The 57,671-nt window shown below is 60.9% G+C and carries 45 protein-coding genes, 1 tRNA gene and 3 pseudogenes (2 of these 49 running past the window's edge); 28 read left to right on the top strand and 21 right to left on the bottom strand.

Features of this window, described 5'->3' with window-relative positions; genetic code table 11:
- The 9 genes and pseudogenes from QZL63_RS04725 to QZL63_RS04765 all read left to right on the top strand — a co-directional run.
- Positions 1 to 223: pseudogene (locus tag QZL63_RS04725) on the top strand (MBL fold metallo-hydrolase) (it extends 474 nt beyond the left edge of the window).
- 10 nt (positions 224 to 233) lie between these two features.
- Positions 234 to 965: an FkbM family methyltransferase gene (locus QZL63_RS04730; RefSeq protein ID WP_022308177.1), complete on the top strand. Its 732-nt coding sequence runs from the start codon at positions 234 to 236 to the stop codon at positions 963 to 965.
- Positions 955 to 1,635 carry a tRNA (guanosine(37)-N1)-methyltransferase TrmD gene (trmD, locus tag QZL63_RS04735; RefSeq protein WP_022308178.1) on the top strand — a complete coding sequence of 227 codons (681 nt, stop codon included), beginning with the start codon at positions 955 to 957 and terminating at the stop codon, positions 1,633 to 1,635. The genes QZL63_RS04730 and trmD overlap by 11 nt, the downstream gene beginning before the upstream one ends.
- An 82-nt stretch (positions 1,636 to 1,717) precedes the next feature.
- A complete protein-coding gene (lpxB, locus tag QZL63_RS04740; RefSeq protein WP_022308179.1) occupies positions 1,718 to 2,854 on the top strand; it encodes a lipid-A-disaccharide synthase in 1,137 nt (378 codons plus the stop codon).
- A complete protein-coding gene (locus QZL63_RS04745) occupies positions 2,851 to 3,483 on the top strand; it encodes a fumarylacetoacetate hydrolase family protein (protein ID WP_022308180.1) in 633 nt (210 codons plus the stop codon). The genes lpxB and QZL63_RS04745 overlap by 4 nt, the downstream gene beginning before the upstream one ends.
- Positions 3,484 to 3,503: 20 nt before the next feature.
- Positions 3,504 to 4,100, top strand: coding sequence for a Maf family nucleotide pyrophosphatase (locus QZL63_RS04750; RefSeq protein ID WP_022308181.1), 597 nt, complete (start codon positions 3,504 to 3,506; stop codon positions 4,098 to 4,100).
- Positions 4,097 to 6,085 (top strand): S46 family peptidase, encoded by a 1,989-nt coding sequence (locus QZL63_RS04755; protein ID WP_022308182.1) that lies wholly within the window; start codon positions 4,097 to 4,099, stop codon positions 6,083 to 6,085. The genes QZL63_RS04750 and QZL63_RS04755 overlap by 4 nt, the downstream gene beginning before the upstream one ends.
- Positions 6,086 to 6,141: 56 nt before the next feature.
- Positions 6,142 to 7,947, top strand: a complete 1,806-nt coding sequence (locus tag QZL63_RS04760) for a S41 family peptidase (RefSeq protein WP_022308183.1) — start codon at positions 6,142 to 6,144, stop codon at positions 7,945 to 7,947.
- Positions 7,948 to 8,106: 159 nt separating this feature from the next.
- Positions 8,107 to 8,195, top strand: a tRNA-Leu gene (locus QZL63_RS04765).
- Positions 8,196 to 8,388: 193 nt separating this feature from the next.
- Here the strand turns inward: QZL63_RS04765 and QZL63_RS04770 are convergent.
- The 9 genes from QZL63_RS04770 to QZL63_RS04810 all read right to left on the bottom strand — a co-directional run bounded on the left by QZL63_RS04770 (position 8,389) and on the right by QZL63_RS04810 (position 24,721).
- Positions 8,389 to 8,934 (bottom strand): beta-class carbonic anhydrase, encoded by a 546-nt coding sequence (locus QZL63_RS04770; RefSeq protein WP_022308184.1) that lies wholly within the window; start codon positions 8,932 to 8,934, stop codon positions 8,389 to 8,391.
- 129 nt (positions 8,935 to 9,063) lie between these two features.
- Positions 9,064 to 10,827 (bottom strand): glycoside hydrolase family 2 TIM barrel-domain containing protein, encoded by a 1,764-nt coding sequence (locus tag QZL63_RS04775; protein ID WP_290586039.1) that lies wholly within the window; start codon positions 10,825 to 10,827, stop codon positions 9,064 to 9,066.
- Complete coding sequence (locus tag QZL63_RS04780; RefSeq protein ID WP_022308186.1) at positions 10,715 to 11,602, bottom strand: sugar-binding domain-containing protein; 888 nt, start codon at positions 11,600 to 11,602, stop codon at positions 10,715 to 10,717. The genes QZL63_RS04775 and QZL63_RS04780 overlap by 113 nt, the downstream gene beginning before the upstream one ends.
- Before the next feature lie 7 nt (positions 11,603 to 11,609).
- The gene (locus QZL63_RS04785) at positions 11,610 to 13,787 is read right to left on the bottom strand and encodes a GH92 family glycosyl hydrolase (RefSeq protein WP_022308187.1); all 2,178 of its coding nucleotides are present in this window, start codon (positions 13,785 to 13,787) and stop codon (positions 11,610 to 11,612) included.
- 12 nt (positions 13,788 to 13,799) lie between these two features.
- Positions 13,800 to 15,647, bottom strand: a complete 1,848-nt coding sequence (locus QZL63_RS04790; protein WP_022308188.1) for a glycoside hydrolase family 35 protein — start codon at positions 15,645 to 15,647, stop codon at positions 13,800 to 13,802.
- Between the two features lie 9 nt (positions 15,648 to 15,656).
- On the bottom strand, positions 15,657 to 17,789 hold the full coding sequence (locus tag QZL63_RS04795; RefSeq protein ID WP_022308189.1) for a hypothetical protein: 2,133 nt from the start codon (positions 17,787 to 17,789) through the stop codon (positions 15,657 to 15,659).
- A 69-nt stretch (positions 17,790 to 17,858) separates the two neighbouring features.
- Positions 17,859 to 19,628: a hypothetical protein gene (locus QZL63_RS04800; RefSeq protein WP_022308190.1), complete on the bottom strand. Its 1,770-nt coding sequence runs from the start codon at positions 19,626 to 19,628 to the stop codon at positions 17,859 to 17,861.
- A 23-nt stretch (positions 19,629 to 19,651) separates the two neighbouring features.
- Positions 19,652 to 21,601, bottom strand: a complete 1,950-nt coding sequence (locus QZL63_RS04805) for a RagB/SusD family nutrient uptake outer membrane protein (protein WP_022308191.1) — start codon at positions 21,599 to 21,601, stop codon at positions 19,652 to 19,654.
- 12 nt (positions 21,602 to 21,613) lie between these two features.
- On the bottom strand, positions 21,614 to 24,721 hold the full coding sequence (locus tag QZL63_RS04810) for a SusC/RagA family TonB-linked outer membrane protein (RefSeq protein WP_022308192.1): 3,108 nt from the start codon (positions 24,719 to 24,721) through the stop codon (positions 21,614 to 21,616).
- A 291-nt stretch (positions 24,722 to 25,012) separates the two neighbouring features.
- Between QZL63_RS04810 and QZL63_RS04815 the strand changes: the two genes are divergently transcribed.
- Positions 25,013 to 29,008 (top strand): hybrid sensor histidine kinase/response regulator transcription factor, encoded by a 3,996-nt coding sequence (locus QZL63_RS04815; protein WP_022308193.1) that lies wholly within the window; start codon positions 25,013 to 25,015, stop codon positions 29,006 to 29,008.
- A 79-nt stretch (positions 29,009 to 29,087) separates the two neighbouring features.
- Here the strand turns inward: QZL63_RS04815 and QZL63_RS04820 are convergent, their stop codons facing one another.
- Positions 29,088 to 30,491 (bottom strand): Gfo/Idh/MocA family protein, encoded by a 1,404-nt coding sequence (locus tag QZL63_RS04820; protein ID WP_022308194.1) that lies wholly within the window; start codon positions 30,489 to 30,491, stop codon positions 29,088 to 29,090.
- Positions 30,492 to 30,595: 104 nt separating this feature from the next.
- On the opposite strand from QZL63_RS04820, the gene lnt reads away from it, so the two are divergent.
- Together lnt and QZL63_RS04830 are read left to right on the top strand one after the other, a co-directional pair.
- Positions 30,596 to 32,179: an apolipoprotein N-acyltransferase gene (gene lnt / locus QZL63_RS04825; protein WP_022308195.1), complete on the top strand. Its 1,584-nt coding sequence runs from the start codon at positions 30,596 to 30,598 to the stop codon at positions 32,177 to 32,179.
- An 11-nt stretch (positions 32,180 to 32,190) separates the two neighbouring features.
- The gene (locus QZL63_RS04830) at positions 32,191 to 33,480 is read left to right on the top strand and encodes a bifunctional folylpolyglutamate synthase/dihydrofolate synthase (protein ID WP_022308196.1); all 1,290 of its coding nucleotides are present in this window, start codon (positions 32,191 to 32,193) and stop codon (positions 33,478 to 33,480) included.
- 233 nt (positions 33,481 to 33,713) lie between these two features.
- Here the strand turns inward: QZL63_RS04830 and QZL63_RS04835 are convergent, their stop codons facing one another.
- A complete protein-coding gene (locus tag QZL63_RS04835; protein WP_363925749.1) occupies positions 33,714 to 34,049 on the bottom strand; it encodes a DUF3467 domain-containing protein in 336 nt (111 codons plus the stop codon).
- 184 nt (positions 34,050 to 34,233) lie between these two features.
- Between QZL63_RS04835 and QZL63_RS04840 the strand changes: the two genes are divergently transcribed.
- The 10 genes from QZL63_RS04840 (at position 34,234) to yidD (ending at position 42,529) form a co-directional block, all read left to right on the top strand.
- Entirely contained in the window at positions 34,234 to 34,911 is a 678-nt protein-coding gene (locus QZL63_RS04840) for a LysE family translocator (protein WP_022308198.1), read from the top strand.
- On the top strand, positions 34,898 to 35,599 hold the full coding sequence (gene cmk / locus QZL63_RS04845; RefSeq protein WP_022308199.1) for a (d)CMP kinase: 702 nt from the start codon (positions 34,898 to 34,900) through the stop codon (positions 35,597 to 35,599). The genes QZL63_RS04840 and cmk overlap by 14 nt, the downstream gene beginning before the upstream one ends.
- A 102-nt stretch (positions 35,600 to 35,701) precedes the next feature.
- Positions 35,702 to 36,580 (top strand): 4-hydroxy-3-methylbut-2-enyl diphosphate reductase, encoded by an 879-nt coding sequence (locus tag QZL63_RS04850; protein ID WP_022308200.1) that lies wholly within the window; start codon positions 35,702 to 35,704, stop codon positions 36,578 to 36,580.
- A 41-nt stretch (positions 36,581 to 36,621) separates the two neighbouring features.
- The gene (locus tag QZL63_RS04855; RefSeq protein ID WP_022308201.1) at positions 36,622 to 37,095 is read left to right on the top strand and encodes a hypothetical protein; all 474 of its coding nucleotides are present in this window, start codon (positions 36,622 to 36,624) and stop codon (positions 37,093 to 37,095) included.
- The gene (locus tag QZL63_RS04860; RefSeq protein ID WP_022308202.1) at positions 37,085 to 38,746 is read left to right on the top strand and encodes a S41 family peptidase; all 1,662 of its coding nucleotides are present in this window, start codon (positions 37,085 to 37,087) and stop codon (positions 38,744 to 38,746) included. The genes QZL63_RS04855 and QZL63_RS04860 overlap by 11 nt, the downstream gene beginning before the upstream one ends.
- A 36-nt stretch (positions 38,747 to 38,782) precedes the next feature.
- Positions 38,783 to 39,961: a sensor histidine kinase gene (locus tag QZL63_RS04865; RefSeq protein WP_022308203.1), complete on the top strand. Its 1,179-nt coding sequence runs from the start codon at positions 38,783 to 38,785 to the stop codon at positions 39,959 to 39,961.
- Positions 39,961 to 41,028 (top strand): DUF4271 domain-containing protein, encoded by a 1,068-nt coding sequence (locus QZL63_RS04870; RefSeq protein WP_022308204.1) that lies wholly within the window; start codon positions 39,961 to 39,963, stop codon positions 41,026 to 41,028. The genes QZL63_RS04865 and QZL63_RS04870 overlap by 1 nt, the downstream gene beginning before the upstream one ends.
- A gap of 35 nt (positions 41,029 to 41,063) precedes the next feature.
- Entirely contained in the window at positions 41,064 to 41,930 is an 867-nt protein-coding gene (locus tag QZL63_RS04875; RefSeq protein WP_290586043.1) for a uroporphyrinogen-III synthase, read from the top strand.
- Positions 41,931 to 42,003: 73 nt separating this feature from the next.
- Positions 42,004 to 42,312, top strand: a complete 309-nt coding sequence (locus QZL63_RS04880) for a ribonuclease P protein component (protein ID WP_417182674.1) — start codon at positions 42,004 to 42,006, stop codon at positions 42,310 to 42,312.
- Positions 42,269 to 42,529 carry a membrane protein insertion efficiency factor YidD gene (gene yidD, locus QZL63_RS04885; protein WP_290586047.1) on the top strand — a complete coding sequence of 87 codons (261 nt, stop codon included), beginning with the start codon at positions 42,269 to 42,271 and terminating at the stop codon, positions 42,527 to 42,529. Before QZL63_RS04880 ends, yidD begins: the two co-directional genes overlap by 44 nt.
- Positions 42,530 to 42,632: 103 nt before the next feature.
- Here the strand turns inward: yidD and QZL63_RS04890 are convergent.
- The 6 genes and pseudogenes from QZL63_RS04890 to QZL63_RS04915 form a co-directional block, all read right to left on the bottom strand.
- Positions 42,633 to 43,564: pseudogene (locus QZL63_RS04890) on the bottom strand (cation diffusion facilitator family transporter).
- A gap of 29 nt (positions 43,565 to 43,593) precedes the next feature.
- Positions 43,594 to 44,517, bottom strand: a complete 924-nt coding sequence (locus QZL63_RS04895) for a helix-turn-helix transcriptional regulator (protein WP_022308210.1) — start codon at positions 44,515 to 44,517, stop codon at positions 43,594 to 43,596.
- A 78-nt stretch (positions 44,518 to 44,595) separates the two neighbouring features.
- Positions 44,596 to 46,452: an LTA synthase family protein gene (locus QZL63_RS04900; RefSeq protein WP_022308211.1), complete on the bottom strand. Its 1,857-nt coding sequence runs from the start codon at positions 46,450 to 46,452 to the stop codon at positions 44,596 to 44,598.
- A 49-nt stretch (positions 46,453 to 46,501) separates the two neighbouring features.
- Complete coding sequence (gene upp, locus QZL63_RS04905) at positions 46,502 to 47,158, bottom strand: uracil phosphoribosyltransferase (RefSeq protein WP_022308212.1); 657 nt, start codon at positions 47,156 to 47,158, stop codon at positions 46,502 to 46,504.
- Positions 47,159 to 47,180: 22 nt separating this feature from the next.
- Positions 47,181 to 48,416 carry a GTPase HflX gene (gene hflX, locus QZL63_RS04910; protein ID WP_022308213.1) on the bottom strand — a complete coding sequence of 412 codons (1,236 nt, stop codon included), beginning with the start codon at positions 48,414 to 48,416 and terminating at the stop codon, positions 47,181 to 47,183.
- 195 nt (positions 48,417 to 48,611) lie between these two features.
- On the bottom strand, positions 48,612 to 49,295 hold the full coding sequence (locus QZL63_RS04915; RefSeq protein ID WP_022308214.1) for an energy transducer TonB: 684 nt from the start codon (positions 49,293 to 49,295) through the stop codon (positions 48,612 to 48,614).
- Positions 49,296 to 49,501: 206 nt separating this feature from the next.
- Between QZL63_RS04915 and rlmN the strand changes: the two genes are divergently transcribed.
- Positions 49,502 to 50,539, top strand: a complete 1,038-nt coding sequence (gene rlmN / locus QZL63_RS04920; RefSeq protein WP_022308215.1) for a 23S rRNA (adenine(2503)-C(2))-methyltransferase RlmN — start codon at positions 49,502 to 49,504, stop codon at positions 50,537 to 50,539.
- A 53-nt stretch (positions 50,540 to 50,592) separates the two neighbouring features.
- Positions 50,593 to 51,015, top strand: a complete 423-nt coding sequence (locus QZL63_RS04925; protein ID WP_022308216.1) for a thioredoxin family protein — start codon at positions 50,593 to 50,595, stop codon at positions 51,013 to 51,015.
- Here QZL63_RS04925 and QZL63_RS04930 read toward each other — a convergent pair.
- The 4 genes from QZL63_RS04930 to QZL63_RS04945 form a co-directional block, all read right to left on the bottom strand.
- Positions 50,966 to 51,550, bottom strand: coding sequence for an HXXEE domain-containing protein (locus QZL63_RS04930; RefSeq protein ID WP_022308217.1), 585 nt, complete (start codon positions 51,548 to 51,550; stop codon positions 50,966 to 50,968). The two genes, QZL63_RS04925 and QZL63_RS04930, sit on opposite strands and share 50 nt — an antisense overlap.
- A gap of 4 nt (positions 51,551 to 51,554) precedes the next feature.
- Positions 51,555 to 52,178, bottom strand: a complete 624-nt coding sequence (gene rsmG / locus QZL63_RS04935; protein ID WP_022308218.1) for a 16S rRNA (guanine(527)-N(7))-methyltransferase RsmG — start codon at positions 52,176 to 52,178, stop codon at positions 51,555 to 51,557.
- 76 nt (positions 52,179 to 52,254) lie between these two features.
- Positions 52,255 to 52,818 (bottom strand): RNA polymerase sigma factor, encoded by a 564-nt coding sequence (locus QZL63_RS04940; protein ID WP_022308219.1) that lies wholly within the window; start codon positions 52,816 to 52,818, stop codon positions 52,255 to 52,257.
- A complete protein-coding gene (locus QZL63_RS04945; RefSeq protein ID WP_022308220.1) occupies positions 52,809 to 53,963 on the bottom strand; it encodes a glycosyltransferase in 1,155 nt (384 codons plus the stop codon). The genes QZL63_RS04940 and QZL63_RS04945 overlap by 10 nt, the downstream gene beginning before the upstream one ends.
- Positions 53,964 to 54,022: 59 nt before the next feature.
- On the opposite strand from QZL63_RS04945, the gene tgt reads away from it, so the two are divergent.
- The 4 genes and pseudogenes from tgt to QZL63_RS04965 all read left to right on the top strand — a co-directional run.
- Positions 54,023 to 55,153 (top strand): tRNA guanosine(34) transglycosylase Tgt, encoded by a 1,131-nt coding sequence (gene tgt, locus QZL63_RS04950; protein WP_290586051.1) that lies wholly within the window; start codon positions 54,023 to 54,025, stop codon positions 55,151 to 55,153.
- A gap of 82 nt (positions 55,154 to 55,235) precedes the next feature.
- A pseudogene (locus QZL63_RS04955) lies at positions 55,236 to 56,338 on the top strand (LptF/LptG family permease).
- A 13-nt stretch (positions 56,339 to 56,351) separates the two neighbouring features.
- Positions 56,352 to 57,353 (top strand): PASTA domain-containing protein, encoded by a 1,002-nt coding sequence (locus tag QZL63_RS04960; RefSeq protein WP_022308224.1) that lies wholly within the window; start codon positions 56,352 to 56,354, stop codon positions 57,351 to 57,353.
- On the top strand, positions 57,353 to 57,671 hold the 5' portion of the coding sequence (locus tag QZL63_RS04965) for an RluA family pseudouridine synthase (protein WP_022308225.1). It continues 770 nt past the right edge of the window; only the first 319 of its 1,089 coding nucleotides appear in the window; the start codon lies at positions 57,353 to 57,355; its stop codon lies off the right edge, out of view. The genes QZL63_RS04960 and QZL63_RS04965 overlap by 1 nt, the downstream gene beginning before the upstream one ends.

Genomic DNA, 57,671 nt, shown 5'->3' on the forward strand with positions numbered 1-57,671 from the left:
CTTTGCGGGCGACGCGCTCTTCCGCGAGTCGATCGGCCGCACGGACCTGCCCGGAGGCGACTACTCGTGGATCATGCGCTCGATCCTCGACGTGCTCGTCCCGCTGGGCGACGAGGTACACGTCTACCCGGGCCACGGCCCCGAATCGACCATCGGCCACGAGGTGCTCTACAACCCCTTCATCGTCGAGGTGCTCAACGAGGAGGTAAACTACAAAGGCTGACCCGACCCCCGTGAAGACACTCATACACCGAATCCTCTACCGCACGCTGCCGTTCGAGGGCTACCTGCGCGCCGTAAGCCGGATGTTCTTCGTCTGGCAGCGGCTCGGCATCGGCCGCTACGCCCCCGCCACGGAGTATGTCTACCACCTCGGCCGGCTTGTCCGGCGGGGCGACACCTGCATCGACATCGGCGCCAACCTCGGCTACTACGCCCGGACGATCTCCCGCCTCACGGGTCCCGAAGGGCGGGTCTACGCCGTGGAGCCCGTAGAGCCGATCCGCTGCGTGCTGGAGCGCAACCTGCGCCGCTGCCGCAACGTCGAGATCCTCCCCTACGCGCTCGGCACCGAATCCAGGAAGGTAACCATGGGCAACGACTCGGCACGCGAGACGGGCTACTTCGGCACGGGGCAGAACTTCGTGAACGACAGCGGCCGACAGACCGACACGGCCTTCACTGCCGAAATGCGCCGCGGCAGCGAACTTTTCGCCCGGCTCGAAAGGCTCGACTTCATCAAGTGCGACATCGAGGGGTACGAGGTGGTGGTTATGCATGAGATGCAGCCCCTGCTCGAACGTTTCCGCCCCACGGTGCTCATCGAGACGGGCGGTGCGAACCGCCCCGAGATCATCCGGCTGTTCACCGGTCTGGGATACGCAGGATACACGCTCGAACACGGACGCGAAGTGCCGCTCACCGAAGATTCAACGAAAGACATCATATTCCGCCATGCGCATTGACATCATATCCTCGGTTCCCGAACTGATGACCTCGCCCCTGAACGAGTCGATCCTCAAGCGGGCGCAGGAGAAGGGATTCGTGCAGATCGTCGTACACAACCTCCACGACTACGCACACGACCGCCGCAAGACCACCGACGACTACCCGTTCGGCGGCGAAGCGGGCATGGTCATGAAGTGCGAGCCGGTCTTCGAACTCGTCGAGAAACTCCAGAGCGAGCGAACCTACGACGAGATCATCTACACCTCGCCCGACGGCATCCGCTACGACCAGCACGAGGCCAACCGGCTCTCGACGCTCGGCAACATCATCATCCTCTGCGGCCACTACAAGGGCATCGACCACCGCATCCGCGAGCACCTCATCACACGCGAGATCTCAATCGGAGACTACGTGCTCACAGGGGGCGAACTGGCCGCCTGCATCATCGCCGACTCGGTCGTGCGGCTCATTCCGGGAGCGATCGGCGACGAGGCCTCAGCCCTGACCGACTCGTTCCAGGACAACCTGCTGGCCCCGCCCGTCTACACGCGGCCCGCGGAGTTCCGCGGCTGGCGGGTCCCCGACGTGCTGCTCTCGGGCAACTTCGCCCAGATCGAGAAGTGGCAGGACGAGCAGGCCTGGGAGCGCACCAAACGCCTGCGGCCCGACCTGCTCGGGGAGGAGTGACCCGACACGGACCTGCCGCAGACGGTCTTCACGCGAGCCGGCGACACCGGAAAAGCAGAAAACCGAACCAAAGAGCGAAGAGATGAAATACTACCTCATAGCCGGGGAGCCTTCGGGCGACCTGCACGGCGCCAACCTGATCGAAGGGCTCAGGAAGGCCGATCCCGAGGCGGAGTTCCGCTTCTGGGGCGGCGACCGCATGGCCGAGGCGGGCGGCAGGCAGAACCTCCGCAAGCACTACCGCGAGACCTCGTTCTTCGGCATCGTGCAGGTGCTGAAGAACCTCCGCACGATCCGCCGCCAGATGCGCGAGTGCCGCGAGGATGTGGCCGCATGGCGACCCGATGCGCTGATCCTGATCGACTACCCGGGATTCAACATGAAGATGGCCCGCTGGGCCAGCGGGCACGGCATCCGCACGTTCTACTACATCGCCCCCAAGGTGTGGGCCTGGCGGGAGTGGCGCGTGAAGTCGATCCGGCGCTACGTGGACCGGCTCTACATCATCTTCCCCTTCGAGCGGGACTACTTCCCCCGCCACGGCATCGACCCCGTCTTCGAGGGCAACCCGCTCGTCGATGCCATCGAGGCGCGGCGTCCGACGCTGCCCGACGGCGATGCATTCCGCCGCCGCAACGGGCTCGACAACCGTCCGATCATCGCCCTGGTGGCAGGCAGCCGCCGCGGCGAGATCCGCGACAACCTCCCGCTCATGGCCCGGCTGGCCGAGCGGTTCCCCGACCGGCAGTTCGTCGTAACGGGCGTACCCTGGCTCGAACGCGCACTATACGATCGCTACATGGCCGGAACGGGCCTGCGCTATGTCTGCGACCAGACCTACGAGACCATCGCCGCGGCCGAGGCGGCCGTCGTCACCTCGGGGACGGCAACGCTCGAGACCGCCCTGCTCGGCACGCCCGAAGTGGTCGTCTACCGCACGCTGTGGTTCCAGGTCAAGCTGCAGCCCTACGTGCTGAAGGTGCCCTGGGTTTCGCTCGTCAATCTCAACCTCGGACGCGAGGCCGTGGCCGAGATCATCCAGTCGGACCTCGACGTCGCACGCGCCGAGCGCGAGTTGCGCGCCATCCTCCCGGGCGGCGCGAAGCGCGGGCGGATGGAGGCCGACTTCGAGGAGCTGCGCACCGTCATCGGCGGTCCGGGAGCCAGCGAACGATTCGCCCGCCGCATGGTCGGGGAACTCAAAAAGAACCGCACATGAAGATCATCTGTATCGGACGCAACTACCGGGCCCATGCCGAGGAACTGCACCACGCGACAGGGCTGGCCGAGGAGGGGGCCGAACCGATCTGGTTCCTCAAGCCCGACACGGCCATGCTGCGCAACAACGACCCATTCTACATCCCGCGTTTCTCGCAGGAGGTACACTACGAGTGTGAACTCATCGTGCGGATCAACCGTGTCGGGAAGGCCATTTCCGAGCGTTTCGCACACCGCTACTACGACGAGGTGGGAGTCGGCATCGACTTCACGGCCCGCGACCTGCAGCGGCAGGCCATCGCCGAGGGGCTTCCGTGGGAGCGGGCCAAAGCCTTCGACTACTCGGCGGCCCTGCCCCCGAAGTTCCTCCGACTCGCCGACCTGGGCGGCGACGTGCAGCGCCTTCGGTTCGCCCTCGACGTGAACGGCGAACGCCGCCAGACGGGCGACACCTCTCAGATGCTTTTCACGGTGGACCGGCTCATCGCCAGCGTGTCGCAGTACATGACCCTGCGCATGGGCGACCTGCTCTTCACGGGCACTCCGGCCGGTGTGGGACCCGTCCGCCCGGGCGACGAGCTTCGCGCCACGCTCGAGGGGCACGAACTGCTCCGCTTCGATATCCGATAACCGACGCACGCCATACAACCATGTTACTCCACGAGAAACTCAAGAACTACCGCCTGTTGCTGGCATCGCAGTCGCCGCGGCGGCGCGAACTGATCGCCGGGTGCGGGCTTCCCTACGAACTCGCCCCGCGCTTCGAGTGCGAGGAGCGTTACCCGGACGGGCTTCCGGCCGAGGAGGTACCGCTCTACCTCGCGCAGCTCAAGAGCCGGGCCTACCCCGAACCCCTCGGCGAACGGGACCTCCTGCTGACGGCCGACACGGTAGTGGTGCTCGACGGCGAGGTGCTCGGCAAACCCCGCGACCGCCAGGAAGCCGCGGAGATGCTCCGCCGTCTCTCGGGCCGCCGACACACGGTCGTCACGGGCGTGGCCTTCCGCACCACCTCGCGGCAGCACGCCTTCGAGGCCCGCACCGACGTCTGGTTCCGCACCCTCGATCAGGAGGAGATCGACTACTACGTCGATACGTTCCGCCCCTTCGACAAGGCCGGATCGTACGGTATCCAGGAGTGGATCGGGTATGCCGCCATCGAACGCATCGAGGGGTCGTTCTACAACGTCATGGGGCTGCCCATACAGAAAGTCTATGTCGAACTGAACCAATTCATAAACCCATGAAACGCACGCTGCTGACCCTGCTTGCCGCCCTCACGATGCTGCCCGCACTGGCAGACGAGGGCATGTGGCTCCCGAGCCTCATCTCCGAGCGCATCGACGACATGCGCTCGAAAGGATTCCGCCTGACGGCCGAAGACATCTACTCGATCAACCAAGCCTCGATGAAGGACGCCGTGGTGCTCTTCGACGGCGGCTGTACAGGCGAACTCGTCTCGCCCGAAGGCCTGCTGCTCACCAACCACCACTGCGGCTACGACGCCATCCAGCGCCACTCGACCGTCGAGCACGACTACCTCACCCACGGCTTCTGGGCCATGTCCCGGGCCGAGGAGCTGCCCAACGAAGGACTCAACGTCCGTTTCCTGGTACGCATGGAGGAGGTGACGGAGCGACTGGCGGCCGGCGAAACCGCCGAGGAGCTGATCCGCAAGGCCGAAGCCGAGGGCGAAGGCTACAAGGCCTCCGTCGAGCAGATGTACTACGGCAACCAGCAGTTCCTGTTCGTCTACGAACAGTTCGATGACGTCCGTCTGGTGGCCGCACCGCCCTCATCGATCGGCAAGTTCGGCGGCGATACCGACAACTGGATCTGGCCCCGCCACACGGGCGACTTCTCCGTATTCCGCATCTATGCATCGAAGGAGAACAAGCCGGCGGCCTACTCGCCCGACAACGTCCCCTACCGCCCGAAGAAGTTCTTCACCATCTCGACCCGGGGCATCGCGGAGGGCGACTTCACGATGATCTACGGATTCCCGGGCAACACGCAGGAGTACATCCTCTCGGATGCCGTGGGCTACATCGCCGAGCGCTCGGACCCGGCCAAGATCGCCATCCGCGACGGCCGACTCGGGATCATCGCCGAGGCCCAGGCCTCGGACCCCGCGCTGCGGATCCACTACGCCGCCAAGCATGCGACGATCGCCAACGCCTGGAAGAAGTGGCAGGGCGAGGTGCTCGGCATCACGCGCCGCGGCACCGTCGCCTCGAAAAAGGCCTACGAGGAGGCGTTCGACCGCTGGGCGCAGGACAAGCCCGAATACCGCCGCGTGGTGAGCGACCTCAAGGCCGAATATGCCCGGATCATGGATCCCTACTTCGCCCGCGAGATCACGCTCGAGACCCTTGCCGCGCTGCCGGGCAAATACACCCCCGAGGAGCGGGCCGAGGAGCTCTTCGCTCGCCGAGAGCCGACCGAACGGGCCCTGTGGCGCTACCTCTTCGGCGAATACGCCCGCCGCTGCCCGGCAGAATACCAGGTCCCGACGTTCCTCGACGGCGTGGCCGAATACGGATCGCCCGAGGCCTACGCCGAGCAGGTTTTCCAACAGGTATGGAGCGGCAGCGACACCACGGCCGTCAATGCCCTGCGCCGCGACACGAAGCGCATGCAGGAGCATATCGTCTGGATGCTGGGGACCAAGTCGCTGCGCAACCTCACGAGCAGCCGCCTCAACGCACTCTACACGACCTACATCCGGGGACTGCGCGAATGGGACGGCGAGCGGGCCTTCTACCCCGACGCCAACCTGACGCTGCGCGTGGCCTACGGCTCGATCGCCGGCTATGAGTATGCCGACGGCGAGTACCACAAGCCGCTGACGACCCTCGACGGCATCATCGCCAAGGACAACCCCGAGATCTACGACTACGACATCCCGCAGGCGCTGCGCGACCTCTACGCATCGAAGGAGTACGGACGCTGGGCAACGGAGATCGACGGACGCCGCACGGTGCCGGTCTGCTTCCTGGCCTCGAACCACACCACGGGCGGCAACTCGGGATCTCCGGTGCTGAATGCCCGCGGCGAACTGGTGGGCATCAACTTCGACCGCACGTGGCGCTCGACGATGAGCGACATCGCCTTCGATCCCTCGATCTGCCGCAACATCGGTGTCGATATCCGCTACGTGCTCTTCGTCATCGACCGCATCGGCGGGGCCGGCTATCTGCTCGACGAGATGAAGTCCAGCAGGAAAAAGTGACAATTTTGGAATTTTTCACTATATTGTCCCGGCAAACCTATTAAACAGGACATGCTATGAGACATTTCGATGCATTTGTGAGATGGACGGCAGCACTGCTGCTGACGGTTCTGTCGATTGCCTGCGGCAAGGACAAGACCACGACGACGGAGGGATCGGCAATCACCGGAGGCTCCTGGAGCCAGACCGAGACCATTGAGGCCGTCGGGGCACAGAAGGATTTTTCGTTCACGGCCCGCGGACAGTGGAGCGCGCAGAGCGACAACCCCGACTGGTGCGAGGTGCTGACCCCCTCGGGAGACAAAGGCGCCGCAACGCTGCGGATCGACGTAGCCGAGAACAGCAGCGAAAGCCCGCGTTCCGCCATCATCCGGATCTCGGTGGGCAGCACCACGGAGAGTTTCAAGATCCTCCAGAAGGGTACGGCCGGAGCTCCCGAGATCAACGTGCTGGTGGACGAGGTGCTGGCGGCATACTATCTGTGGAACGAGGAGTACCGGGCGCTTGACCGCGACCTGTCGCTGCCCTACAACGGGGTCTACGACAACTTCGTATACCATACGTTGATGAGCATGGAGACCAACACGCTCGACAAGAAATACAACGAGCGTTACGGGGAGTACCACATCTACTCCTACCTCTCGCGAACCCCCTCATCGGGACAGAAAAGCGCCGCGACACGCAGTGGTGTAAATCACGGTGTCGAGAAGGACGACCCCGTGCCGAGTTTCGGTATCGGCAACTACGCCCTCGTGTCGTTTGTAGACCAGTCGGGACGGCCGACGGGGCAGATCGGGCTCACACTGTTGAGCATCATCCCCGAATCGCCGCTGGCCAAGGCCGGATTCCGCCGCGGCGACATCATCGCCACGATTGACGGCAAAACCCCGACCGAGCAGACCTACACCACAGAGTTCACGCGCCTGATCGCCCCCTCGGAGGGGCTGAAGGTCACGCTCACCAAAAACGAGGCGAACGCACAGCCGATCGAGGTCACGTCGGTGAGTCTGGATCCCACGCCGATCATCCGCGCCGAGGTACTTGAGGGTACGCACGTCGGATACATCGTCTACGACAGCTTCGACGCCGCCTACGACAACGACCTGCTGGCCGCCATCAAGAGCCTCAAGGAGGCCGGCATCACCGATCTGGTGCTCGACCTGCGCAACAACGGCGGAGGACATGTCATCACTTCGAACATGCTCTCAACCTGCATCGGAGGCAGCGCATGCCAGGACCGCGTCTACCAGTACTACCGCTACAACGACGAGCGGATGGCCGACTGGAAACAGACCTCCGAAACGTTCGGCATGAGCTATGACCAGACGGCGAAGCTCTTCTTCGAGAAGTTCTACTACTCGAACTACTACGGCGTCTCGCTGGCGAACTATGCCCTGAACCTCAGCCGGCTCTATGTCCTCGTCAGCGACGGTACGGCATCGGCGAGCGAGGCGGTCATCAACAGTCTGAAGGGCATCGGACTTCCCGTGACGCTCATCGGCTCGAAGACCAACGGCAAGAACGTCGGCATGAATGTCTTCACGTGGAACAACATCGAAGGATACGACTACGAATTCGCCCCGATTTCGTTCCAGGGCTACAACGCCCAGAAGCAGTCGGTGGATCCGAAGGGCATCACTCCCGACTACGCGGTCAGCGAGACGGCTTCGGGAGGATGGTACGTGGATTTCGGTCCCGACGAGCCGCTCGTACACAAGGCCCTCGAACTGATTGGCGCAGCCGACGCATCGGCAACAACCCGCAGCGTGAAATCCGTCGGCGCGGGTCAGCGCGGAAGCATCCGGCAGGCCATTGAACGGCCGAACGGCATGATCCGCACGATCGACCCGAAAGAGATGTAACGCATTGCATTACACGCATACTACGGAAACGGCCCCGAATATCGGGGCCGTTTTTTTACTGCAAACCGAAACTTTATGGGCCCGAAAATTTGGTGAATAGAAATTTATGTTCTATATTTGCACTCCGAAAGTCAATCAGTATGGCTTTCAAGCGTACAGGCCCAGGTGGTGAAATTGGTAGACACGCTACTTTGAGGGGGTAGTGAACAATTGCGTTCGTGCAAGTTCGAGTCTTGTCCTGGGCACCAGAAACCGCGCTAAACGAAAGTTTGACGCGGTTTTTCGTTTTGCATGATTGCGATTTGTCCCGATTCGGACAAAGAAGTTCTCCGGCTAACGGACCCGGGGTCGTTTTCGGCGGATTTTCCCCGGCAATCGACATACAAAAAAACGGACAGGCTGACAGCCTGTCCGCAGTGATTCTGGCTTTTCCGATCCAGTTTACTCCGAAATCGGAGTCAGCGCACCCGTCGTTGAGTCCATGATATACCCCTTCACCACAACATCGGAGGGGACCAGCGAATGGTTGCGGACCAGATCGACCGTCTCAAGGATGGCCGACTCCGTATCATCGAAGCCGTGCAGCCAGCGGTCGAGATCGATGCCACAGTGTTTCATCAGCGAGATATGCTGGTCCGGAATCCCGCGCGAACGCATCAGATGCTGCATCTCGGCACTGTCCATGCCCTGCACGCCGCATCCCGTATGGCCGATGATCATCACCTCCTGCACACCCAACTCGTAGATGGCCACAAGCAGGCTGCGGACCGTACTGTCGAAGGGATTAGTAATCGTACCGCCGGCATTCTTGATGATCTTCACATCCCCGTTTCGGAATCCCAGGGCCGCAGGCAGCAACTCCACCAGCCGGGTATCCATGCACGTGACGATAGCGATCCGCTTGTTGGGATATTTGTCGGTAATGAAACGTTCGTACCGTTTCTCCGCCACGAATCGGCGGTTGTATTCCAGGATTTCGTCAATCATCGTTCGCAGAATTTAGTCGGATCAGATTTTAACTCGGGGAACTCCCCGCGCAAAGATACCACTTTATTCGGGAAACCGCCAAAATCGGGGAGGCGGCTCCACGGGAAACGGACAAACCCACCGGACGAATCAAGGCTCGGAGCAGGAACGGACCGACAGGGTGGAAGGGGGCATGCCGTCGGCTTCGGCCGTCAGTCGAACCGTTCCCTTCCGGCCATCGTTCTGCAGGACAACGAGCGCCTTGCCGTGAAATGCCCGCCGCTGCGAGGCCTTGAACGGCTCCATACTGGTCTGGCTCCCGTTATCCACTCCGGCAATGAAGCCGCAGCCCTCCACACGGAAACGGAGCTGCGTATCGGCATCAGGCACGAGCGTGCCCTCCCGGTCCACTATCTCTACCGTCACGAACGAGAGGTCTTTTCCGTCGGCCGCAATCCGTTCCCGGTCGGCGGACAGGCGGATCTGCGCCGGAGCGCCCGCCGTCCGGATCTCCCGGGTCAGCACCACCTTTCCGTCCTTGCGGGATACTGCCCGCAGCATACCGGGTTCAAACGGCACCCGCCACCAGACATGGAACTGCCCCGGTTCCTTGCTCCTGACCCCGAGGCTACGCCCGTTCAGGAACAACTCTACCTCGTCCGCACGGTTGTAGTAGGCCCAGACATCGACCGGCTCGCCCGGTGTCCAGTTCCAATGCGGAAAGAGGTGGAGCACCGTCCGGTCGCTCCATTCGCTCTGATACATGTAGTAGGCATCCTTGGGAAATCCGGCCAGATCCACGATACCAAAATAGGAGCTGCGCGACGGCCACCAGAAGGGCGTGGGCTCGCCCAGATAGTCGAAACCGGTCCAGACGAAAACGCCGGCACAACAGGGCAGATCCTTCACCACACGCCAGTTCTCCTCGTGAGTCGAGCCCCACAACGCACAATTGTTGTCATACGACGAACAGGCATGGACGGGTCGGTCGAAGGCCTGATCCCAGGTCTCGGGCCATGCATACCGCCGGTCCGAAGGCATGATGTAGTGGCCCCGCGTGGCGAATGCGGAGGTGGTTTCCGAGGCGATGAAGCATTTGCCGGGGAAGTTCTTCTGGAAATCGCGATAAACACCCAGGTTGTAGTTGAATCCATAGACATCCATCGCTCCCGACCGGAAGAGGTTGTTCGAGGGATCGGCGAAATTATTCCCCGAGGTCACGGCTCGGGTCGTATCCAGGCTCTTCACGATCCGGGCCAGTTGCACGGCGATCCACGAATTGATGTTGAACGCGGAGTCCGTCCCGCCGGCCGCACGTGCCGTGCGGGGGACATTCAGCAGCACGTTGGCCTGCTGCAGGGTCAGGGTATCCGCCCGAACGTCGTCAAACTGCTCGTAAACCTCATTGCCGATGCTCCACATGAACACGGACGGATGGTTGCGGTCACGCAGGATGTGGTCGGTCAAATCCCGTTCGTACCACTCCGGGAAGTCGCGGCTGTAGTCATACTCGCTTTTCCGCTTCCGCCACATGTCGAACGCCTCGTCCTGCACCAGGAAACCCATTCTGTCACAAAGTTCGAGCAGTTCCGGAGCCGGAGGGTTGTGCGATGTCCGGATGGCATTGCACCCCATCTCCTTGAGGATCTCGAGCTGACGCTCCAGCGCCCGCCTGTTGATTGCGGTTCCCAGACAGCCCAGATCGTGATGGAGGCAGACGCCGAGGATCTTCAGCGGCTCTCCGTTCAGGAAGAAGCCCTGATCCGCATCGAACCTCATGAAACGGATGCCGAAAGGGGTTTCATACCGATCGACGGTACGCCCCCCGATCCGCACGGTCGAAACGGCCCGATAAAGGGAGGGAGCATCCACGGACCACAACTCCGGGTCCGGGACCTTCACCTCCTGCAGCACGGAGGTATCCGAAGCCGCAGGAATGCCGGCCCGCCCGGTGCGGCACTCCCCTGCCGACCCGCCCGGTGCGGCACTCCCCGACCCGGTTACCCTCGGGATCATAAAGCGCCGTCTCCAGCTCGACGGCCACCGGATCGGCGGAATCGTTGCACAATGTGGTCCGGACGGCCACGGCTGCCTCATCCGGTCCGACGGCCGGCGTTGTGATGAAGGTTCCCCAAAGTCCGACGTGGACCGGATGGGTCCGTACCAGCCAGACGTTTCGGTAGATTCCCGAACCGGAATACCACCGGGAATTCGGCTGTTCCGAATTATCCACCCGGACGACCAGTACATTCTCCTCCGCCCCATAATTCAGACAGGGCGTCAGGTCATACCGGAACGAGACATAACCATTCGGCCGATATCCGAGCAGATGACCGTTGAGCCACACCCGGCTCTTTTGGTAAATGCCGTCGAAATCGACAAAGAAGCGTTTGTCACGATCACGCTCCGGAACGGTAAAACGCTTCCGGTACCATCCGACGCCGCCCGGAAGCGCCCCGCCTCCGGGAGTCGCCGGATGGTCGGGCGAAAAGTCGCCCTCGATACTCCAGTCATGCGGCAGGTTCAGTTCCCGCCACGCCGAATCGTCGAAATCCGGATCGGAGAAATCGCCGTCGGCATCCAGGGCAAACCGCCAATCGGCCGTAAAATCCGACCGTTGCCGGATCTCCGCACCGTTCTGGCAGGAAAAACCGGCCCACGCCAGCAAGGCAAGCAGGCACCGTCTCATATCCCAACTATTTGGTACTGAACTCCAGAACCCCGCCCTGCATGATCTCCCGGACAGGAATGAACGGACGGTCGAGCCTCTTCCCGTTGAAACGCACCACCTCCATCGTCTGGTGTTTCTTGCGGTCCCGGGCCACGATCTTCAACCGATTGCCGTTCGACAGGGCCAGCTCGAACTCCTCAAAGGCCGGTATTCCCAACGCATACTCGCCCGAAGCCGGAGTGAGCGGATAGAAGCCCATGACACTGAAAATATACCAGGCGGACATCTGTCCCAGGTCGTCGTTGCCGGAGAGGCCGTCGGGACTGTTCCGGTAGTTTGCAGCAAGGATCCCGGGCAGACGGGTCTGGATCTTGTCCAGCCGGTCGCAGTGCGCATAAAGGTAGACATAATGGTGTCCTGGCTCGTTGTCGTGGCGGTAGTGCCCCTTGTCGAAGTTCTCGTCGAGAGCCTTCACGAAGGCGTCGCGCCCGCCCATGAGTTCGATCAGCCCCGGAACATCCTGCATCACGCAGAAGCGATAGGTCCAGTTGGCCCCTTCGGTGAATCCGACATCATCGGCATCCCACTCCCCGGAACTCCGGCGTGCCTGAAAGAATCCGGTCTGCGGGTTGTAGAGATTCCTGTAGTTCCGCGACCGTTCCATCAGGACCCGATAATCCTCCATGTGCCCAAGCCCCTTGGCCATCTGGGCGATGCAATAGTCGTCCAGCGCATATTCGAGCGTCGAGGCCACCGACTCGTCGGTCCTGTCCGACGCAACGTACCCCGCCTTCATGTAGTGGGTCAGGCCGGCGCGGGCCTCGTAGCCGCCGTTCCAGAAATCGCGGTCTCCCCAGCGATAGTGTTCGTCGCGCGTCGGCGGAGTGAAGGCATCCTTGCGGATGGCCCGGTAGGCAGCCTCCAGATCATAACCCCGGAATCCATTGACATAGGCGTCGGCAATCACGGCGTCGGCATGGGTGCCGATCATGATGTTGGTGAAGGTCGGATTCGCCCACTTGGGAATCCATCCGGACTCCTCGTACATCTGCACCAACGACCGGACCATCGCATCGACCCGTTCCGACTGGACCAGCTGCAGCCACGGATGCTGGGCCCGAAAGGTATCCCACAGGGAGTAGGCAGTGTAGGAGGTCCCTTCATGTATGCGCTCGTCGAAGGGGCTGTAATACCTTCCGTATTCCGAGAACTCCCGAGGGTACTGCAGCGTGCGGAAGAAGGCCGTATAGAAGACCGTGAGGTCATCCTCCGACGCCCCCTTGATCGAAACCCGCGACAACTCCCGGTTCCATCGATCCCGGCCGGAGGCCTTCACCTGCTCGAAGGTCCGCTCCCGACCGATCTCGCGGTCGAGGTTATCGGCAGCCTGCGCGTAATCGATGAATGACGAGCCGATGCGCACCTCGACCGTCCGGACATCCGAGGCGAAGCGGACATAACCGCCGACATTCGGGGCGGCATCGCTCCGCCGGCCCTCGCTGACGGTCCCGTCGGCCCAGGTTCCGAAATCGGCGAACGGTTCCGAAAACCTCAGCACGTAATAGCAGGCAAACCGGTAGAGCCGCGGTCCGAGATGGGCATCGAACCGCTCCTTGTTGTAGAGCCGGATCTCGTTCCGCTCGGGAATAATCTCGATCCCCCCGCCCTCGCACATGCGGCCGGCCTCGATCATGAGCATCGGGGCCCCGCTGTCCGCATAGGCGAAACGGAAGAAGGAGCTGCGCGAGGTAGCCGTGAATTCGGTCCGGATCCGGCTTCCGTCGGGTTCGGTATGGCTGACCGTGTAATAATACGGCGTACCGCATTCGGTGTCTCGCTCCAAGGGGACGGCCCGCTGTTCCGGATCGGTTCGCAAAACGCCGCTCTGGGGCATCATCGTGAAATAGCCGTAATCGCCCATCCAGATCGCGGGCTGGTGAGTTCCCATGAACCCGATCAGCCGGTCGTCGGCATGGTGGTACATGGTCGCGGAGATCTTGTTGAGTCGGGTCGCCGCGCACCACTGGGTCATCCCGAACGGATCGCTCACGGCCGGCGTCGTCCCGCCGTATTCGGTCACGTGAGGGCCGCAGCTCCCGATAAACATATTGACATAGTCCACCGGAGCCTTCTCCGCCCCGAACGAGGCGCTCCCGCACAAGGTGAAAAGTACGGCAAGCAAAGATTCGAACGTCTTTTTCATAAGGCAAAACCGTTATTCCCTGCAATCGTCCAGAATCGGATTTTCAAGGCCCTGCAATGCGGGGTTCGACGGAGTGAGGAGGTCGAGAACCACCACTTCGTTTCGTCCCGGCACGATCCACGGGGCGGGGAGGTACATCGTCTGCGTCGGACCGATGTTCCAGAACCGGCCCAGACAATGGCCGTTTACCCAGACCACACCCTTGCCCCAGTTCTGCATGTCGAGGAAGGTGTCCTTCGCCTCGTCCGCCTCGAACCATCCCCGATAATAGGCCGGCTGATCGGGCAGAACGGTCATCGGGGAGAATTCGAGACCTGCGGGAGCCTGATCGTTCTGCAACGGGGCGGTATGGATCCGCCACTTCTCGAGCGGCGTACGCTTCGTCCCGTTCTGGAGCACAACCGGCCCGACCAGTCCCTTCCGGTCACCCAGATAGACATCCGAATTGACCCGGCCCATCGCCTCCACGATAACCGAAAGTTCGGCCTCCCCGTGCATCCGGCCTGCCGGCAACTCACAGACCGTCTCGTTTTTCCGGCGATCCAGCGTCCGGATCACCTTCCCGTCGAGCAACACGACGGCAAAATCATGAACGCCTTCGAAAACGATGCTGCCGGAGGCGTCCCGAGGCAGGGTCGTCGAATAGACGACATAGCCGAACCCCTGTCCGTAATGTTCCATGTTGCGGGGCGTATCGTCGAGAACGGGGCGGGAAAGGTTTTCCAGCACGGGAGCCGTCTCTTCGAGCGTGAACTCGGCCACGGCCATCGTCTGCGGACGCTCCGGAACAGCCGGGAACGTCTCTTCAGGCAGCCGTTGCTGGAGGAACGTGCGTATTGCCTCGTATTTCGGAGTCGCCCAACCGGCCTCACTGATCGGAGCATCGTAGTCATAGCTCGAAGTCTGCGGATCGTAATGCCCGCCGACATTGAAATTAGCCCCGCTCCAGAGGCCGAACGACGTGCCGCCATGAACCATATAGAAGTTGTACGACACCCGATGGTTCTCGAAATAGTCCAACTGCCGGATCACGGCGTCGGTCGCCACCCGGCCATGTCTTTCACCCCAATGGTCCAGCCATCCGGGATAGAACTCCGCAACAAACAGCGGACCCTGCGGCATGACGCTCCGGAGCGAATCCAGCGCAACGCGGGGATCCTCGTGCGTCCCGAAATTCGCGGCACAGAAGAGATCCTCGCGCCGATCGACCAGGCGGGCGAAATAGTCGCACTGGAACATCGGCACGTCGAAGCCCGACTCGACAAGATAGTCGCGGATGATTCCCAGATAGGTCGTATCCGTTCCCCAGTGGCCATACTCGTTCTCGACCTGGACCATCAGGATGGGGCCTCCCTGCGTAATCTGCAGGGGAGCCAGGGTCTCACCCACCTTGTTCAGGTACTTCCGGGTACGCTCCAGGAAATAGGGATCCTGCGAGCGCAGACCGATCCCCTCTTTCCGAAGCAGCCACCAGGGAAGTCCGCCCATATCCCACTCCGCACAGACATACGGTCCCGGACGCAGGATGACCCAAAGGCCCTCTTCCTGCGCCAAACGGCAGAACTCCGCCATATCATCGAAATTCCGCTGATCGAACCGGTCCTGCTCCGGTTCCGCCTTGTTCCAGAAGAGGTAGGTACATACCGTATTGAGGCCCATTGCCCGGAGCATCTGAAGACGATGACGCCAGTAAGCCTTGGGGATTCGGTCGAAATGAATCTCCCCGCTGCGGAGAACCACGGAATCCCCGTCGAGCAGGAACGTATCGCCCTGGATGGAAAAGGTCCGGGCGCCGCTCCCGCATCCAATCAACTGCACACACGCCAAAAGGGCGAACAGCAAATAATGCACTATTCTCATTTCCGATCTTTATTCGTTTTTGTAATAAGTAGTCCAACGGGTTGCCAGAATCTTCCGGCTGTTTTTGCCGCAGTCGGGGATCGACCGGAGGTATTCGAATTGCTGATCGCCCCCGAAATCGCACGTATAGATCCGAACCGAATTGTCCTTCATCAGGAAGGCCAGATCGTCGATATAGTCACCCGTACAGTCGTTGCCCTTCATGTCGAGCACCTGGTCGGGATCCAGATCGACCGTCTTCGACACGAGCGTCGGCTGCAGGGTCCCCTGGAAGATTCCCCGAAGCTCGATCGTTCCGTCTCCCTTGCGCAACGCAACGGCCAGATTGTCGATCTCTCGGGTATTGTCCACGTAGAGCACGTATTTCGTCCTTAGGCCGGTCACGAAGAGGAAATCGTCGGCCGGAACCGTTCCGAGCATGTCGTTCAGACGGGCCGTAAGCACAGGTTCGACCTCATAGCTGAAGTTCTCATAACCGACCGTGGACGAAGAGGCGACCTTCTCATAGACCGTAAAACGGACCGTGGCACCGTCGGAACGGGCCGTGACGATCTCGTCCGGATCGGCCTGGCCGACCCCTTTCTTCTGCAGGTTCATCGCAGCGATTCCGACCATCTCTCCGTCGGCGGTCTCCCCGGCCACGTTGTTGCAGTTTACATACTGATTGCCCATGTGGTCGTAGAACTCGACCTCCAGACCGTTTGCCGTCCTCTTGACCAGCATGCGTTCATCGATGGCATGGAACTCCAGACGGATGCGCGAGGCATCCACGATGTCGCCCCCGTAGATCCAGGAGAAGGAGAAATCGTCCTCCCGCTGTATCCACCGGGTATAATCCGACGAATAGAGGCTGTTATCGACCACCTTGTCCCCGATCGAGGTGATGGTCATCCGGTCGTATTTCTTCGGTTTGCCGCTCCAGCGGTTGCCCAGCAACGTCCCCCGGTCGAGCACGTAATAATCGGCCGGATCCATCGAGGGGTATGCGGACGCATTCGAGGTATAGTTCAGCATCAGGTCCTCGAAAACCTTGTAGGCGATCGTCGGGCCGTACTGCTTCCGCTTCAGGTTGTTGGGAATGGAGGTCGTCGGAGCCGGCTCGAACAGCGTGGCGGGCGGTTCGATCTGGACAAGGCACCCGCCGCGACGGAAGGTCTCCAGGGCAAACGAAGCCAGCAACTCGGGAGCCATGTCCATCGGGCCCCATCCGATCCAGCGGACACTGCCGTCCTCCCACAAGGGGAGCGACTGCGCCTCGACCTCCTGCCACCACCAGGCCTGATCGCTCGTGCCCCACAGGTTTCCGTTCCGGTAATTGGCCATGTTGCGGGAGAAGGTCAGCGCCTGGATCTCCGCACCCCAACCGTTGTTGTTGAAATTGATGGTCAGGTCGCTGCCGAGGATGTCGCAGACCTCGTTCAGATGATCGAGCCAGAAACCGTGGCCCGCAGCGTCGGTATAACAGAGATCCCACGACTGGTCGCCCCACACCAGACGACGTTCGTGGTCCTTGAGCATCTGTGCAATCTCGGGCAGCAGCGAAAACTCGATGGCAAAGCCGTGTCCGTCGTTGCGGCGGTCGTGCGTACCGATCAGCTCATGGAACCGCACGCCCTTCACGTTGGGGTACTTCGCAAAGATATCCTCGAAACAGTCCAGGTCCATATTGAGGCCCTTGATCGTTTCGGGCTCTCCGTAACGCCTTTTCGGCAGGGGCAGATTGCCCAACTCACCGTTCTGGGCCGTATAGTTATCGGAAGCGTAGATATCGAGGTAGACATCGATATCCTTCTGTGCAAAATAGCGGAACTCGCTCAACAGGTTCGGATGGACGCGGTTCACACCGACCGACGGGTCGCCCTGTCCGTGGCCCTCCTCCTTGTAATAGGAGATCGGGTTGGTCAATACCGAAACCTTGTATTTCGTGCGCAGCCGATCGACCGTCGCGCAGATCTTCTCGACAAAGGCTTTTACCTGTGCATCGCTCCAGTCCACCCCCACGCCGTCGATCTGCAGCAGCAGTTCCTGCTCGGTCTCATCGGGAGAGGGGGTCGGCGGCGGGGTCAGCGGGTTGGATGCAATCTTGGAAGAGCAGGAGATGGCCAGGATCAGGACCATCAGAAAATTCAAAATCCATTTCATAATCACAAACGGTTTTCAACAGGTCACTTCCTGCCGGGATCGATCCCGGCAGGAAGTGACTGCATCGGTTTACATATCGGGGGTCGGGGTTTCAGGATATTTGTATTGGGTAAGGGGAGCCCAGCCCACCTGCATCAGGTAGGTGTCCACCACACAACGCATCTTCGTGCCGTCCGGAAGGTTGCCCTTCTCCTCGAACTTGCTGTTGGTGTTCCAGTCCGGAGCCCGGTCCAGATAGCTCGCATAGGCGTTGTTGGCATAGAACCAGTTCGTAAAGGGCAGCAGCGAGTAAAGTACTCCGTTGTCACCGCTCTGGGCCGTGAGACCGAAGAACCCGCGGTTCCACCCCGTACCTTCGATCTTCACATCGATGTAGTAGCGGTTCTTCACACCCGGGAAATCCTCGAAGCGGACAAAGGTCCATGCAGCCTTCAGCCACTGGCTGCCGTTGTAGTAGAGCTGGTTGTTCATCTGGGCCCACACCTCGCCCGTATCGATCGTCTCCGAAGGCACGTTGCGATCCGGCTCGACGCTGTACTCCAGCGTAAGCGGATTGAACCGGATGTCGTAATATCCCGTCTGGGATATGGTGATGGGCTCGGACGATGCGGACGAAACGGTAGTCCCGTCCTGCTTGCCCCAGTCGATGAAGGCGTTCACGGTCCTGAAATGGTCCGAATCTTCGGTATAGTCTCCGGTCCAGAGCAGGAAGCCGTCACCGGCCGCCTCCACATAGGTCTTGAACGTGAATTCATTCGAAGAGGGAGTCTGGACCATCGGCATGGAGTACTCCTTGTTCGACTTCGAAACGGTAGCGTTTCCATAGATGTAAACACCCTTGATCACACTGGCCGTACCGGTCCAGACGGACTGTTCGCCGATATCGTTCAGGGCCGTCACGGTAATGACCAGATCATCGGCGTGGGGAGCCGCCGTCTGGGGAATCTCCAGGGCATCCTCAAAGAGGTAGATCTGCTCGTTTGCCTCGACCGTCTTCCGGGCCGTGCAACCCTCCTCGCTGGTCTCGACCGTAATGGAGGTAATCGTATGCTCGCTGTTGGTCGAGACCTCGAAACGGAACGGCATGGTACCGCCCGCCACACCGGCGATACGCTCCATCTTATTGACGATGGCCGGCTTGCTGCCCACCTCGACCGTCACGGGGATCACAGAGGTCTCCTGATTGCCCTGAGCATCGGTAGCCGTGAGCAGGAACTCGTATTCGCCCTCGTCCGGGATGTTCACGCTTGTCTTGACCCGGACCTGCGTCCGGTCGGTTCCCGGCGTGAAGGTCTCGGAGAAACCGATGGCCTCGCATGCCAGCACGACATCGCGCATCTTCTTGTTGTCGATGGCCGAAGCCTCGAACTGAATCACCTCGACCGGAGCGAAGACATTGTCCGGAGCCACGGGCTTCAGGATCTCGATAACCGGGGCCGTCTGGTCGGTCTCCACGGTTATAGCAGCGGTAAAATCAGTCTGGTTACCGGCATAGTCGAGGAAGGAGACCTTCAGCTGGTTGTCCAACGCAGCGTCGTCGGGGACCTGGAACGTATAGCTCAGATCGTAGAACTTGGGGGATCCGTAGATCTCGATCGTCTCCTGCGTCTCCGTTCCCGACTCGGTCCATTTGCCGAGCGTGACGTAAATGGTCTTGAGTCCATATCGCGAGGTTACATGGGCCTTGAAGTAGCCCTCCGAACCGCTCGGGCAGACCAGTTCGGTATCCGACGACGTGCAGTTCAGCGCCGGACCCGTCTCGGTATCCTCATCATGGCACGAAACCAGGGCCATCATCAGAACCGAAACGATCAGTTTCCAGAAATTTCTGTTGTTCATAATGCTAAAGGGTTATGATGAGATTATCTCCAATAGGGGTTCTGTACCAGATTCGCATTCTTGTTGATCTCTTCCTGCGGAATGGGATAGAGATAGAACTGCTTCTTGAAAACCCGGTCCACGAACTTCGTCCGTTTGTAGAAATCGGCCTCCGTCAAGGCGGAAGGATCCATTCCGTAGAACGGGCCGTTGTCCTCGGTCTCGGCAACCAGATAGCGCCGCGTATCGAAATAGCGCAGGCCTTCCCATGCGAACTCGATGTTCCGCTCGCGCATGATCGCCTTGTGGATCTCGGCCTGCGAACTCCGCTCGGGGAAGACCTCCTCGTAATTGGGCAGTCCGGCCCGGTTGCGGACCTTGTTCAGGTAACGCAGGATGTCGGGATTGCCCGGATCATACTGGTTCAACGCCTCCGCATAGTTCAGATAGACCTCCGCCCAACGGTAGAGGATGGGACGCTTCTGTTTGTGGGTCGGTTTGGTATCCTCCGCATCGATGAATTTGTAGGGCGTATATCCGGTTTTGGGGTAGAACGAGGTGCGACCTCCGGAGGTAGGCACATCCGAGCGGGACGAGAAATCGACCGGATCAACCTCACCCTTCTCGTTCGTCACCAGCTGGGACTCCCATTTCCGTCCGTTGAAGAAGACACTCGCATAGAACCGTGCCTCCCGGTTCTGGTACATGTTGTAAACACGGTCGATCTTGTAGACGTCCTGCTGCTGCTCGCTCGGGGCGGAAACAACGCGGTTCACCGTGATCTTCTCGGGATCCGTCGTAAAGCCCTCCTCAACGTAATACGGGTTGTCGGCCGTGGCCTCGGTTCCGTTGTCCATGTAGTAGGTATCGACCAGTTTCTGGGTCACACCCAATACGGCACCGCCGTTGCTGCCGGTCAGACGGGCCATGTACTGCAGGGGCGTGGCGACCTGCAGGTACTCGGAGAAGTCGTCGTAGATGGCCGGCGACCGGGAAAACAGCGCCTCCTTGTTGAAGGGGTCGTTGAAGACCTGCCGGTAGTAGGCATAGGCATCCTCGAAACTGTTGGGAGACCCTTCGGCCGTTGCCCCGACCAGATCGTAGCGTCCGCCCTGCGTATCGATCAGCAGTTTGGCCGCGTCAGCTGCCCGTTTCCACTTCTCGGGATCGTAGCTCTGCGGGAACAGCTTCTTCCCGTCCTTGTTGGCCAGATTGGCAAACTCCTTCAGGCCGGAATAGTTGTCCGGAGAGTTGAACAGCGGGCTGGCAGCATAAAGCAGCAGACGGGCACGCACGGCCAACGCGGAAGCCTGGGTCGGAGCCGCACCCCAGGCATCCTCATAAGAGGTGGGGAGTTGGTTGGCAAGGGTCAGCAGCTCTTCATCGAGCCAGTTCACCACCTCGTCCACACTGTTGCGGCTCACGAGGAAAGACTCCTCCGAAGCACCCGGATCAACGGCCGACTTCACGATCGGAATCGGTCCGAACTGTTCGAACAGCAGCACATGGTAGTATGCGATCAGGAAGCGGGCCTGCAACTTGAGTTTATCGACCTTCTCCTGCGTATTGATATCCGTCTGCTGGGGCACGACATGTACGTTGTCGAGGAAGACATACAGGTGGCGGATCACCCGGTAGAGCGGGATCCACTTCTCGCCAAAGCCCGAACCGGAAACACTCCAGTCTCCACGCGTTATCCGGTAGGCCTTGTAGCAGTCCCGGTTGTCGTTGATGTCGGCCTCGTCGGAGATCAGTTCATACGGGGAGGAGAACTCCCACCAGTCCGGCGCATAATCGACCGAGCTGGTCAGGGTCATCATCAGCGGGCTCGGAATCAGGGAGTAGCCGTGGGCCAGCCAGCTCAGCGTCGTGGAGCCGTTGCCGAAGACATAGTCCAGGTCCTGGACATTGGTCGGTTTGTCGAAAAAGCTGTCGCACGAAGAGGTTCCCATCAACAGGCCGAGCAGCGCGACACAATACTTTATGCATTTCATAACTGTAATCGTTTAAAAGTTCAATTCCACACCGAACGAATAGCTCTTCATCACCGGGTATTTCATACCGCTGTTCGTTCCCAGCTCCACGTCCCACAAATCGAAATCACTGAACGTAAGTAGGTTGTTCCCGATAAAGTAGACGCGCAGATGCTCGATTCCGGCCTTGATCGACCACTTCCGCGGCAGCGTATACCCCACAACGACATCCTTCACGCGCAGGTAGGACATGTTGCGCTGCCACCAGGTCGAGTTAAGGTAGTTCTGGTCGTTATATCCGCCGCGCACACGGGGCGAGAAGACGTCCTGACGCGGATTCTCCTCGGTCCAGAAACTGTTGGCCAGCTTTTTATAGATATTCGCATCCGAAACGGTCGGGATGACGTTCTTGTCCACCGGACCGTCGTCGTCGTTGTTGATGATACGGGTCACGTGCGCCGCACCCTGCAGACGGATACCGAAATCGAAGGCCTTGTAGGCCACGTTGATACCCAAACCATAGACGATCTCGGGCGTATCGCTGTAACCGATTGCCGTGAAGTCGTCCTTCGTGATGAAGCCGTCGCCATTGACGTCCCGGTACTTGATGTCGCCGGGAGCCACCTCGATTCCGAGTTCGGGGACGGGCAAATGCTGGAGCAGATTGCCCTCGGCGTCGAAATCCTCCTTCGTATACAGCCCCTCGGCAACCAGGCCGAACTGCTGTCCGTAGGGATGGCCGATCCGATCGAGGTTCGGATAGCGAGGTTCGGGATCTCCGTTATAGACAATCTCGTTGCGTGCATAGGTGAAGTTGCCCATGGCCGAGATCCGCCAATCGCCCTTCATGTAGTTGTAGACCAGGCTCATATCGACACCATGATTCTTCATCTTGCCCATATTGGTCCACGGATCGACGCTGAAACCGGCACTGTACGGGAGCCGGCGGTTCTGACACAGGATGTTTTTGCGGTAGTTGTTGAAGTAATCGACCGTAAGATCGAACCCGAACATGGAAAGTTCCACTCCGATGTCCCGCTTCAACTCGGTTTCCCAGGTCAGGTTGCTTCCGAACTTGCCCTCCATCAGGCCGCTATAGGGCCGCGACGTGGGGTATTTGCCGAAATCATATCCATTGCTGCCCACAATCTCGGCCAGATAGGCATAACGGGTGCTGCTTCCGAGCTGATCGTTACCCACGGTACCGAACGAACCACGGATCTTGAATTTGGGAATCACCTGCTTGATGCCCTCCCAGAAAGGCTCTTCGGAGACATACCAGCCCAATGCAACGGCCGGGAAGATACCGATACGGTGTCCCGGAGCAAAGTTCTCCGATCCGTTCACACCCAGGTTTCCCTCGATGAAGTAGCGGTTGTCGTAATTGTAGGTCACACGCGAGGCCAGGCCCTGGCTCTGGTAGGGCAGCAGAGCGAACTCGCCGCTTCCGTTGGCGATGTTCCGGATACGCTGGTTGTAGAGGACCAGCGCCCCGACGTTGTGCTTGCCGAAGGAGCGGTCATAATTCACGGAGGCCTCCAGATAGGTCGTGTAGGCCATCGCGCTGCTCTTGCTCAGGTTCAGGAACGGCGAGTCGCCCGGATAGTAGTTTCCGATCAGATTGCCCTCCTCGTCGCGGCCCGTCGCATAAAACTTGTCGGGGCTGAACACGCCCACCAGGGAGCTTGTATTGTCCACGTCGTAGGCGAACAGAACCCGGGCGCTCAAACCTTCGGTAATGAAATCCAGCTTCTGGTTCAGCGTTCCCGTAGCCGTCGTCACGCTGTTGCCGTCCTCCTTGTAGCCGAGCTGCGTCAGCCAGTTGTACGGGTTCTCGCCGATAACGGGGGTCGAAAGCTGCCCGTCGGAGTAACGCACGGGGAACTCGTTCGGTTTGGTCGTGATTGCCAGCCGCCAGATGTCATCGACGCTCGTACGCGGTCCGTTCACGGTCGTCAGCTGCGATCCCACATTGAAGTTGAATACGGTCGTCTTCGTCAGGTCGATGTCGAAGTTGCCGCGGAAATTGACCCGGTTGAGCCGGATGTTCGAGTTCCACGGACGGCTGTTGTCCGTCGTATAGATACCGTCCTCGGTGTGGTACGAGGTGGAGACGAAATAGCGGATCTTCGGCGAACCGCCTGAAATATTGACATTGACGTGCGCGTGCTTGGTCGTGGACTTGACCAGCGCGTCCATCCAGTCCACATCGGGATAGAGGTCCGGATCGGTCCGGTTGCGCGTATTCGTAATGCGGTAGTCGGGATAGGGTTCGGGACCCGCATTGCCACCCAGCACATGGGCCATGTTCATCAGTTCCATGTATTCCACGGCACCCACGAATTCGGGCATGATCGTCGGAGCCTTCACCGCATACTCGGCACTCACATCGACCTTCAGCTCGCCGATGGATCCCTTTTTCGTCGTGATGGCGATGACGCCGTTGGCTCCCCGGACACCGTAGACGGCCGTAGCACTGGCATCCTTGAGAATCGAGAACGACTCGATCTCCTTGGGGTCGATCGAGTTGAAATCACGCTCGACGCCATCGACCAGAATCAGCGGCGACGTATTGCCCTTGAAGGTGGCCATGCCGCGGATCCAGAAATCGGCCCGGTCGTTACCGACCTCGCCCGACCGCTGCACGGCGATGATTCCCGGGATGTTTCCCGCCAGCGTCTGACTCAGGGCCGATTTGGAGGAGACCGAAAGAGCGGTCGCCTGAACCGAGGCGATGGCTCCGATCACGCTCTCCTTTTTCTGCGTACCGAATCCGACGACCACGACATCGTCGATATTCGTGGCATCGGGCAACAGCTGGATATTATAGATTTTGTTACGTTCGATCGGAACCGTCTGCGTCTGGTAACCGATAAAACTGAACTGCAGTTTGCCGGAGGCGGGAACCTCGAGGCTGAAACTGCCCTTCGCATCCGAAGATGTCCCGAGGGTGGTCCCCTCGACGGTGATCGTGGCCCCGATCACCGGCTGCAGGTTCTCATCCATGATGTTGCCCGAGACCCGTGTCTTGTCCTGGGCGTTCACGGTCCCTGAGAACAGGAAACTCAGCAGACACACCAACAGCATCCTGGGTGACCAGAAGACACTGTCTCTTCTTTTCTTGTAGCATTCCTCACTCATAGATCAGTAATTTTAGGGTTATACATTGAGAATGGTAATGTTCACATAAGATCAATCGCGTTTTTTTCTTTAACAAAGAAACCCAATTATACCAATTTTGAGATTAAAAATTGTATCAATCAGTTTCATTTTTAAATCACGCAATCTTCTCCAAAACAGGGAATCATATATATATCAAACACTTGAGCACACAAAACACATTCAACGGTGTTTCGGGGCATCCTCGGTCATGGTTGCACATATCGTTTTTTTTCCTACTTTCGATTACCGTTTATGAAACACGAAACAGCCATGTCGCGCAGAATCATCCTCCTCCTTTCGGCCGTTTTTCTGGAATTCGCCTTCACCCGAAGCGCACCGATGGTCATCGATGTAATCAATTCGGAAAAGGGTTTGCTGAGCAACACGATCCTCTCCATTACGGAGGATTCGTTCGGCCGCATGTGGATCGGAACCGCCAACGGCATCTCCTGCTACAACGGCGACATGCCGATGAACATCTCCGTCAATACCGCTCCCCGGCGCATTTCGAACAAATACGCCCAAAGCCTGCTGCCCATGGAGAACGGCGACGTATGGATCGGGACCCCCGACCGGCTGAACATCTACTCCTACCAGGGCGATTCCGTTTTCATTGCCAACCGTCAGGAGATCGGAATCTCCGATATCACCGCCCTGCTGATGAGCCGGGACAAGAGAACGATCTGGATAGGCAGCACGGACCAGGGGGTCGGGGCATACGACCTCCCCAAAGGCAAATTCCGAAAACTGCAGTTCCCGGACAGCACGAACCTGCCGAAACACATCATCACCCTGTGCGAGGATCCGAACGATTATCTGTGGATCGGGACACGGTACGACGGAATATACATCTATGACCTGAAGAACGGCAAACTCTCCGGTTTCCCCATGCAGCATGCAACGGTCAATGCCCTGTGCACCGGACGGAGCGGCACCATGTGGATCGGGACACACGACGGGCTGTTCGGCGGAACGGTAAACGGCCCCATGGTGCGCATCAGCCACCCCATGGTGGACCACATCAAGATCATGGCGATCGTCGAAGACCGCAACGGCACGATCTGGGTCGGAGGAGACAACGGCCTGGTCGCCTTCTCCCCCGAGTCGGTGACACCCGACAACCGGATCACGGACCTGCGCTCCGTTTCCGAAGGCCCCGGAATCGGCAAACTGACATACCGATACGTCTCGGCGCTGTATTACGACAGGAAGCAGACCCTCTGGGTAGGAACCTTCGGCGGCGGCATAAACATACTCGACATCTCGGAGTTCTCCCCCTCGGTCATCACCCCGATCGAGGACATGCAGGACGGAAACTCCTCGAACAAAACGCTCGCCATCTGCAGGGGGAATGACGACGACCTCTGGTTCGGGATGGACGGACACGGAGTCGTCCGCTACGATCTGAAGACAGGCCAAAAACAGGTATTCTCCGGGTCGGACATCCACGACTCGGTGATCGTTTCCCTGTGCAGAGACGAGAACGGATACATCTGGGCCGGCGGATATTACAACGGTCTGGCCTATCTTGCCCCCGGCTCCGACCGTTTCGTGGCGATCCGCAACACGCCGCACAACGAGACGATCCGGGCCATTGCCACGGACGGAGGAAAGATCTACTACAACAATGATTCGGATCTGTTCTGCTACGACTTCCTCAGCAAAAGGACGACCCGCCCGCTTGCCGGGCGGCTGAACAAGAAGCTGGACATCCGCACGATCGTCATCGACCGCGAAACCATATGGCTGGGCACCTACCACAACGGAATCATCGGGTACGACAGGGAGACGGGGCGGATCACCGAAATCCCGGTCCACAAGGATTTCGGGAATGCCGTGGTATGGGACATGGTCCTCTTCGACCGGCAACTGTGGTGCGCCACCGATCTCGGGCTTTTCCGAACCGACCTGACAGGCGATCCCCTGCGGGGCGAGTTCATCGCCTCACCCGATCCCGGCTCCAAAAGTTTCGTGGCCGTAGCATCGGACGACAACGGCAAACTGTGGCTCTCCGGGACCAGCAAGATATACTGCTACGACATAACGGCCCAAAAATATACCCAGGTCACAACCCCAAAGATGCTCTCGGTGACCGACTATTCGGATGCCGCCATCCTGATCGACCGGACCGAGACATACGTCGGCGGATTCAAGGGCGTCGCCATCGTCAGAGACCGGCGGGAGTCGCCCGACACCATCCAGGCAAGGGAACTGTTCCTGGCCAACCTGAACATCAACAACCATCCGGTCTACCCGGGCGCCAGGCGATCTCCGCTCAAGAAAAACCTCAATGCGCAGGAGCGGATCGTACTCAGTCACAAGCAGAACAACATCTCGCTCGATTTCATCATACCCTATTTCGGATACGAGATCGCCAGCTACAGGTACCGGATAAAGGAGCGCAGCAACGAATGGTCCGAGCTGGGGGCATCGCACACCCTCTCGATCAACAACATGCCTTACGGCAAATACACGCTCGAGATCGAAGGCTCCATCGCCGATTCGCCGAAAGTATTCTCCCGAACCCTCCAGCTCGTCTTCCGACCGCCGTTCTATCTCTCGACCGGAGCGAAATCGCTCTACCTGCTTCTCGTCGTACTTGCCGTCTTCGTTGCCGTACGGATCACCAAGACACGCATCGAATTGAAACATACGCTGGAGATGGAGCAGGCCAACCGGAAAAAGGATGAAGAACTCAACGAGGCAAAAATCAGCTTCTTCACCACCATATCCCACGAACTGCGAACCCCGCTGACCCTGTTGCTGGCTCCGATCGACCAACTCAAGGCATACGAAACCAACTCTTCGAAACTGAAAAACTACCAGCTCATCGAAAGGAATGCCAAAACCCTCCTCTCGCTGGTCAATCAGATCCTCGATTTCCGGAAAAACGAAAAGGGGGAGATCCGCCTGCAGGTGGCCCGCACCGACATCCGCACGCTGATTGCGGACATCATACTTCCGTTCGACCAGCTGGCCGGTTACAGAAACATTGCATTCCAGGCCTCGTTCCCCCCATCGGGGACATCGGTCTGTATCGATGCCGACATATTGACGAAAATCATCAACAACCTGCTATCCAACGCCTTCAAGTTTACGGAGCCGGGAGGCAAAATAACGCTGACGGCAGACATCACCTCCAACGAACTGGTGCTCTCGGTCGCCGACACGGGCATCGGCATGGCCAAGGAACAGCAGGAAAAGGTGTTCGACATATTCTATCAGGGAGACAACGCACAGACAAAATACGGAAGCGGACTCGGATTGTATCTGGTAAAATCGCTCGTAAAGATTCACCACGGGGATATCTCCGTAGAGAGCACACCCGGCATCGGGACAACGTTCCGGTGTACGCTGCCCTGCAGAGAGGATTTTTTCATCGACTCGGAATTCGCTCCGACGGAAGTCGGATCGGAGAAAGAGGTGATCCGGGAACCGGATACGCAGCCGGAAGAGAAGATGGAATCGGGCGACAAGGGCAAGGAGGAGACGATCCTGATCGTGGAGGACAACGAGGACATCGTCGAGTTCCTGACCGACAGCCTCGGGGTAAAGTACAACATACATGCCGTCTCCAACGGAGCCCAGGCTCTGGAAAAACTGAACGAAATTCCTGAAACCTCACTGGTCATCACGGATGTGATGATGCCCATCATGGACGGAATCACCCTGTGCCGCGAGATCAAAACCAACTTCGACACAAGCCATATCCCGGTCATCATCCTTTCGGCCAAATCCGAGATGGAGGACATGATGAACGGACTGCGCTGCGGAGCCGACGCCTACATATCCAAACCGTTTTCGCTGACCCACCTGAAGATTCAGATCGAGAAGCTGATCGAGATCCGGAAAACGCTCAAGGAGAAATACCGAAAATCGCTAAACTTCAGTTTCAACAACGAACATGAGGATGTATTGTCTGCCGAGAACAGATTCCTGAACGACATCACGCAGATCATCCTGCAGAACCTGTCGGACGTAAACCTCAACGTAGACTACATCAGCAGCGCCATATCGATGAGCCGGGCCAGTCTCTACCGCAAACTGAAATCGATCACCGGACTCTCCGTGAACGACTTCATCCGCAACATCCGGCTGAGCCGGGCCGAATACGAACTGCGGGAGACCCCCAAGACCATCTCCGAGATCGCCTACGACAACGGATTCAGCACGCCCTCCTATTTCAGCACCTGCTTCACCATTCAATACGGCTGTTCCCCCAAGGCATACCGTCAGAACAATGAGGCGAAGAAGGGGCAACCGTGACGGAGCAGGCAACAGCCCCTGAAAAAAGCGTCGGGCCCCGACCGGGGTCCGACGCTGATGCAAAAAAAAGGGAAGAGGGCTATTCGCCGACCATGGCGTGGCGGTAGCCGTCGGTCTTGTTCCAGTCGCCGCGCGTAAAGTCCGGAACGGCGACAGGTGCACTGTTGTGTTCGAGCGACATGGCCGTGAGCGACCCGATGCACGACCACTCGGCCGCATCGTAAACGTCCTGGTCGAGCGGCAGTCCGTTGCGCAGGCAGTAGATCAGACGGTAGTCCATGATGAAGTCCATACCGCCGTGGCCGCCCACCTCGCGGGCCTTCTCCTCGATATCCTTCACGATCGGGTCCTTGTAGCGCTCCATCAGCGCAGCCTTGACCTCATCCGGCACGAAACCGTGAGCCGAGAGGTTCTCGTGATCGGGCACGTCATTGGCCAGCTGCTCCGGGCGGAAGGCATAGCCCTCGACCGGATACTTGTTGGCAAAGCCCTCGGTTCCCGTCAGCTGGTACATGCGGCTGTAGGGACGCGGCGTGTAGACGTTGTGCTGCAGGTGGATCGTACGGCCCTTCTCGGTCTTGATAAGCGTCAGCGTATGGTCGCCGTTGGCAAACTCCGTAGCTCCCATCTTCTCCTGTGCGGTCTTCAGACCGTTCACCGACTTGGTGTCCATCGCAACCAGATAGTTCATCTTGTCGCCGCGGTGGATGTCGAGCAGCTGGCAGGCGGGACCCAGGCCGTGCGTGGCATAGACGTCACCGCGGTGTTTCTGGTCGAAATCGAGGCGCCAGTTGCCCTGATAGTAGTCCCAGAACTCATCGAGATTGTGGATGTAGGCACCCTCGACGTGGAGGATCTCGCCGAAAAGCCCGTGCTGCGCCATATTGAGCGTCGTCAGCTCGAAGAAATCGTAGACACAGTTCTCGAGCATCATGCAGTGTCGCTGCGTCTTCTCGGCGGTGTTCACCAGCTGCCAGCACTCGTCGAGCGACTGCGCGGCGGGAACCTCGACGGCGACGTGCTTGCCGTGCTCCATGGCATAGACCGCCATCGGGACATGCTTGAGCCACGGCGTGGCGATGTAGACCAGGTCGATGTCCTCACGCTCGCAGAGCTGCTTCCAGCCCTCCTCGCCGCTGTAGGCCTCGGCACGCGGCAGGCCGCGCTCCTCGAGGATCTTCTGCGAAGCCTCGACCCGCTCGGGATAGAGGTCGCACAGCGCCTTGATCTCCACGCCGTCGAGGTACGTGAAACGGCTGACGGCACCCGGGCCGCGCATACCCAGCCCGATGAAACCGACGCGGACGGTCTCCATGGGCTCGGTCCGCAGGCCGAGGACCGACTGCTGCCCCGGCTCGCGCTCCGGAGTATCGAAGACGATCACGCCATCGACGATCGTCCAACCCTTGTCCGTATCCCCGCCGCAGCAGGACGAAAACAGCATGCCCGCCAGGGCACACATCAGAATGCAAAATTTCTTCATAGGAAAGCGGTTAATGTTATTTATCACAAATATACGGAAATATTTTTGAAATCTTCCTGGGTTTGACTACTTTTGCGCAACGAAAAAAATTCACTCCGGTCTCCATGTATCGCAGATTCGCAGCGGCTCTCCTCTCGGCACTCCTGCTGTCACCGGGATGGCTCGGCATGACGGGCTTCACGCAACTCATCGGCTTCGTACCTCTGCTGTGGATCAGCTCCTCATACGAAGGCGGCCGGCGCAACTGGTGGCGGATGTTCGGATGGGCGGCACTCACCTTCGTGTTGTGGAATGCAATGACCATATGGTGGATCTGGAACGCCACTCCGGTGGGTCCCGTCGCCGCAACGCTTGCCTCGACCACCCTCAACATGATCGCCTTCATGTTGTTCCACTCCGTTTCGAAAAAGGCCCACAAGGCCCTTGCCTACACAACCTTTGTCGCCGCCTGGATCTCGACCGAATACTGGTACACCACCGGCGAATTCTCGTGGCCGTGGCTGGTGCTGGGCAACGGATTCTCACACGACATATGGGCCGTGCAGTGGTACGAATACACGGGCGTCTTCGGCGGTTCGCTGTGGGTACTCGTCTGCAACCTGCTCGTTTTCGAGGCCCTGCGCTCCCGCTCGCGGCGGCGCATTATGGCAGCGGCCGCAGCCGTCGTGCTGCCTCCGGCCATTTCGCTCTGCATCGGGGCCGCGTGGCGGCAGCCCGACCAGGGGACGGTCCGCGTAAGCATCATCCAACCCAATGTGGACTGCTACGACAAGTTCCACGGCGACGTCTCGCGACAGGAGCGCAACCTGATCGACCTGATCGGCCAGGTGCCCTCCGACGCACAGTTCATCCTGCTCCCCGAGACGGCCGTACCCGACTACTATTGGGAGCCGGCACTCTCGACGACACCGGACGGCAGCGCCGCAGGACCGTTCTGGCAGGAACTCGCAGACTCACTCCGCACGGGGCATCCCGATGCGCTGCTGATCGCCGGGGCCAACACCCTGCGCCGCTACGAGGCCGGCACACAGAGCCGCACGGCACGCCTCAACCGGGCCGACGGCAGCTATTACGACATCTTCAACTCGGCCGTGGGACTCGACTCCGCCGGACGCGTCCAGCTGCACCACAAGGGGCGGCTGGTCATTGGCGTGGAGAACACCCCGACATGGGTTTTCGACGTGTTGAAATTCCTGGTTATCGACCTGGGCGGCACGCTCGGGCAGATCGGCATGGGGCAGCACGGGACGGCCTTTGAGCACGCCGGGACGAAGGTCGGGCCGGCAATCTGCTACGAAGGGCTCTACGGCGCGTTCTACGGCGATTTCGTACGCCGCGGCGCGCAGTTCATGGCCATCGTCTCGAACGACGGCTGGTGGGGCGACACCCCCGGATACACGCACCTCTTCTCGATCTCGCGGCTGCGGGCCGTGGAGCACCGCCGGGCTATTGCCCGCGCGGCCAACACCGGAAAATCGGGCTTCATCTCCGCGCGCGGCGACATCGGACAGACGCTCGGCTGGGAAGAGCGCGGTGTACTGACGGCCGATGTTCCGCTCTCGTCGCAAACCACGTTCTACACCCGATACGGCGACTACGTGGCCCGCATCGCAGAGTATGTCCTGCTGCTCTCGCTGCTCTACTACGTCGCCTACCGGATCAAACGCAAAAACTATCTCGTCCAATAATACCCTGCTTTATGAACTATAACCAAACCCTCGAGTTTCTCTTTTCGTCGCTCCCGGCTTTCGAAAACACGGGCGCTTCGGCCTACAAACCGGGATTGGAACGCATCACCGCATTCTGCCGCCATCTGGGCAACCCGCAGCGGAACTTCTTCACGATCCACGTCGCCGGCACCAACGGCAAAGGGTCCGTGGCACACATCATCGCCGCAGTGCTCCAGCAGGCCGGCTACCGCACGGGCCTCTTCACGTCGCCCCACCTGCAGGATTTCCGCGAACGCATCCGCGTGGACGGTGAAATGATTCCCAAGCAGAAGGTGGTGAACTTCGTGGACAAACACCACGACAAGATGGTCGGACTGGAGCTGTCGTTCTTCGAGATGACCGCCGCGATGGCCTTCGACTACTTCGCACAGAGCGACGTCGAGGTGGCGGTGATCGAGACCGGGCTCGGAGGGCGGCTCGATGCAACGAACATCATCGTGCCGATCCTGAGCATCATCACCAACATCGGACTCGAGCATACGGCCCTGCTGGGCGACACTCTCCAGAAGATCGCCGCCGAGAAGGCCGGGATCATCAAGAAGAGCATCCCGGTGATCATCGGCGAGGCAGACGACCGCTACAACGGCGTGATCGAGCAGGCTGCCGCCGCCAACAAGTCGCGCGTGATCTACGCCGAACGGGAGTTCCTCTACGAGGGCCGCACGGAGCGGGACGGGAGCCAGCTCTTCCGGTTGCGCCGCACGCGCGACGACAAGGCCTTCGAAGTCGAGTTGGACCTTGCGGGCAACTACCAGAGCCACAACATCGTGACGGCTTCGGCCGCCGTGGATTTCCTCCACGAGGAGACCCCGCTGACGATCTCCCGACGCGCCTATCTCGAGGGCATGCGCGGGGCTGCGTCACACACCGCGCTGCACGGACGCTGGCAGAAGCTGGGCGAGGCTCCGCTCACGATCTGCGACACGGGCCACAACGCCCACGGCATCGCCTATGTGGCCGAGCAGCTGAAGGCCACGCCGCACCGGAAGCTCTACTGCGTGATGGGCTTCGTCCGCGACAAGGACCTGGCACACATCCTCCCGCTGCTGCCCCGAGACGCCCACTACATCTTCACGCAGGCCCGTTCGGAGCGGGCGCTGACGGCCGGAGAACTGACGGCCAAGGCCGCCATCTACGGGTTGCAAGGCGAGGCCGTAGCCGACGTGCAGGCCGCCGTGGCCCGGGCCCGCGAGCTGGCCGGAGCCGAAGACATGATCTTCATCGGCGGCAGTACCTACGTGGTCGGCGAGGCGCTCTGACCGGACCGTGAGGCAAACGCAAGACAAAGGGGTCGGAAACAGTTCCGGCCCCTTCTCTTTTTCCCCGTGTTCCATGTGCTGCATCCGGGCGGTCGCTCCGATCCGCCGCACGCCGTCTCCGACCCGCGACGCACGGTCCGGCAACCGGCTGTGCGCACCAACGCCTCAGCCTCCCGGCAGCCGGCTTCTCCGGACTCCGCAGCAAACGGGCGCGCTCCCGACCCGGCGAAGGATCAGGCCTGCCCCATCTTGGGCCCCGAATCGCCCCCGGCATTCGGTGTCGGGATCTCGATCTTGCCCATCGAACTCTCGTAGCGCGCGATGTTCTCCTGCAACGACCACAGGAGCCGCTTGGCGTGTTCGGGCGTGAGGATGATGCGGCTCTTGACATGCGCCTTCGACACGCCCGGCAGGACGGTCGCAAAATCGAGTATGAACTCCGAAGAGGAGTGTGCAATGAGTACCAGATTCGAATAGTGGCCCTGTGCGACCGCATCGTCGAGATCGATGTCGAGGCCGAATTGTTTCATCTCTGCCATGGTTCGCTGCTTGTTGTTTTCTGCAAAAATAGAAGATTTCGCCCTTTGCGAAGCCCGCAGGAGGCGTTTTTTTTCGAGATTTTTTCAACATCCCGAATCCCGAGGCCGAAGCGGCCGCAGCCCCCGCCGCCGAAGGCGGGCAGGACAAATAAATTTGGTGTTGCGCGCGGGTTGTATTATCTTTGTTCCCTAAAACACCCGAAAGGCGAAGAACATGGGATTTGAGATTCTGGAACTCCTCTTCCGAGGCATCTGCGTGGGCGTCGCGGCATCGATCACCGTCGGCCCCGTGGCCGTGCTCTGCATCCAGCGCACGCTCTCGAAAAGCCGCAAATCGGGCATCGTCTCCGGAATCGGAGTCGCCTGCGCCGACACGTTCATGGCCATGGCCGCCCTGTTCTTCTACTCGATGCTCCAGACCCAGATCGAGCAGTACAACACCCTGCTGCGCGTCATCGGCGGCATCTTCGTGGTCATCGTCGGCGTCTACATCTTCGCCCAGAACCCCGTGCCGCAGATCCGCCGCAACCGCGCCGGAAAGACATCGCTCGGACAGGACTTCGCCTCGATATTCGGGCTGACGATCGCCAACTTCATCATGGTGATCCCCTACATCCTCGCCTTTTTCGCCGTCTTCAAGATCTCGAGCGGCGACATGACCCAGACGGGATTCGGCGGATTCGTCCGCTCGGTATTCGTCATCGCCGGGTTCTTCGGCGGCGCCGCCTTCTGGTGGACCCTGCTGGCATGTGTCATCAGCCTCTTCCGCCGCCGGTTCCGCCCCCGCCACATGCTCACGATCAACCACACGGCCGGCATCATCATCGGCCTGCTGGGCATATACAGCATATTATCCACCTTCTTCTCCATATTCCCCAATGTCGGACATTAAACCCAACAAGATCATCATCGCCGTAGACGGATTCTCGTCGTGCGGAAAAAGCACCTTCGCCAAGGCCATTGCGGCCCGGCTGGGATATATCTTCATCGACACCGGAGCCATGTACCGCGCCGTGACGCTCTATGCCCTGGAGCATGGCGCCATCCGTTCGGGCATCGTCGATGAGGAGGCGGTGGTCCGTCTGCTCGGGCAGATCTCGATCACCTTCCGCTTCAACCCCCAGCGCGGGGCCAGCGACATCTATGTGAACGGCGACCTGGCCGAAGGCAAGATCCGCACGATCGAGGTGTCGAACTGCGTAAGCCGCGTGAGCGCCATCCCGGAGGTCCGGCAGAAACTCGTGGCCATGCAGCAGGAGATGGGACGCCGCCGCGGCGTGGTGATGGACGGACGAGACATCGGCACGGTGGTATTTCCCGATGCCGAACTGAAGATATTCATGACGGCCGACCCCGCCGTACGGGCGCGCCGCCGCTACGACGAACTGAAGGCCAAGGGCGACGCGGTATCGCTCGAGGAGATCGAGCGCAACGTCCGCGAACGCGACAAGGCCGACATGTCCCGCGCGATCTCCCCGTTGCGGCAGGCCCCCGACGCCGTGGTGCTGGACAACAGCCACATGACCGTCGAGGAGCAGATGGCGTGGTTCATGGAGCGGTTCGAAGGATTGAAAAGCTGAAAGAACGACCCGCCCTCCCGTCCGGGGAGAACGCCCGCGCGGCCACAGGTGCCGCACGCCGCGGAACGCCGGCCGGCGGGAGCGGACAAGAGAACGACCAAGATGCAGATAGAGATCGACGACAAATCGGGATTCTGCTTCGGCGTAGTCCGGGCGATTTCGGAGGCCGAGCGGGCCCTCGCCGAAGGCGGTACGGTCTACTCGCTCGGGGATATCGTGCACAACCGGATCGAGGTGCAGCGCCTCGAGGGACTCGGGCTGCGGACCGTCGGCCATGCCGACATGCCCCGCCTGGGCGGCTGCCGGCTCTTCATACGCGCGCACGGGGAGCCTCCGACAACCTATGCGACGGCCTGCGAACTGGGCATCGAGGTCATCGACGCCACCTGCCCGGTGGTGGCCCGCCTCCAGCGGCGGGTGAAGCAGGCCCACGCCGGAATGCGCGCCGTGGGCGGTCAGGTCGTGATCCTCGGCAAGCGGGGGCACGCCGAGGTGGTCGGGCTCACGGGCCAGGTCGCCGACCCGACGATCGTCATCGAGACGGCTGCGGACCTCGACCGCATCGACTTCACGCGACCGATCCACTTCCTCTCGCAGACCACGCAGAGCATCGCCCTCTTCGAGCAGCTCGGCAAAGAGATGAAACGCCGCGCAACCGACCCCGCGCAGGTACGGCTCGACGACACGATCTGCCGCCAGGTATCCGGACGCGAGGAGCATCTCGACCGGTTCGCCCGCCGGTTCGATGTCGTGATCTTCGTCTGCGGCCGCAAGTCGTCGAACGGCAAGGTGCTCTTCGAAGTGTGCCGCCGGGCCAATTCCCGGACCTACAACATCGAAGAGGCCGCAGAAATCGATCCCGCATGGCTCGAAGGCATCGCTTCGGTGGGAATATGCGGGGCGACCTCGACGCCCAAGTGGCTCATGCAACAGGTTGCCGAGGCGGTCGGAGAGCTGGCCAAGGCCGGCGTGCGGCCGTAACCCCGCGCCGCAGAAACAGAAAACCAATAAAATCCGATATCATGAAACGTTATTTGATCCGTTCACTGAAATATTTCGTAGCCTTGTGCGTTCTATGTGCGGGCATCATGGCGCTCAACCGCATGATGGGGTCGGCGCTGGACATCCGGCAGACCCTCTACGTCATGTTCCACACGACCCGCGGGATGCTGCTGCCGGCGGTCATCGTCGTACTGGCAGCCCTCTACCCGAAATTCGGATTCATCGTCCGCAAGGTCGAGGGCGACGTGCAGCAGAACCGCGAGCAGATTCTGAACGCCTTCCGCTCGGCCGGGTTCGACCTCGTCCGCGAGGCCGACGAGGCACTCTTCTTCCGGGCAAAGAGTCCGCTCTACAAGCTCCTGCTGCTCGGAGAGGATGAGATCAAGGTTTCGCAATACGGCCAATGGATCCTCATCGACGGCATCCGCCGCGGTGTGGCCCGGGTCGAATACCGGCTGGATTCGTACATACGCATGAGACAATATGACAACTAAACGCAAATACGGCTTTCTGATCGCCGCAACCGCCCTGCTGGCCGTCGCAGGGAGTTCGATCCATGCCCGCAAGGACGATTTCGGGCTGGGCCGCAACATGGAGATCACGGTGAACATGATGCGCGAACTCGCGCTCGGATACGTCGATCCGATCGACCCCGACCGGCTGATGGAGGGGGCGGCCGCCGGCATGGTCAGCGACCTCGACCCCTACACGGAGTACATCTCCGAGGAGGGGCTCTCGGACTTCGAACTGCTCACGACCGGCAAATACGGGGGCGTCGGCGCCCTGATCCGCAAAAAGGGCGACTGGGTGAAGATCTCGCAGCCCTATGCCGGGACCCCTTCGGACCGGGCCGGGCTGAAGATCGGAGACCTGATCCTCTCGATCGACGGCAAGTCGGCCAAAGGGCTCACGACCGAGGAGGTGTCGGGAATGCTCAAGGGCGAACCCGGCAGCAAGGTGAAGATAACGGTCATGCACCTCGACAGCACGCAGCAGAGCGTGACGCTCCGCCGCGAGCGGATCTCGATCCCGGGCGTACCCTACGCCGGCTGGGTGAAGGAGGGAATCGGATACATCCGCCACAGCGACTTTACGGAAGGGTGTTACGAGGAGATGCGCGCCGCGATCGACCGACTCCGCGCCGAGGGTGAACTGAAGGGACTGGTGCTCGACTACCGCTCGAACGGAGGCGGCATCATGCAGGAGGCCGTGAAGATCCTCTCGCTCTTCGTGCCGCGCGGCACGGTGGTCGTAACGACCCGCGGCCGCAACGAACAACGCGACTACCGCACCGAAGCCGAGCCGATCCTTCCGGACCTCCCGCTCGCCGTGCTGGTGGACGGCAGCACGGCCTCGTCGTCGGAGATCGTCGCAGGTGCACTCCAGGACCTCGACCGCGCCGTTCTCATCGGCCAGCGCAGCTTCGGGAAAGGGCTGGTGCAGGCGACCCGCCCGCTGGGATACAACACGATGCTCAAGCTCACGACGGCCAAATACTACATTCCCTCGGGACGCTGCATCCAGGCCATCGACTACTCCCACTCGCAGGAGGGCTCCGTACGCACGGTTCCCGACTCGCTGATCTCGGAGTTCGAGACCCGTGCGGGCCGCAAGGTCTACGACGGCGGCGGCATCATGCCCGACATCGACGTGGAGCCCGAATACATCTCGCGCTTCGCCGCAACGCTCTACGCCCTGGGATTCATCGAGGATTTCGGCGACGAGTACACGCGCCGCAACCCGGGACAGCAGATCGACATCCGCACCTTCTCGATCACCGATGCCGACTATGCCGACTTCGCCGCCTTCATGCAGGACAAGGAGGTGCCCTACGAGTCGGATACGCGCCGGGCGCTCAAGGCCCTCAAGAAGGCAGCCGAAGACGACCGCTTCGCCGAGCTCAAGGAGCAGTTCGAGCGCGTGGAGTCGGAACTCAAGGACGACACGGCCACCAACCTCGAGACCTACCGCGAACAGGTGATCGAGGCGATCAACAACGACATCATCCTGCGCCACGCCTACACGGCCGGCGTCATCGAACACGCCATGGCCGACGACAAGGGGGTTGCCCGGGCCGTCGAGGTGCTCGAACACCCGGACGACTACCGCCGCATCACCACGGAGCAGGATACACGAAAAAAATAGCTTTCCGCGCGCGAAGGCTCTATTGAGACAAGCGACATGAAACTCGCCCACACCATATTCTCGTTCCGGAACCGACTGGTCATCATCATCGTCGGCATCTCGCTGGGCGCCGTCTCGCTCCTCTACACCAACAACATGGCCCGGAGGCTCAAGGAGAAGGAGCAGCACGACGTCGTGCTCTGGGCCCACGCCATGGAGCGAATCAACCGCGACGTGCTGGGCGGTGCCCCGATGCAAGATCCGCTCGTCTCGGACATCATGTCCACGGGCAACAACATCCCCTTCATCATCACCGACGAGAACCTCAAGGTGCTCCATTCGCACCTGATTCCCGACGAGATCATCAACCACCCGGGGAAACTGCGGCGCGAGATCGACAAGCTCACCGAGGAGAACACCCCGATCCCGGTGAAGATCCTCTGGTCGGCCAAACACTACCACATCATCTTCTACGGCAGATCGGCCCTGCTCAAGTCGCTCTACTACTTCCCCTACATCCAGATTCTGGTCTTTGCGGCATTCATATCGCTGGGATTCATCGCTTTCCGTTCGTCGAAGCACGACGAGCAGAACCGCGTGTGGATCGGTCTGGCCAAAGAGACCGCACACCAGCTCGGGACCCCCACCTCGTCGCTGCTCGGATGGATCGAATACCTGCGCTCGCAGCCCGTGGACCAGTCGGCCGTCGAGGAGATGCAGAAGGACCTCACCCACCTGATGAAGATCGTGGACCGCTTCTCGAAGATCGGCTCCGAGACCCCGCTCACCCCGGCCAACATCAACGAGGTGGTGGGCGAATCGGTCATGTACTTCCGCAAGCGGATCCCGCGCAACGTCACGCTCGACTACAACGGACTGGCCATCGCCCCGGTGCAGGCGAACATCAACGCCGCGCTGTTCGAATGGGTGGTGGAGAACCTGATGAAGAACTCGCTCGACGCCCTGCAGGGCCACGGAGCAATCGATGTCCGCATCTCGTCGGACGAACAGCACGTGATGATCGACGTCAAGGATACGGGCAAGGGAATCCCCAAGAGCAACTGGAAACGCATCTTCGAGCCGGGCTTCACGACCAAGACCCGCGGCTGGGGCCTCGGGTTGTCGCTCTCGCGGCGGATCGTCGAGGAGTACCACCAGGGTAAGATCGCCGTGACCGAATCCGAAATCGGCAAGGGCACGACCATCCGCATCACCCTCAAACGCATCTACGCATAATGCAGCAGGAGGCGACATACCGGAGCAGCGATCCCGGAGCTTCCTTTTCGGCCGACATCCCCGCAGATGCCGGCCGGAGCAGCCGTACCGATACAACAGCCGGTGCGGCGACGCTGCAAAAGAGCGGTCGTGCCGTTCTGCAACAGACCGGCACGACTGCGCAGCAGGGAGGCGACTCGTTGCAGGCGACCCTGTCGCCGGCCGACTCGCTCGCCGCGGACAGTCTGGCAGCCCACACGGCCGATTCGCTGGCAGCATGGCCCTACGACCGCTACGGTACGGCCGACTCGCTGCCTGCGGAGCAGCAGGCCGTCATCTGGCGCGATACGACCGCAGAGGCCGTATTCGGCCGGGAATCGGTGCTCGTACCGCCCCGCCCGCTGCCGCAGGCCGTCGGGCAGTCGCTCACCGACAACGCTGTGTTCCAGGGCTTCGTCCTGCTGCTCGCAGGGACCTATGCCACACTGCTCTACCGCAACATCGGCGACATCCGCACGCTCCTCGGCCACGTCTCCCGCGAGCGGGCCGGCGGAGTCCGCCTCTCGGAGGATCCGGGCAGCAGCGGATTCACCCGGTTCCTGAACCTGGCGACAGCCATCGGCATGCTTTTTTTGGGCATCATCGCCGTCAAATACGGCGACTCGATCATGCCCCCGGCCCTCTCCGAGGCCCTGTCACACGGGGCCGTGCTGGCCCTGAGCCTGATCGCAACGCTCGCCTGCGCAGCCATCGCCGCTCTCCAAAGGGGATTTCTGCAGCTGGTCGGAGCAGTCACCGCATCGCAACCGTTCGTCTCGCAACTGGGGCTTCTGCGCCGCACCTACTTCGTCCTGGGGATCATCGTCACATCTCCCGCCCTGCTGCTCTTCGCGCTCTGTCCCCGCGGATCGGGCGACGTGTGGTTCTGCGTCATTGCCATCGAATTAGCCATTACGGCCATCCTATACCTCAGAGAGACGCTACATCTCTTTATTTCCAAAAAAATTTCAATTTTGCATTGGATTTTGTACCTTTGCGCCGTGGAAATCTTCCCGATCAGCCTCGTGTGGCTGCTGGTGGCGAGATAGACACCCCGAAAGCTACAAACTAAACATTTCCGCAATTGAAAGTAAAAAGCGTATTGGTTTCGCAGCCAAGGCCTGCAATCATCGAAAAATCCCCGTTCTACGAGTTGTCCCAGAAGTATGAGGTAGAGATCGCCTACAAGCCCTTTATCCGCGTTGTCGGCGTCTCGCTGAAGGAGTTCCGCGCACAGCGGGTCGAAATCCTTACGCATACGGCCGTCATCTTCACGTCGCGAACCACTGTGGACAGCTTCTTCCACATCTGCGAGGAGGCGCGCATCACCGTTCCGGAAACCATGAAATACATCTGCCAGACCGAGGCCGTAGCCCTCTACCTGCAGAAGTACATCGTCTACCGCAAACGCAAGATCTCGTTCGCCGACGGATCGTTCACCTCCCTCGTCGAGCTGATCATCAAACATAAGGACGAGAAGTTCCTCCTCGCCCTGAGCGAGCCCCACAAGCCCGAGTTGCCGGAGACGCTCGCCAAACTCAAACTGCCGGTTGATCCGGTAATCCTGGCCCGGACCGTAGCCGCCGATCTCGACGACATGCACCTGGAAAACTACGGACTGCTGGCGCTCTACTCGCCGTCGGACGTCAAGGCCCTCGTCGAGAAGTTCGGAACCGAGAACCTGCCCCCCGTGGCGGTCTTCGGCGAAGGGACGCTCCGCGCCGCCGTCGATGCCGGCATCACCGTGCTGGCAAACGCCCCGACGCCCGAAGCCCCGTCGATGGCCAAGGCCGTGGACATCTACCTGCGCAAGGTCGAGGCGGGCGAAGAGATCGAACCCGTATCGGTGGTGACCGACACCCGCAAGGAGGAGTTCATCCGCAACCAGCAGAACAAACTGGCCAAGAAGAGCCGCGTGCGCCGTCCGGGCACCTCCGAACCCCGCAAATAACGCCGACGCCATGCCAGACGACCGCTCGTTACCCCGTTCGGAACGGCTCCGCTCACTCGGAGCCGTCCGACGGCTGTTCGAATGCGGCGAAAGCGGGTTCGTCTTCCCCTTTCGCTACGTCTGGTATGCCGAACCGGACACCGAGCCATCGGTCGAGGTGCTCTTCACAGTGCCGAAGAAGTTCCACAAGCGCGCCAACCGGCGCAACCTGCTGCGCCGCCGCACCAAGGAGGCCTATCGGCTGCAGAAACAGATTGTACGCAACGGTGCGACGGTGAATCTCGACCTCGCACTGATCTACTCCTCGAAGGAGGTGCTGCCCTACAAGGTCATAGCCAATGCCGTCCGAAAGATTCTGGAGCACGTTGCGGAACGGCTTTAGGCGGATCTGCACGCTGCCGTTCCTGCTGCTGGTGCGGTTCTACCAATACTGCATCTCCCCCTTTACGCCCCCTTCGTGCCGCTTCACGCCCACCTGCTCGCAGTATGCCGTGGAGGCCCTGCGCAAGTACGGGCCGATCAAGGGGATCTGGCTGACCATCAAAAGGCTGTCGCGCTGCCATCCGTGGGGCGGCAGCGGATACGACCCGGTACCCTGACACGCGGGACGGCCGGCAGATTTCCCGAAACAGGTTCCCCGAAAACAAGCACAGCTCCCGGAAAGGAGCTGTACAACCGTTGCGATGTGCAAAAAGCCGAAGATCAGTCGCCCAGGTCGCGGCAGCACTCGGAACGTGTTTCGAACTCGAGCGTGACGTGCGGGATGCCGCAGACGCGGAGCTGACGCTTGAGTTCCGCCTTCACCTGCTCCATAACCGCAAGGTCTTCCACCACGACGTGCGCCGTCAGCGCATTCTCCGTGGTGCTCATGGCCCAGATGTGGATGTGGTGCACGGCGCTGACGCCCTCGACCGAGAGCATCCGCCGTTCGGTGTCTGCCACGTCGATCCCTTCGGGCACCCCGTCGAGCGAGAGGCGCAGGCTGTCGCGCGTCAGCGACCAGACCGAAGCTACGATGACCGCGGCAACGACGAGCGCTATGATCGGATCGACGATGGTCCAGCCCGTCCAGGCAATCACAACCCCGGAGAGGAGCACCCCGATCGACACCAGGGCATCGGCCGCCATGTGGAGATAGGCACCCCGGACATTGAGGTCCTTCTCCTTGTCCCGAAGGAAGAGCCATGCCGTAAAGCCGTTCACCAGGACACCGACTCCGGCCGTCCAGGCGATCGCCCCGCCGACGACCGGCTCGGGGCGGGGCATCCCCCCGACACTCTCCGCCCCCACGGTCCCCCGCCACCCTCGGCCACAATGGCCCCCACGGCCACGAGCAGGATCACCGAGTTGAGCAGCGAAATGAGCACCGTGCTCTTCCTGTAACCATAGGTATAACGGGAGGTGGCCCGCACCCGGGCCAGACGGAAGGCAAGCATGGCCAGCAGCAGGCTGGCCACGTCGGAGAGGTTGTGTCCGGCATCGGAGAGCAGCCCCATCGAGCCGGAGCAGAGGCCAACGGCAAACTCCACGACGACGAATGCCACATTGAGTGCAATGCCGATGAGAAAAGCGCGGTTGAGCGACGAGATCCGGTGTTCGTGCCGGTGTCCCGCATGCCGATGTCCGTGCGGCAGGATGGAAGGATCGTGCCGGTGTGCCATGGTCAGCCCTCCTGGGTGATGGTATCCTTGATCTCGGACAGCTCGACGAGCTTGTTCACGATGGCGTAGATCGTAAGTCCTGCGGCCGAATGGATCTGCAGCTTGGCGGCGATGTTGCGCCGGTGAGTGATGACCGTATGGGTCGAGATGCAGAGCGTATCGGCGATCTGCTTGTTCGTCATTCCCTTCACCACGCAGACTATAATCTCCCGCTCGCGGGCGCTCAACGGTTCGGGTTTCTCCTCCCGGACCCCGTCGGCCGCCAGACGCTCGACGGCCGGAATGAAGATCTCGTCCTCGACGGCATTGTGCGAGGCGAGCTCCTGCTCGCAGGTGAAGATGTCGAAAAGCACACCGTTGAGTTCGTTCGTACCGCCCGAGGGGTAGTATTTGATGATGATGTTCTTCAGTTCGCGCAGCTTGGCCTCGACCTGGTCGTGCTGACGGCGGAAGATATCGATCGAATAGGCGGCGTTTTTCTCCCCCGAGAGCAGCGACTCGACGTAGGGGAAGACGGTCTGCTCCTCGTAGGTCATGTGGCGCTGGACCTCAGCGACATACTCGTCGAAGAAGCGCATGATTGCAAACGACACATCGCTCAGCGAGCAATCGACCGCCTCGATCAACTTGCGTCGGATCGCAGGCAGGCGGAAATCGAGGAAATAACCGTGTGAATTGTGCAGGTAATCGGTCAGCGCCCGCACCGAAACCCCGGCATCGGCTTCCCCGCCGAAATCGAGCACCAGATTCACCACGGCAAGGAACGTGGCCGTATCGACCCGGTTCTCCCCGCAGACCTCGGCAATCGTCTTGTCGCCAAAGCCGAGCGCAATGCCGAAGCGGCTCATCACCTGCAAAACAGGATAACGGTCGCAGACCAGATCGCACATCCGGTCCTCGCCCGTATATCCGCCATTCTTATACATCATACGAAGGCTTTTCATCTTTCACACGCAAAAATAATCCTCCGCGACCGGAGCGGCAATACCTAAAACAGGGTATTTTCACCGGTTCGCAATGTCGGTATAGGTCGTCTGCAGCATCGTGCGACCCACATCCAGCAGATCGGGATTCGTTGCCGACACGGTCCGGCCGGAAGTGGCATCCCAGATCGCCTCGCCCAGACTGTCCACCACGCCGAACCCGTCGTTGAAGGTATAGTAGCCGAACTTGCGGGGCGGCGCCGGGGCGAAGATATCCTTGCTGTAGTCGTAGTCGTCGTGCGGAAGCCCCAACTGCGAGAGGAGCGTCGCCGCGATGTCGATCTGCGAGGCATAGGTCCCGACAATGCGCGGCGAAGAGACGGCCCCTCCCGTCCAGATCATCGGAATACGGTGGCGCAGCGACACGTTGTAGGGCAGCGTCTTCGGGTAGGGATAGCCGTGGTCGGCGACCAGCACCACAAGCAGGTTGTCCCACGCCGGGGAGGCCTTCAGCCGGTCGATCATGCGTCCGACACACTCGTCGGAGAAGGCCATGGCGTTGAGCACCGGGTCCTCGAACTTCGCATAGGGGACATCGAAAGGCTTGTGGCTGCTGAGCGTCAGCAGTCCCGCAAGGAAGGGTTTTCCCCCGGCATCGAGCGCAATGACCCGATCGGCGAACCAGTCGCACATCAACGCATCGTCCCAGCCCCAGTCCGAAGGTTCGGCATCGAAATGCAGGTCCTTCTGCCAGATGAGCTCCTGCCATCCGGTAGCATACATATACTGTGCCTGATCCGTGAAGTTCAGGTCACCGCCGTAGCAGAAGCTCGTCGCATAGCCCGCACGCGAGAGCGACCGGGCCAGCGAAGGCAGCGAACGGCTCTTGCCGGGGTACTTCATGATCGAGATCCGCGTCTGGGCCGGGAAGCCGCTCAGGATGGCCACCTCGCCGCGGTCGGTGCGGAACGAATTGGCGAACAGGTTCTCGAACCAGATGCCCTCGCGCTTGAGGCGCTGCATGCAGGGCATCACCTCACGGCCATCGACCGTCTCGTCCATAACCGTGCGGGCGAAGCTCTCGAGGATTACCACCACGACATTGGGCCGGGTGCGGAGCGAATCGAGCACCCGTTCGGCCGGGCCCGAGGCGGGGCCGTTGCCGCGCAACGTCTCGAACCTCGCGGCCCGCTCCGACTCGTCGAAGAAGGGGTAGGCCGCAGCGAAATCCTCGTTGTCGCCCAGACTCGAAAGGAACGAGAAGACGGGGTTCGTGGCAGCGTGGTTCAGGAACATCTCCGGGCTGAAATAGACCTTCGAGACGTTGGCCACCGAGGCCCCGAGGCCACCACGGATCGCCAGAAAATCGACACCCGCAAGCAACAGGAAGAGCAGGCTGCCGGGAAGTGCCAGATGCCAGGCGCAGGGCTCGCCGTCAAACAGGCGCAGCACCCGGCGGTAGAGCCAGATCATCGCGGCGGCATAGAGCGCGGCAAGAAGCGTCTGCCGCACGCCGAGCCAGAAATCGACGCTGGCCATCGCCTCGCCGGGATCGGCCAGATAGATCAGAATAGTCGCATCGAGCCGGAAGCCCCAATGCTCGTACAGCGCCAGATCGACACTGAAGATCACGGCCGTAAATACCGAAACCACCACGAAATAGGCGGTCAGCAGACGCCGCCACATCCGCTCCGGAAAGCGGACCCAGAACGACAGCAACGTGATGAGCAGCGGCAGGGCCGTCACATATCCGGCCACGGTGGCATCGAGCCAAAGCCCGTGGAGAAGCACACCCAGCCAACCGGCCGGGCCGGCTCCGGCGGCTTCGGCACCGTACCAGGCCATGAAAACGGGTTTCTGGACGGCCATGGCCAACACGGTCGCACAGAAAACACCCAGCACAAAGGCCAATTTACGAAGAGCAAATCCGGATTTCATAGCACTTGTTTTTCAGCGGTTTTTCCAACGGGCCGCGCCGCACGTCCGATCAGAGTTTCTCACCGTAGGCAAGGTCACCGGCATCGCCGATGCCCGGCACAATGTACGAGCGAGAGGTGAGCTCCTCATCGACCGCGGCGGCCCAGATGGTCGTCGTCTCCCGCGGCATGTGCTTCATCGCATAATCGACACCCTGCTCGCTGGCAATGACCGAGGCTACATGCACCCGCGCCGGCGTACCTCCGTGCTGACACAGGGCCTCATAGGTCAGCACGAGCGACGATCCGGTGGCCAGCATCGGATCGACAAGCAGCAGGGTTTTGCCCTCAAGGCTGCCGCACGAGATGTATTCGACCTTGACGGTGAAGGAGCCGTCCTTGCGGCTCTTGCGGTAGGCCGAGACGAAGGCATTCTGGGCATCATCGAAATAGTTCAGGAAACCCTGGTGGTAGGGCAGTCCGGCCCGGAGAATCGTAGCCAGCACGATCGGCTCGTCGGGCGTCTCGACCACCGCTTCACCCAGAGGGGTCTCGACCGTCTCTGCCTTGTAGGCGAACTCCCTGGAGATTTCGTAGGCCATGATCTCGCCGATGCGCTCCATGTTGCGGCGGAAACGCATCGAGTCCTGCTGGATGCGCTTGTCGCGGATCTGGGCGATGAACTTGTTGAGAACGGTGTTCTGCTGGGAAAGGATGTGCAACGTCATATTCAGTTCGTAAATTGGTTGGTCAATAGAGGAAATTATTGAACGGGTAACGGCCCGCATGGATCTCGCGTACCATGCCGTAGAGGTCCGAGCGGAACTTCTCGATGTTCGTGCGCTCGAGGGCAGAGAGGAAGATGCACGGCGTATTGGCCCGGGCGATCCAGCTCTGCCGGAGGTCGTCGAGCGAGCGGTTTTCGCGCGTAGAAGGAGTCAGGTCATCCTCCTCCTTTTTGATATAGGTGTAGGCATCGACCTTGTTGAAGACCAGGTAGACAGGTTTGTCGCCAGCACCGATCTCCTGCAGGGTCTGCTTGACCACGGCGATCTGGTCCTCGAACTGCGGGTGCGAGATGTCCACCACATGCACCAGCAAGTCGGCCTCACGCACTTCGTCGAGCGTCGATTTGAACGACTCGATGAGCTCCGTAGGGAGCTTGCGGATGAAACCGACGGTGTCCGACAACAGGAACGGGAGGTTGTCGAAGACGACCTTGCGCACCGTGGTGTCGAGCGTCGCGAAAAGTTTGTTCTCGGCAAAGACCTCGCTCTTGGAGATGAGGTTCATGAGCGTCGATTTGCCCACGTTCGTATAGCCGACGAGCGCCACACGAACCATGGCACCGCGGTTCGAGCGCTGCACGGCCATCTGGCGGTCAATCTTCTTGAGGTCCTCCTTGAGTTTGGCAATGCGGTTGCGGATGATGCGCCGGTCGGTCTCGATCTCGCGTTCGCCCGCACCGCCGCGGGTTCCCGTACCGCCGCGCTGCCGCTCGAGGTGGGTCCACAGACCCGACAGCCGGGGCAGCATGTATTCGTAGTTGGCCAACTGCACCTGCGTCTTGGCATAGGCCGTCTGGGCCCGCGACATGAAGATGTCGAGGATCAGGCGCGTGCGGTCCAGCAGGCGGCAGGGCATCTCCTTCTCGATGTTGCGCGTCTGCGACGGGGAGAGTTCGTCGTCGAAGATCACCACGTCGATCTCCTCTTCACGGCAATAGTCGGCAATCTCCTGCAGTTTGCCCGGACCGACATAGATCCGTGCCGACGGTTGTGCAAGGCGCTGCGTGAAACGCTTGACGGAGACGATGTCGGCCGTCTCGGCCAGAAACTCCAGCTCGTCGAGATACTCCTCGGCCTGGCGGGGATCCTGGTTGTCGCGAACGACGGCAACGAGCACGGCACGCTCCTTCCAGTCGGCAGGCTGCGCGGCCGGCGAGGAATTTTTACTGTTCTCTTTCGAAATATCCTTCTGATTCATACGGTTCTTCAAATCCGGAAGGGAGTCCTGCAAAAATGCGGCGGAAAACGTTTCCGTCCGGCAACATCCGCCCGATGGGCAGGCAAGGTCCGGCACCGGACTCCCCGCAACCCCGACCGACTACGGTCGGTACGATGCACAAATAAGGGTATCCGCCCGAAAGCAGGATACCCTCAAATTTTCCGATACGGCATTTTAGTTCGCCACGCGGAAGTCTACCGGCAGGGTGTACTTCACACGCACGGGCTGGTTACGCTGCTTGCCCGGGCTCCACTTCGGCGACTTGTTCAGCACGCGGATGGCCTCCTCCGAAAGCGAACGGTCGGGAGTCTGCAGCACCTCGATGTTGGTCAGACGGCCGTCCTTCTCGATCACGAAGGTCAGCACCACGCGGCCCTGAATACCGTTCTCAAGGGCGATCTGCGGGAAACGGACGTTCTGCTGTACCCAGTTGCGGAACGTATTCAGGTCACCGCCCTGGAACGAGGGCATCGTCTCGGCGATCAGGAACGGCTGGTCGTCCTCGATCTCCTCCTCCTGAACCTCTACCTGCTGGATCACCTCGGTATCCTCGTCGAACTCGGCGAAGCTGACATCCGTCGTAATCTTCGTGTCGTTGGTCACCACCTCGATCAGGTCGGCGATCACCTTCACCTCGACCTTCTTGGGCTGCTCGGGCGGCTTCTGGTCCTGACGGGTGATCTCCGTGATCTCCTGCTCGACGATGGCCGTCTGCAGGTCGAGTTTCTCAACTTTGCGCTCCTTGGGCGTATACCAGAACGCAACGATCACGAGTGCGAGCGATACGACAAGCCCGATTTCGAGCAGAAGACCCCGCTTGTTCTGAAGGTCCGCTTTGGGTGATTTTTTGATTTCCATCTATCTTGCTTTTTTAATTTGTTCCGAGGTTCGTTCGGCCGGGGCGCCGCACACATCTCCACACACCGTTTGCACGGCCGGGTGAGACACAGGCGCGCTATCCACCACAAATATAGAGATAAAAATCCAAAAATGAACATTCACGCTCAAAAAATCTTCAGTTTTTACTACTTTTGCCTTGCAAAACCGCCCTCCGGGCCCCGGAAATGGAAGAGAAAGAGACCCTGTACGGGAAAAATCCCGCCGAACTCACGGCCCTCTGCGCCGAATCGGGACTGCCGCGTTTCGCCGCCCGACAGATCGCCCGCTGGCTCTATGTGCGCCACACGGAGGATCCGCTGCGGATGACCGACCTGCCGACTGCGGCCCGGGAGCGGCTGGCCGAGCAGTTTGTCCCGGCACTCCACGCACCCGAGCGGGTGTCGGTATCGGCCGACGGCACGAAGAAGTATCTCTACCGCACGCTGCGCGGGCACTTCATCGAATCGGCCTACATTCCCGACGGCGACCGGGCCACGCTCTGCGTCTCGTCGCAGGCCGGATGCCGCATGGGTTGCCGCTTCTGCGCCACGGGGCGGCAGGGGCTGCAGCACTCGCTCACGGCGGCCGAGATACTCAACCAGATCATCTCGCTGCCCGAGCGCGACCGCCTTACGAATTTGGTCTTCATGGGCATGGGAGAGCCGCTCGACAACACCGACAACGTACTCCGCGCGCTGGAGATACTCACTTCGGAATGGGGATTCGGGTGGTCGCCGACGCGCATCACCGTCTCGACGGCCGGCGTCGTGCCCCAGTTGGAGCGGTTCCTGCGGGAGACGAAGGTCCACCTGGCCGTCAGCCTGCACAACCCCTTCCACGAGGAGCGCATGGAGATCATGCCCGTCGAACGGGCCTGGCCCATCGCCGAGGTGGCCTCGATCCTCCGCCACCACGACTTCACGCACCAGCGCCGCGTGTCGTTCGAGTACATCGTCATGGAGGGGCGCAACGACTCGCCGCGCCACATACGCGAACTCACGAGGCTGCTCAACGGAATCAAGTGCCGCATCAACCTGATCCGCTTCCACCGCATCCCCGACTCACCCTACTACTCGCCCGACGACGAACGGATGATACGCTTCCGCGACGCACTCACGGCCCGCGGCATCCAGACCACGATCCGGGCGTCGCGCGGCGAGGACATCCAGGCCGCATGCGGGCTGCTGAGCACCCGGACGCTCGAGGAAGAGGCCGGAGCATGAGCCGCTCCGGCGCGGGACTTGCACCCCGCGCGGCAACAAACGATACCTTATTTATGAAAAAAACGATTCTGGCGACGCTGCTCCTTCTGGGCGCCGTCGCCTCCCGGGCGCAAGTACGCTTCGAGGCGTTATCGACCGACGCCCTGCGCGAGCGGGCAATGAAGAGCGGCAAACTCGTCTTCATCGAACTCCATGCCGACTGGTGCCCGCCGTGCCGGGTCATGGAGCGGGAGGTCTTTTCGGACAGGGAGGTCGGGGAATTCTTCGAACGCCACTTCGTCGCGGCCCGCTACGACACGGACCGCAGGACAGGCCGGGCGCTGATGAAGCGCTACGGATCGGGAGCGATTCCGCTCGGTCTGGTATTCGACACGGAGGGCAATCTGCTGGGGCGCATCCAGGGTGCAGCGACGCCGGAGGTCTACCTCAACGACCTACGCGAGATCCTTGCCCGCCGGGGCCGCGACCGGAAATAGCCCCATAGGCGCCGGCCCGCCGGCCAAACCGCACCATCCGGCGAGCAACCGCATGCATCACGCCGAAATTCACCGCAGCGAACACACATCCCGCCAATCCGCAAAACAACCACTCATCAAGGGAAAACAAGATCCGGTCCCGGACAACGGCCACGCCCCAAAACCAGAAGGGAAGACAAAACAGCGACGAGGCAACGACGGGAAGCCAGCATCTGACAACAAGGCACTGCCCGACATGAAGCAGAAGGTGCACGCCGAATGCAAGATAGAGAGCCAGCCACGGATGGATCAGATCCGCCCCGGAGGCTAAAGCCGAGACAAGCAGCAGCAGAGCCAGCTCTTCGCCCGCCATTGCGGCAAACACCCGCCGCGGAAGATCGGGAAGGGCAAGCACGACCCGGCGCATTGCAGATGGCACGCGGCGGACCAGAAGTTCCCTGTTCCGCCGAAGCCAGGACGGCAGAAACAACACCTCCTCCGCATCGTGGATGACAAAGAGGAGAGGCAGCGACCACACCAGCAGCGCGGGCAGCATGCCGTTAGTTTTTCGGGGTGTAGACCACCTTTTTGGTCTCGAAGAACTCCTCGGAGAAGAAGCGCGGGATATCGTAGAGGTACCACCTCCTGCCGGTCAGGCCCAGCTCCTCGGCCAGGTCGCCGCCCTTGAGGTAGAGGATGCCGTTGGGCAGCGAGCCGCGCTGCCCCCGCTCGATCTTGTCCCAGATCCATTTCACGAATTCCGGCATGGCCGTGACGGCCCGGGAAACCACATAGTCGAAACGTCCGGGAAGAGTCTCGACACGCGCACAGCAGGGGGTGAGGTTCTGCAGGCCGAGGCTCGTCGCAACCCCCTCGACCACGGTGATCTTCTTGCGGATCGAGTCGGCGGCGGTGAAGTGCGCCTCCGGGAAGAGAATCGCCAGCGGCACCGACGGGAAGCCCCCGCCGCAGCCCACGTCGAGGATCCGGGCCCCGGTGTCGAAGGTGCAGACTTTGGCAATGGCCAGCGAGTGCAGCACGTGTCGGAGGTAGAGCTGGTCGAAATCCTTGCGCGAGACGACATTGATCTTGGCATTCCACCCGGCATAGAGGTCGTAGAGCGCCGCGAACTGCCGCCGCTGCGTCTCGGTGATATCCGGAAAATATTTGAGAATCAGTTCCACGTTTGTCCCGATTTACTGTTTTTCTTTCTGTATGCACCCAGGCGGCGGAGCGTCCGAACGGCCCCGGAGCTGGGCTTCAGCGTTCGTCGCCCTGCGCGATGAGGCGGCACATCTGCTCCCGGGCCCGGTGGATCTGGGTCTTGACCGTTCCCAGCGGCAGGGAGAGTTTCGCGGCGATCTCCTCGTAGGAGTACTCCTCGAAGAAGCGCATCAGGATCAGTTGCCGGTAACGGGGCGTCAGGCGCTCGAGGTAGTGCTCGATCTGCGTCCGCTGCTGAAGGTTGATGACGCTCTCCTCGGGGGTCGGGGCGCTCGAGGCCGGCGACGTGAAGCGGTCGTCGATCGGCAGATCCTCCTGCCGGCGCCGCACGAAGTCGATGAAGGTGTTGCGTGCGATGGTGTAAACCCACTGTCCGAAAGTGTAGCTCGTACTGTAGCGGTGGAGGTTGATGTAGACCTTGATGAAGGTCTCCTGCAGCAGGTCGTCGGCATCGTTCGTACCCCCGAGCCGCTGCACGAACAGGCGGTGGATCGCGTCGCGGTAGCGGTTGAACAGATACTCGAAGGCCGTGTCGTCGCCCCCGAGCGTCCGGGAGACCAGCTCCCGGTCTTCGGCTACGATATAGTCGGCTATCTCCATACGCGTTCATCACGGCGCAGCAGCATGATGCGCAGCGCCGCCTCCCACAGCGGGCTCAACAGATCGTAGATGAAGTAACGGCCCGCAACGCCGGCCTCGCCCAGGCGCCCCGCCACGCGACGGACCTCGATCACGACGACGGCATAGCGCACCAGCAGCAGCAACAGGGCCGCGAGCTTGTACTCCGCAGGCATGACGGCCAGAGCCGTAAGCGTCGCGAGGAAGAAGAGCGACCGCGAGCCGATCTCCCAGCCGACGAAGCTGCGGACCGCCGCGGGATAGAAGCGGAAGGCCGAGCCGAAGTAGCGCAGCTGACTCATCCACCAGCGCATCTCGCCCCAGCGCTTCTCGCGCAGCGTGGCCCGCGGAGAGAGAATGACGCTGACGTTGTCGCGCCGCATGACCCGCTGCATGAAGAGGTCGTCCTCGCCGATGTTCATGTTCAGGTGGCTGAAGCCGTTCACCCCGAAGTAGAGGCTCTTCGTGAAGCCGAAGTTGTGGAGCGTGCCCCGGTAGGGCCGGTGCCGGACGGCCCGGGCGATCCAGTTGGCCGAGTGCATCATGCGCCAGACGCGCATCATGTAGGGAGTGAAGCCCTTGCCGTACTCCATGCCGCAGTAGCCGACGACGATCTCTCCGCGCGTGAAGCCCTTGGCCATCAGCGCCAGCCAGCGGTCCGACTGCGGCACGGCGTCGGTCGAGGTGAAGACCAGGTGTTCGTAGTGCGCCGACTTGATACCCACGTTGAGCGCCATCTTGCGCGAAATGGGGAAACGGGGGTCAAGCTGGATCTTGGTCGTGAAGATCTGCGGGAAGGTACCTTTCAGCTGCGAGAGGTCCTCGTAGAAGTCCGAGTCGTGACCCACGTAGACGATGATCACCTCGAAGACCGAGTAGTTCTGGGCCAGAATCAGCGGCAGGCGCTCCTCGACGAAACTGTAGTCCTCGGAGAAGAGCGGCACCACGACCGAGACGGGTGGCTCCTCGCTGCGGGTCGCCGCACGGCGGCTGTCGCGGTAGCCCGCAATCCGGCCGTAGACACCGATGTAATAGTAGAGCTGCACGCCGAGCATGACGAGCATCGCTCCTGCCAGAGCAGCCCCCTCCCAGCCGTAGCACGCCAGAAAAGTATCGTAGAAGTGCATATTGACGAAATATGCGCAAAGATACGAATATTTTGTGTATTTTTGCCGAATATATGAGTATGAAATTCACGCTGCAGTACAAGGACCCCGCATCGAAGGCCCGGGCCGGCGAGCTGACGACCGATCACGGCGTCGTCCGCACGCCGATCTTCATGCCCGTGGGCACGGCCGCTACGGTCAAGGGGCTTTTCCACCGCGACGTGCGCGACGAGGCGCACGCCCAGATCATCCTGGCCAACACCTACCACCTCTACCTCCGCCCCGGTATGGAGATCATCGAGCAGGCCGGAGGCGTGCACCGCTTCTCGACGTGGGAGGGGCCGATGCTTACCGACAGCGGAGGCTTCCAGGTCTTCTCGCTCGCGGCGTGCCGCAAACTCAAGGAGGAGGGGTGCCACTTCCGCTCGCACATCGACGGATCGAAGCACCTGTTCACCCCCGAGAGCGTGATCGACACCGAGCGGACGATCGGCGCCGACATCATGATGGCCTTCGACGAGTGCCCCCCGGGCGACGCGCCCCGCGAGTACGCGGCCAAGTCGCTGGACCTGACCGAGCGGTGGCTCGACCGCTGCTTCAACCGCTACCGCCAGACTGCCCCTAAATACGGCCACTACCAGGCGCTGTTCCCCATCGTACAGGGGTGCGCCTACCCCGACCTGCGGGCCCGGGCGGCCGAAAACGTGAAACAGTACGACGCCGACGGATATGCCATCGGCGGACTGGCCGTGGGTGAACCCACGGAGGTGATGTACGAGATGATCGAGGTGGTCAATGCCATCCTGCCGGAAGATCGTCCCCGCTACCTGATGGGGGTCGGCACGCCGGTGAACATCCTCGAGGGCATCGAACGCGGCGTGGACATGTTCGACTGCGTGATGCCCACGCGCAACGGCCGCAACGGGCAGCTCTTCACGGCCGAAGGGGTGATCAACATCCGCAACAAGAAGTGGGAGGCGGATTTCTCGCCCATCGATCCCGAGGGAACGGCGTTCGTCGATCGGCTCTACTCGAAGGCCTACCTGCACCACCTGGCCGCCTGCGGGGAGATGCTCGCCGCGGAAATCGCCTCGCTGCACAACATTGCCTTCTACCTGCGGCTGGTCACGATGGCCCGCGAGCACATCGCCGCGGGAGACTTCACCCCCTGGAAACAGCAGATGGTCGCCCGGCTCCAGCGCCGGCTGTAGGCCGCAGGAACGAAGGAGGCGAACCGCAAAACAGACAAGAAACAGACTCCGCGAACAGCAGGACCCAAGACCCGAAAGAAAGATGAAACGCTATTGGCCCGGATTCAAGATTCTGGATCGCTACATACTCGGCAAGTTCCTCGCGACCTACTTCTTCGCCATCGCGATGATCATCGTCATCGTCGTCATCTTCGACTACGTGGAGAAGATCGACGACTTCACCGAGACGCACGCGCCGCTCAAGGAGGTGCTGTTCACCTATTACCTCAACTTCATCCCCTTCTTCATCAATCAGTTCAGCGGTCTGTTCACCTTCATCGCCTGTATCTTCTTCACCTCGAAGATGGCCTATCAGACCGAGATCGTCGCCATGCTGTCGGGCGGCATGTCGTTCCGCCGGCTGATGTGGCCCTACTTCCTCGGCGCGTTCATCATCGGATCGCTCTCGCTGGGACTCAACCTCTGGCTCATCCCCTCTCGCAGCGGCACATCGTCGATTTCGAGCAGCAGTACATCCCCCGCAAGCAGAACACCCGCTACGACCGCCATATCTACAGGCAGATCGAACCGGGCATTTTCGCCTATGTCCGCGGGTACAACGGAGCGTCGCACCAGGCCTCGTTCTTCGCCCTGGAGCGGTACGTCAGCGGTACGATGACCCATTCGCTCGAGGCCGCCGACGCCAAGTTCAACCCCGAGACCAAGCGCTGGACAGCACCCCGGTACACCAAACGCGAGTTCGACTCGCTCGGCATGGAGCGTTTCGAACAGTTCCGCAACCTCGACACACTCATCAACCTCGAAGTGGCGGAACTGGGCGAGATCAACGACCTGATCCAGACGATGAACATCACGCAGCTCAACGAGTTCCTCGACCAGCAGCGCGCCAAGGGTTCCGACTCGATCAACATCATCGAGGTCGAGAAGCACGCACGCTACGCCTACCCGCTCTCGACCTTCATCCTTACGCTGATCGGCGTCTCGCTCTCCTCGCGCAAGGTCCGCGGCGGAACGGGGCTCCACATCGGAATCGGCACCGGACTCTGCTTCTCGTACATCCTCTTCAACCGTTTCTTCGAGGAGTTCGCCAAAAGCGGATCGCTCCCGCCCTGGCTGGCGGTCTGGCTGCCCAACATTATCTACCTTGTCATCGCCGTCTACCTCTACCGGAAGGCACCGAAATAATTGGCTACGACCTATGAAAAACTTGCAGAATACCCTGTCCGAACTCCGGCGGAACAAGCTGGTGTGGAACCTGCTGCTGATCGTTCTGATCATCCTCGCGATGGCCGTCATCGCACATTTCGTCATGCAGGCCGGGACGCGTCACGGCGCCCGGCGCACCGTGCCCGACTTCTCGGGCATCGCACTCGGCGAGGCGCAGCGCATCGCCCGCGCCAACGACCTGCGGCTGCACATCAACGACTCGCTCTTCGTGCCTGCATACGAAGGAGGCACGGTGCTCGACCAACTGCCCGAAGGGGGCGTGGAGGTGAAGCCCGGACGCACGGTCTACATCACGATCAACGCCTTCCGCCAGAAGCAGGTTCCCGTGCCCTACGTGGCCGGACGTTCGCTGCGACAGGCCAAGAACATGCTCGAGATCGCCGGGCTGGAGATCGAGCGTCTCGTCTATCGTCCCGACATCGCCACGAACTACGTGCTCGAAGAGTACTGCGACAACCGTCCCGTGCAGCCCGAGAGCAAGATCGAGGCCGAAGCCGGCTCGGGCGTGACGCTCTATGTCGGAGTCCAGGCGGGCGACAGCCTCACGATCGTCCCGCAGGTGATCGGGGCTACCCTGCGGCAGGCCAAGAGCAGGCTGTGGGAGCTGGGCCTCAATGTCGGACGGATCGCCTTCGACGAAGGCATCGACCTTATCAACCAGAAGGACGCCCGGGTCTACATCCAGACCCCGGGAGCCGAGCGGGCCGCCGTGCTGGGCTCTCCGGTGGAGCTGCGGCTGACACTCGATGCCGACAAGCTGACCAGGGCCCGCTCCGAAGCGACAAAACAAGCCGCTACGGCAGCTGAGGAGCGCATGCGCATGGAGCGCGAGCGCGATTCGCTGCGCGAGGCCGGAGCGCTGACCGCACTGCCGCAGCCAGAGGCCACGGAGGGAGGTCCGACGGCGGAGGAGCGGCGGTCCGAGTCCCGTCCGAAACAACAAGCATCCGAACCCGACGAATTCTTCGACTGATGGCCGACGACGCACGCTACATACCGGACGAGCTCGATCCGGAAACAGACGCCGCAACCTCCGAGGACGACGAAGGGGCCGGGCTCTACGAGCACTTCGCCGTGACGGCCGACAAGGGGCAGACACTCCTGCGGCTCGACAAGTTCCTCACGGCAAGAATGGAGCACTGCTCGCGCAACCGCATCCAGGCGGCGGCCGACAGCGGCAACATCCTCGTGAACGGGCGTCCCGCCAAGTCGAGCTACAAGGTCAAGCCGCTGGACCGCATCCAGATCGTGATGCCCTACCCGCGGCGCGATACGGAGATCAAACCCGAGG

This window comes from Alistipes sp. CAG:268 (assembly GCA_000434235.1).
Taxonomy (GTDB): Bacteria; Bacteroidota; Bacteroidia; order Bacteroidales; family Rikenellaceae; genus Alistipes; species Alistipes avistercoris.

Excerpts from the sequence above, each read along its gene's own strand:
- QZL63_RS04760 (WP_022308183.1), top strand. The coding sequence starts at position 6,142 with ATGAGACATTTCGATGCATTTGTGAGATGGACGGCAGCACTGCTGCTG.
- lpxB (WP_022308179.1), top strand. The coding sequence starts at position 1,718 with ATGAAATACTACCTCATAGCCGGGGAGCCTTCGGGCGACCTGCACGGC.
- QZL63_RS04785 (WP_022308187.1), bottom strand. The coding sequence starts at position 13,787 with ATGAAAAAGACGTTCGAATCTTTGCTTGCCGTACTTTTCACCTTGTGC.
- QZL63_RS04770 (WP_022308184.1), bottom strand. The coding sequence starts at position 8,934 with ATGATTGACGAAATCCTGGAATACAACCGCCGATTCGTGGCGGAGAAA.
- QZL63_RS04940 (WP_022308219.1), bottom strand. The coding sequence starts at position 52,818 with ATGGAGATAGCCGACTATATCGTAGCCGAAGACCGGGAGCTGGTCTCC.
- QZL63_RS04800 (WP_022308190.1), bottom strand. The coding sequence starts at position 19,628 with ATGAACAACAGAAATTTCTGGAAACTGATCGTTTCGGTTCTGATGATG.
- QZL63_RS04795 (WP_022308189.1), bottom strand. The coding sequence starts at position 17,789 with ATGAAATGGATTTTGAATTTTCTGATGGTCCTGATCCTGGCCATCTCC.
- lnt (WP_022308195.1), top strand. The coding sequence starts at position 30,596 with ATGTATCGCAGATTCGCAGCGGCTCTCCTCTCGGCACTCCTGCTGTCA.
- QZL63_RS04900 (WP_022308211.1), bottom strand. The coding sequence starts at position 46,452 with ATGAAATCCGGATTTGCTCTTCGTAAATTGGCCTTTGTGCTGGGTGTT.
- QZL63_RS04945 (WP_022308220.1), bottom strand. The coding sequence starts at position 53,963 with ATGCACTTCTACGATACTTTTCTGGCGTGCTACGGCTGGGAGGGGGCT.
- upp (WP_022308212.1), bottom strand. The coding sequence starts at position 47,158 with ATGACGTTGCACATCCTTTCCCAGCAGAACACCGTTCTCAACAAGTTC.
- QZL63_RS04925 (WP_022308216.1), top strand. The coding sequence starts at position 50,593 with ATGAAAAAAACGATTCTGGCGACGCTGCTCCTTCTGGGCGCCGTCGCC.
- QZL63_RS04805 (WP_022308191.1), bottom strand. The coding sequence starts at position 21,601 with ATGAAATGCATAAAGTATTGTGTCGCGCTGCTCGGCCTGTTGATGGGA.
- QZL63_RS04810 (WP_022308192.1), bottom strand. The coding sequence starts at position 24,721 with ATGAGTGAGGAATGCTACAAGAAAAGAAGAGACAGTGTCTTCTGGTCA.
- QZL63_RS04750 (WP_022308181.1), top strand. The coding sequence starts at position 3,504 with ATGTTACTCCACGAGAAACTCAAGAACTACCGCCTGTTGCTGGCATCG.
- QZL63_RS04870 (WP_022308204.1), top strand. The coding sequence starts at position 39,961 with ATGCAGCAGGAGGCGACATACCGGAGCAGCGATCCCGGAGCTTCCTTT.
- QZL63_RS04815 (WP_022308193.1), top strand. The coding sequence starts at position 25,013 with ATGTCGCGCAGAATCATCCTCCTCCTTTCGGCCGTTTTTCTGGAATTC.
- QZL63_RS04820 (WP_022308194.1), bottom strand. The coding sequence starts at position 30,491 with ATGAAGAAATTTTGCATTCTGATGTGTGCCCTGGCGGGCATGCTGTTT.
- QZL63_RS04830 (WP_022308196.1), top strand. The coding sequence starts at position 32,191 with ATGAACTATAACCAAACCCTCGAGTTTCTCTTTTCGTCGCTCCCGGCT.
- QZL63_RS04745 (WP_022308180.1), top strand. The coding sequence starts at position 2,851 with ATGAAGATCATCTGTATCGGACGCAACTACCGGGCCCATGCCGAGGAA.
- QZL63_RS04930 (WP_022308217.1), bottom strand. The coding sequence starts at position 51,550 with ATGCTGCCCGCGCTGCTGGTGTGGTCGCTGCCTCTCCTCTTTGTCATC.
- QZL63_RS04860 (WP_022308202.1), top strand. The coding sequence starts at position 37,085 with ATGACAACTAAACGCAAATACGGCTTTCTGATCGCCGCAACCGCCCTG.
- QZL63_RS04915 (WP_022308214.1), bottom strand. The coding sequence starts at position 49,295 with ATGGAAATCAAAAAATCACCCAAAGCGGACCTTCAGAACAAGCGGGGT.
- rlmN (WP_022308215.1), top strand. The coding sequence starts at position 49,502 with ATGGAAGAGAAAGAGACCCTGTACGGGAAAAATCCCGCCGAACTCACG.
- yidD (WP_290586047.1), top strand. The coding sequence starts at position 42,269 with ATGCCGTCCGAAAGATTCTGGAGCACGTTGCGGAACGGCTTTAGGCGG.
- QZL63_RS04960 (WP_022308224.1), top strand. The coding sequence starts at position 56,352 with ATGAAAAACTTGCAGAATACCCTGTCCGAACTCCGGCGGAACAAGCTG.
- QZL63_RS04780 (WP_022308186.1), bottom strand. The coding sequence starts at position 11,602 with ATGAGACGGTGCCTGCTTGCCTTGCTGGCGTGGGCCGGTTTTTCCTGC.
- cmk (WP_022308199.1), top strand. The coding sequence starts at position 34,898 with ATGTCGGACATTAAACCCAACAAGATCATCATCGCCGTAGACGGATTC.
- QZL63_RS04895 (WP_022308210.1), bottom strand. The coding sequence starts at position 44,517 with ATGTATAAGAATGGCGGATATACGGGCGAGGACCGGATGTGCGATCTG.
- QZL63_RS04790 (WP_022308188.1), bottom strand. The coding sequence starts at position 15,647 with ATGAGAATAGTGCATTATTTGCTGTTCGCCCTTTTGGCGTGTGTGCAG.
- QZL63_RS04840 (WP_022308198.1), top strand. The coding sequence starts at position 34,234 with ATGGGATTTGAGATTCTGGAACTCCTCTTCCGAGGCATCTGCGTGGGC.
- QZL63_RS04855 (WP_022308201.1), top strand. The coding sequence starts at position 36,622 with ATGAAACGTTATTTGATCCGTTCACTGAAATATTTCGTAGCCTTGTGC.
- tgt (WP_290586051.1), top strand. The coding sequence starts at position 54,023 with ATGAAATTCACGCTGCAGTACAAGGACCCCGCATCGAAGGCCCGGGCC.
- QZL63_RS04850 (WP_022308200.1), top strand. The coding sequence starts at position 35,702 with ATGCAGATAGAGATCGACGACAAATCGGGATTCTGCTTCGGCGTAGTC.
- QZL63_RS04865 (WP_022308203.1), top strand. The coding sequence starts at position 38,783 with ATGAAACTCGCCCACACCATATTCTCGTTCCGGAACCGACTGGTCATC.
- QZL63_RS04755 (WP_022308182.1), top strand. The coding sequence starts at position 4,097 with ATGAAACGCACGCTGCTGACCCTGCTTGCCGCCCTCACGATGCTGCCC.
- trmD (WP_022308178.1), top strand. The coding sequence starts at position 955 with ATGCGCATTGACATCATATCCTCGGTTCCCGAACTGATGACCTCGCCC.
- hflX (WP_022308213.1), bottom strand. The coding sequence starts at position 48,416 with ATGAATCAGAAGGATATTTCGAAAGAGAACAGTAAAAATTCCTCGCCG.